This window comes from Allorhizobium undicola ORS 992 = ATCC 700741 (assembly GCF_000621665.1).
Lineage (GTDB): Bacteria > Pseudomonadota > Alphaproteobacteria > Rhizobiales > Rhizobiaceae > Allorhizobium > Allorhizobium undicola.
In genome coordinates this window covers 226615-284285 of the sequence record NZ_JHXQ01000005.1, presented here as the reverse complement: position 1 = coordinate 284285, position 57671 = coordinate 226615, and the positions used below count along the sequence as shown (strand labels likewise).

Sequence of the window (57671 nt, the reverse complement as noted above, 5' to 3'; positions counted from 1 at the left end):
GACCGTCGATGACGCCAAGGGCGACATCGTGCGTGGTCTGGAAGTTTGCGAATTCGTCATTGGCATTCCGCATCTGTCCAAGAGCGAGTTCACCGAAGGCGCCGGTCCGAATATCGATATGTATTCGATCCGCCAGCCGGTTGGCATCGGCGCAGGCATCACGCCCTTCAACTTCCCCGGTATGATCCCGATGTGGATGTTCGCCCCCGCCATTGCCTGCGGCAATGCCTTCATTCTCAAGCCTTCCGAGCGCGATCCTTCCGTTCCGATCCGCCTGGCCGAACTGATGATCGAGGCCGGTCTTCCCGCCGGTATCCTCAATGTCGTCAATGGTGACAAGTCGGCCGTGGACGGTCTTCTGACCCATCCCGACATTGGCGCCATTTCCTTCGTCGGCTCCACGCCGATCGCCCGCTATGTTTATGGCACCGCTGCCATGAACGGCAAGCGCGCCCAGTGCTTCGGTGGCGCCAAGAACCACATGATCATCATGCCGGATGCCGATCTGGACCAGGCCGCAAACGCCCTCATGGGTGCAGGCTACGGTTCGGCTGGCGAGCGCTGCATGGCGATCTCCGTTGCCGTTCCGGTCGGCGAGGAAACCGCAAACCGCCTGATCGAAAAGCTGACGCCCATGGTGGAGTCGCTGCGCATCGGCCCCTATACCGATGAAAAGGCCGATATGGGCCCCGTCATCACCAAGGAAGCCCGCGAGCGCATCCTCGGTCTGATCGACACCGGTGTGGAGCAGGGCGCAAAGCTCGTGGTCGATGGCCGCGATTTCAAGCTTCAGGGCTATGAAAACGGCTACTTCGTCGGCGGCTGCCTGTTCGACAACGTCACCACCGACATGGACATCTACAAGACCGAAATCTTCGGCCCGGTTCTCTCCGTGGTGCGCGCCAAGACCTATGAGGAAGCCCTGTCGCTGCCGATGAAGCACGAATACGGCAATGGCGTTGCCATCTTCACCCGCGATGGCGATGCGGCCCGCGATTTCGCCTCGCGCGTCAATATCGGCATGGTCGGCGTCAACGTTCCGATCCCGGTTCCGCTGGCCTATCACTCCTTCGGCGGCTGGAAGGCTTCCTCTTTCGGCGACCTGAACCAGCATGGCACCGATGCCATCAAGTTCTGGACCCGCACCAAGACCGTCACCAGCCGTTGGCCATCCGGCATCAAGTCCGGCGCCGAGTTCGTGATGCCGACGATGAAGTGATGCCGGATGGTATCGCTGGTCTGCGCGTCCTCGCTTCGCTCCGGTCGCGCGGGCTGGCATCAAGTCCGGCGCCGAGTTCGTGATGCCGACGATGAAGTGATGCCGGATGGTATCGCTGGTCTGCGCGTCCTCGCTTCGCTGCGGTCGCGCGGGCTGGCATCAAGTCCGGCGCCGAGTTCGTGATGCCGACGATGAAGTGATGCCGGATGGTATTGCTGGTCTGCGCGTCCTCGCTTCGCTGCGGTCGCGCGGGCCGGCATCAACTACGGCGCATATCTTGCGATCTGAGAAAGGCTCCCCTGCGGGAGCCTTTTTTAATGCCAAGCCGGGCCATTGAGAATTTTCGACCTTGAAAATATAAATCTAGACTTGAAATATCCACTTTTATGGACCACCTTCAGTTGATCCAAAGCGCTTGAGCCGAACTATTCCCGAAGAGTCCAATTTTGGAATTGTTCAAAACTGTAAAGCTGCTATAAAGACGCAGATAGCGAGGGAGTGGCGATATGCGCCTGACGAAGCAGACAAATTATGCCGTAAGAATGCTGATGTATTGCGCTGCCAACAAGGACCATCTCAGCCGTATTCCCGAAATTGCCAAGGCCTACGGCGTGTCGGAGCTTTTTCTGTTCAAGATCCTTCAGCCTTTGACCAAGGCCGGTCTGGTCGAGACGGTGCGGGGCCGCAATGGCGGCGTGCGTCTGGGGCGTCCGGCGGAAAAGATCAGCCTTTTCGATGTGGTGAAGGTTACGGAAGACAGTTTCGCCATGGCGGAATGTTTCGAGGATGACGGCCATGTCGAGTGCCCGCTTGTGGATAGCTGTGGCCTCAATTCCGCGCTTCGCAAGGCGCTCAATGCCTTCTTCGAAGTGCTGATGGATTACAGCATCGACGATCTGGTCAAGGCGCGTCCGCAGATCAACTTCCTTCTCGGACTTGACGATCTCAAGCAGGTTTCCGCACCTGCCGCCTGAGCACGGCTCTTTGACGTGGGCCAAAAAGACAAGGCCCGCGCAGACAGAATGATGCAAAATCAACACGCAGTTGCTGCCCGGCCTTGTGTCGGGCATTTTCATGCGGAAACAGGCCTGTGTTCTGTTGCTGCCGAAACAGGCTACAGCGCCGTGCGTTTTATCAAACGCACGAAGGACGCTGTAACACTTTAAATCTGCTGCATAATTTTCACCTTAACTCGATTCCGATTTAAGGAATTATGCAATAGCGCGGAAAACGCTGTCGGAATTCCAAAAGAACGAGGATGTCATGACTGTGCCGGAACCAGCTCGCGAACCTCTCGCCATTGTCGTCATGGGTGTCAGCGGCTGCGGCAAGACCTCGATTGGCGAGAGGCTTGCGGAGCGCCTGCATCTGCCGTTTCTTGAGGGCGACAGCCTCCACCCCAAGGCAAATGTCGAGAAAATGGCGGCAGGCACTCCGCTTTCCGATGAGGATCGCTGGCCATGGCTGGAGGCAATCGGGGTGCATATGCGCGCGGCGCTGGAAAATGGGCAGGGCGTTGTTGTCTCCTGCTCGGCCCTGAAGAAATCCTACCGCGATCTTTTACGAAAGGCCACGGGACACCGCACTGCCCTTGTTTATCTTGAGGGCTCCAAAGCCTTGTTGAGCCAGCGCATGGGCGAAAGAACCGGCCACTTCATGCCGGTCAGCCTGTTGGAAAGCCAGCTTGCGACGCTGGAAAATCCTGCGGGCGAGCCGCTTGTCGTTACAGTCGCCATAGACCGCAGCATCAACGATATTGTCGAGGCAGCGCTTGCTGGCCTGAGCAGGATGTAGCGACAGCGTCGCACTTGCACCTGACGCGGGGTCACGCCTTGAAGCGCTCCGGCCTCCAGGCGGAAATGTCGAGGAAGGGCTTTTCACCGCACATGGCCTCCGCGATCAGCCGTCCGGTCACGGGGCCAAGGGTCAGACCGTGATGGGCGTGGCCGAAGGCAAACCACAGACCCTTGTGGCGCGGTGCTTTGCCTATCACCGGCATCATGTCTGGCGTGCAGGGGCGGGCGCCCATCCATGGTTCGGCATCCAGTCTCTCTGCCAGCGGAAAGATCGTGCGGGCGACGCTTTCGGCGCGCTGAAGCTGCACGGGCGTTTTCGGGGCGTCGCGATCGGCAAATTCGGCGCCTGTGGTCAGGCGAATGCCCTTTGCCATGGGGGCGAGAAAATAGCCGCGCTCCTTGTCCATGGTCCAGTTGTTGAGAACGGCGTTGCCCTGAGGGGCGTAATGCATGTGATAGCCGCGCTTTACACCCAGCAGGAAGCGATAACCGAGCGGCGCCGTCACGTCATCCGACCAGGGGCCGAGCGCCACCACGATGTCTCCGGCGCTGACCGGCCCTTCCTGCGTGTCAACCTGCCAGCCGCTGCCGGACTGGCGCAGGGATCGCGCATCGCCGTTTACCATGCGGCCGCCGAGACTTTCGAAATAGCGAAGATAGGCGAGCGTCAAGGCCTGCGGATCCTTGACCGACCAGGGGTCTTCCCATTTCAGGCCGCCGATAAAGACGGATTTAAGGTGCGGCTCCTCGGTGGAGAGCGCCTGTGCATCCAGCAATCGATAGCGAATGCCGTATTCGCGCGAAAGGCGCTCGGCTTCCGCCGCCTCCTTGTCGTGGGCGGCGGGGGTGCGAAAGGCCTCCAGCCAGCCATCCTTGCGAATGAGGTCTTCTGCGCCAGCCGCCTTGATGAGCACTTCGTGTTCGCTGACGGAATGCTCGATCAGGGGAGCATAGGCCCGCGCGATGGCGTCATGCCGGTTCCTGTTGGAATTCCACCAATAGGAGGAAAGAAAGGGCACGAGCCGCGGCAGGGCGCGGGCATGATAATGCGCATCGATGCGATTGTTGAGGCCATAGCGCAGAAGAAGCTGCCATTCCTGCGGAAAGCCATAGGGAACGACGCCTTCGCGCTGGATAAGCCCGGCATTGCCAAAGGAGGTTTCCTCGCCTGCGCCGCGACGGTCTACCAGCACCACGGAACGGCCCTTGCGGGCGAGATGCAGGGCGGTGGAAACCCCGATGATGCCGGCACCAAGAACGATCACATCTGCGGACATTGAAAAACCTTGCTCAGACACTTTGCAGGAAAGATGCAAACTTTCCGTGTGGTTTTAGAGCATAATTCGACCGGAGTGAAGCGAGGATCGACAAGATTATGCTTTAAAAATAGAAGCTTGGAGCATTTTCGGCAAAAGTGGCCCCCCGGTTTTGCGTTCGGAAATGCGTGAAAAGAAGCATTTCCAGCAAAAGTGGGCCCCGGTTTTGCGTCCGGAAATGCGTGAAAATAAGCATTTCCAGCAAAAGTGGATCCCGGTTTTGCGGTCTTGCCGATGTCAGCGGTCGCATTGCAGGTGAATGAGGCTTGGCGTGATGAGGCCTGCGAAATAGGGCCTGTCGGGATCGGGCTTTTCAAAGATACGGCAGGCGGTGCTGTCGTCGCCGCGCAGTTGCAAAGCCTGATCGGCGGCAAGGCGGAAGGCTGCCTGATAGTCCGGATCGTGAATATCGAGGGTCAGAGTCTGCCCGCGCATATCCACGGCTCCCGCCAGATTGAAGGCGAAGACTACGGTGACGGCACCCTCGGCAAGGGTGATCTGCATGTCGGCAGGCTCCAGGCGGGCAACCCTTTGGCCGTTCATCTCGACGCGGGAAAAAAAGCGCCAGCGGCGAAGGTCGCTCATCAGGCGGTTACGCAGAGCGAGTATTTCCTTTTCATTCAGCGCGCCGTCGCCATCTGTGTCGTAGCGGGCAAGCAGGGTGGCGCTATAGGCCTTGTCGAAGGTCCAGCTTTGGCCAATCCCGGTCAATACGCCGCGTTTCAGGTTGAACAGCACCTTCAGCGTGATGGCAATGTCAGGATGGGCCTGACATGCCAGGGGCAGGGACAGAAAAAGACCGATTGCCAGCAGGCCCTTGCGCAGGATCATCATGGCGACCAGTCCTCGTCGGTCATCGGCCTTTGCGGTCCCGTCCGGTCGAAGGCCTTCAAGACCGGGGAAAAGCCGGGGTGGATGCCATCGGCGGGCGGGGCGGCGGAAAATTCCGGCGGCACAAGCGCCTGCTGGCGTGCGGCCATATAGGCGCCGCCATAAAGCGCGCCAATGGCAAGCAGCCAGCTTCCGGCAATGCGGCTGGCCGTGGCGGTCCATGACTTTTGCTGCAAGGAAACCGGCAGGGCAATGGCCAGAATGATCCAGATCATCAAACCAAGTCCGACGGGCAGGGCGCGACGGTCATGCAGGCCGGGATTGGAAAAATCCGCCGCAAGTGCCAGAAAACCGCCGGCCGCCAGCAGCAGCGGCAAGGCTGGCAAGGGGCGCAGACGTGGAGGCAGAACGAGAATGGCGCCCGCGCAAAAACAGCCAAGCGGCCCCACCAGAAAGAAGTGGGCGGGGGCGCCCGGCAAGCGGGCAAGGGCAGAAAGCACATCCTGCTTGAAGGCGAGGCTGAGCATCATGCCCGATATAAGTGCGATTGCCGCGCCAATGCGCGGCAGGGGTGAGAGCTGACCTATCACCAGCCCGACGCCGATCAGCGGCAAAAGCCGTTCGGCAGACAGGATCGGTTCCAACAGCCACACTTGCGCCGGTATATCGTTTGCCGCGCACCACAGAAGATAAAGCACGAAGCCCAAGGTGCCTGCGAACAGCAGCAGTGCCGCAAAAAGGCTTAGTGCATTGCACCGGAAGCGGGACGCGCTCTTGAGAGCGCCTCCGATGAGAAAGCGAAAACCGGCGGCATCACGAAATCCTTCAGGCAAGCTCTTCACGCATCCAGTCTTTTCGCGGGCAGCGGGCCGCATGTTTGCAAATCGGGTTGGTCTGGCGCTTTCAGGCCACCAGGAAATATAGCCCGCCAAGGGCAATCAGCCCGCCCGGAACCCGCAACAGGCTATTGCCGAGTGCGCGCTGAACGCCGAGGCCCAGACCTATGCCCGCAAGATGGATGAGGCCGGTGGCCAGCACGAAGCCAATGGCAAAATCCGCCGGATCGGATGCTGCGGGCAGCTCTGCCCCATGGGCATAGCCGTGGCAGATGGCAAAAAGACCGATAATGCCCAGTGCCAGCCATTCCGGCGGACGCCAGACAAAGGCAATGGCTGCACCCAGCACCAGAATGGAAAGGGCAATGCCGGTTTCGATGGCGGGCAGGGGAAAGCCTGCAATGCCGAGAACGCCGCCGAGAACCATGATCAGCGGAAAGGTAATGGGCAATGTCCATACATTGCGTCCGCCCATTTGCGCGCCCCACAGGCCTACGGAAAACATGGCCAGAAGGTGATCGGCGCCGGAAAGAGGATGTTCGAAGCCCTGAAGCAAGCCACCCGCACCGCCCTGGGTAATGTGGGCCTGCGCCATGCCGGGAGCCATGATGAGAAAAACTCCGGCCGTAGCGGCCATGCTTTTCACGCTCCAGAACCGGTGGGCCAGCTTCTTCATTCCTTCACTCCAATTTGCCGTCTCGAACCATGATGATCCGGCAAGGTTAAACCCATCGGGGGCAAATCGCCATGGCAAAGTGCAGGTGAAGCGTGTCAGGCAAACCCGATGCGGAAAAAGGAGGTTCAGTTTCTGTCGGTTTCAACTCCGGCGGGGATGCTGTAAAGCTGCAAACCGGCAATCGCGCGAAACCGATCCTTTCAGGATTTTGTTTTTTCGCATGTCGTTATCGCAACACCGCTGCACACTTTTGCGCGACTTGCTTTAACATTTTTCTTTTTGAAGCATCATCTTGCCGGGCCTCTCTTCGCTCCGGTCGGATCATGCTCCATGACAATTCGGGACACGATCATGGCGCTTCGCAAAGACCGGCTTTTTCTCCTTGGCCTTCTGGTTTCGGCGGGCTTTCCCCAGCTTGCCCAGGCCCATGTGCTGGGCGGTCCCATGGGCGGCTTTGGCAGCGGTTTCGAACATCCCCTGCTGGGGGCTGACCACTTTCTGGCCATGCTGGCGGTGGGGTTGTGGGGTGCGCAACTGGGAGGGCGATCCGTCTGGACCCTGCCTGCAACCTTTCCGCTGATCATGTGTGTGGGTGGGGTGATTGGCATGTTCAGCCTGCTGCCGGACTGGTGCGTGGCGGTTGGCATCGCCATCTCCGTGTTGTCGCTGGGGCTTGCCATCGCCTTTGCCTGGCGTGCCCCGGAATGGGCGTCCTTGGCGATCATCACGTTTTTTGCCTTGTTCCATGGCTATCCGCATGGTCAGATCGCACCCTCTGCCGCAGATCCCGCCGCTTATACGGTCGGTTTCGTCGTTGCCACCGGCATGATCCATATTTTCGGGATTGCCATCGGCTATGGGCTCGCCCGGCTGAAGGGGGGGGCTGTGGTGCGGCTTCTGGGGGCGGCCATCGGGGCGGCCGGGCTTTATTATCTTGCGGCAGCACTTATGGGCTGACGCCGCAAGCGGGATTTCGGGAGCGGTTCAATGTTTCGCGCAAACAGTGAACCGCTCCAACTCTCTGCTTCTACAGCGTCCATCGTGCGTTTTATCAAACGCACGATGGACGCTGTAACACTTTAAATCTACTGCATAATTTTCACCTTAAATCGATTCCGATTTAAGGAATTATGCAGAAGGCATTTCCGGACGGAAAACCGGTGTCCGCTTTTCCTGAAAAACGCTCTACATCTGTTCACTCTGCGCGCCGCTGCCGGGTGGGGCGGGGGCCAGCACGGGCTCCTGACCGAGCGGCGTCATCGGCCGCGACGTGAATTCGCCCTTGCCGTCCATGGATTTGCCTTGCGACCAGCGGCCGGGCGGCGGTTCGCTGCCATCGGACTGAAAGCCCAGGAAGACATAGCTGAAGTCCTGGTTTTCCGCCGACTGCGGGAAACTGTTGGGGATGGGAAATACACCCTCCATGCCCCCCAGCTCCTCAAGCGCGGCCATCCATTGGTTCTGGTGCATTGTGTCCCGTGCGATAAGAAAGGACAGCATATCTTTCATGCCGGGATCGCCCGTCATTTCATAAAGGCGCACAGCAAGGGTGCGGCCTGTGGATTCGGCGGCAATATTGGCTGTCATGTCGGCGGCAATATTACCGCTGGCATAGATGTGCGACATGTCGAAAGGCACGCCGTCGGAATCGACCGGCATGGCCGAAAGCCCCGCCGAAAGCAGGTTCTTCAAATTCATGCCGCCAAGGACGGCGCCTGCGACCGGGTCCGCCGCAATATCCTCCTTCAGGGAAAGCGGCGCGCCTTCGAGATTGAGCGCCACGGCTGTCGCCAGCATTTCGATATGGCTTAGCTCCTCGGCGGCGGTATTCATCAGCATGTCGCGAAATTTGGGATTGCCGCGCGCTCCGCAAGCTTGAAAAAAATACTGCATGGCAACGCGAATTTCGCCTTCCACGCCGCCAATTGCCTGCTGCAAAGCGCGGGCAAACAGCGGATCGGGGCGCTCGACACGCACCGGATATTGCATCATGCCATCCGTATAAAACATATCAATCTCCTCATGTTTTCATGCCGCCCAACAAGACCGAGGAAGGAATGTTTCATGCCGGAGAGATATTTCCGCCCCTGCGGCCCGCCTGTATCGCGGCTGGACAGTTGTAAGGCGGGACTTGAGCGGCGAGGGGATACGAACTAATGAACGGTCTTGTCTGGTTTTGACGGGAGAGTTTTCCTTGCGATTTCCACCGGTGCTGAGCCGCCTTTACCGCCTGATCGGATCGCCTTTTTCGAAAAAGCGTGCGCCCGTGCTGCGCCATGTCAATAACCTGAAAAGGTTCGTAGATTATGCGCCGTCGCAGGTGCCTGCGCCGCAGGCTTTCGATCGCGGCAAAATGAAGATCACCTGGATCATTCCCGACTTTGTCCCCGGTGCGGGCGGGCATATGACGATTTTCCGGCTTGCCAGCTATCTCGAACGCTTCGGCCACGAGGTCCGTTTCCTGATCCAGAACCCCTCGGTTCACAAGACTGGGGACCATGCGAAGGAAAGGATCAATACCCATTTCCAGCCCTTTTCCGGCAAGGTCGAGCTGTTTACCGGCACGACGCCGGAGGTGACGGGCGATGCGCTGATCGCCACGGATCGCTTTACCTGTTATCCCGTCAATGCCATGGGCGGGTTTATCCGCAAATTCTATCTGGTGCAGGATTTTGAACCCGCCTTTTATCCATCCGGCGCCGAGGCATTGTTGACCGAGGCGACCTATCACTTCGATTTCGATTGCCTTTGTGCCGGTGAATGGCTGCATGAGCGCATGAGCCGCGATTATGGCCGCTGGTCCATGTCCTGGCCGCTGGCCTATGATGCAGGGGTTTACAATACCGGGCGGGCGGATGTTCAGCGCAGCCGCAAGCGCATTGCCGTCTATGCCCGCTTCGTCACGCCGCGACGGGCGGTGGAGCTGGCCTTCATGGCGCTTGATCTTTTGAAAAAGCGCGGCCTTGATTTCGAGGTGGATTTCTTCGGCTGGGATCTGGGCGAGCTTGATGTCGCTTATCCCTATCGCAATCACGGCGTGCTGAACGGTGGCCAGCTTGCCGATCTTTACCGTGAAGCCACGATCGGGGTGGTGTTTTCAGCCACCAATCATTCGCTGGTCAACAAGGAGATGATGGCCTGCGGGCTCCCGGTCATCGATCTCGACCGGGAAAATGTGCGCGCTATCTTTCCTGACGACTGCATGTGCTTTGCACAGCCGACGCCTCAAGGCATTGCCGATGCCATGGAGCGGCTGTTGCGCGACCCGCAGGAGCAGGACCGCTTGCGGGTGGCCGGCATGGCCTATGTCCAGGATTTCTCATGGGAAAAATCTGCGAGACTGGTCGAGGCCGCCATTGCCGGGCGTCTTGAACATGCCTTGTCGCAGAAGGGGGGCTGATGCCGAAGAACCGTTGCGCCGTCGTTATTCCCGCGAAAAACGCCATGACCGTGCTGCCATCCGTGCTGGCAAAGGTTCTGGCGCAGGAGACGCCCTGGCCCTATGAAGTGATCGTCATCGATTCAGGCTCGCGCGATGGCACAAGGGAATTCCTGCGAAAGCAGTCCCGGATCCGTCTGATCGAGATTGCCGCGGAAGAATTCGGTCACGGCAAGACCCGCAATCTGGGCATTGCGGCGGCCGATGCGGAGTTCGTCGCCTTCCTGACGCATGATGCCGAGCCTGTGGAAACGAACTGGCTGGCCCGCATGGTGGCCGCAGCCGAGAGCGACGAGACCATCGCCGGTGTTTTCGGCCGCCACATCGCCTATGCCTCTGCTTCTCCCTTTACCCGTCAGGATCTGGATCAGCATTTTGCCGGTTTTTTGCATCATCCCCTCGTCGTATCGCGTCACCTCGATCCCGCGAAATACGAGAGCGATACGGGGTGGCAGCAATTCCTGCATTTCTATTCCGACAACAATTCGCTGCTGAGAAAGTCCGTCTGGGAAAAGATCCCCTATCCGGATGTGGAATTTGCCGAGGACCAGCTCTGGGCGCGCGCCATTATCGAGGCGGGCTATGCCAAGGCCTATGTGCCCGATGCGCCGGTTTACCACTCCCATGATTACGGGCCTGTCGAGCAATTGCGGCGGGCTTTCGATGAATCACGCAATTTCCGCAAATATTTCGGCTATCGCCTGTCATCCAATCCGTGGCGAGCCATGGAGGCCATGGGGAAATTCACGCTTCAGGCCTTTCGCCAGAAGGTGGATCCCGTTTACGGGCATGTGGGCCTGACGGATCGGCTTAACAGGGCCGGGCAGAGGATGGCGCTGGTCGCCGGTCATTGTCTGGGCGCCAATCATGAGCGCCTGCCTGCGGCTCTTGCCCAAAGCCTGTCGCTTGATCATCGCCTGTTCAAGACATAAATAAACCACGGCCGTGGTGTCGGGACCATCCTTCATTCAGCCTTGACCATGACAAAGCCGGTATCATGAACTTTTGCGTACACAAGGATAGTGGAAAAGAGATCCACGGCTATTTCGTGCCGGACGGATTTTCCGCGACGCCGAAAATTCATGTGCGGATCAATGGCGAGGAAGAGTTCACTGAAATCACCTGCTGGATTTTCCTGCAAGGCGCCATCGACCAGGGCGCGCATGAAACCGGCAATGTGGCGTTCATATTGAGTGATGACAATATTCCCGGCATCAGCAAGGCCAAGCAGGTGGAACTTTCCGATCCTGATTCCGGCCTGGTCTTTTACCGCAGGGCGCAGCCGGGCCAGTATATTCCCAAGAAGGTTTTCCGTCTGGAAACCGCCTATGTGCCGCAATCGGAAATCGATCTTGCCGTGCGCCCGCATTTTCAGTTCTTCGAACATCGTGTCGAGAATTACGGTTTCGAAACCGTCCGGCAGATGCTGGAAATCATTCACCAGCCATCCGTCTATGTGTCGGGCCGCGTTCTTTTGAAGAATTACCTGCTTTACATCAATTACAACATTAATCTCACGCTTGTTTCTCTGCGTGACCCCTTTTACGAGCTGGCCACCCGGCTCATCGTTTTCAGCCGCTACAGCAAGCACCGGTTCAAGCTGGTGACGGAGCGTGACAAGAGCCTCTACCAGCCGGTGATGGAATATTTCGACGGACTGGACCTGCAAGACGGGTCGCAGGTGCGCAAGGTCATTCGTCGCGCGCCCAAGGATACGCTCAATCTGCTGTCTTCACCCTTCACCCAGCAGCTCGTCGCATCCTCGCCTTCCGATCTTCCGAAGCTGGACGATGTTTCGCAGGCCCTCGATGCCCTGTCGCAATTCAGTCTTTTCGAAACCGGGCAGGATCATGCAAGCTATCCCGCCAATATCACGCAAATACTGGGCCTGCCGCAGGAGTCCATACAGGTGAGGCCGCAACTGGAGCCTGTGCATCAGCTTGCCGACATTCTGCGGGAAATCAATACGGTGGAACATCTGCTGGAAGCCGATCTGGTTCTCTATCACTTCATCCAGAAAGCGGAGCAGCGGGCAAGTGCCCCGGTAAAGGTGCGATAAGAATTTGCGGGAAAAGGGAACCGGTTTTTCGTCTGGAAATGCGGGAAAACCAAAGCATGTCGCGCAAAAGTGCGCAGCGGTTTTGCGATAACGACACGCGACAAAACAATGACTTAAAGCGTCAGGAGCGAATCTGAAAGATCGCGACACGCTTTAAACTTCCAGTCATTGCGCATCGGGAGGATGGCGCAAGGATGAAATGCATGAGGAACATATGAAAAGAGAGACCACAGGGCAGGCAGGGAGGACGTTTCCATGTTTTCCGTAGGGCCGTCGAGCCTGGGGCCATTCCAGTCCCTGCATATGGAAAAGCCGGTGGCTGCGCATGATCTGGAAGGGCTGAGGGCTGTCATCAAGACCCTCAGTCACCAATCCAACAAGATTGGTTGCGCCGAGTTTCCCGCGCATGACGACAAGCGCAATGTCCTCATCATTTTCGCCGGAAACGCCGAACGTTTCGCCATGCTCAGCGTGGCACGTCATGCGCGATGTCGTGTCATCTGTTTTCAGGATATGCGCTCGTTCTGGTATGGCGGCTCGGAGATGCTTCCGCCGATATTCGATATCGGAATGCGTTTGCGTGAGAAGCTGGATTATGCGCGGCCGATCCTCTTCGGGCAATCCTCCGGGGGGTATGCCGCCCTTGTCATGGGGGGGATGCTGGATGGGGCGATTTCGATTGCCTGTGCGCCGCAGACATTTGCAGACAGTGCGGTCAAATCCGGCATATGCTTTTCGCCAACGCTCAACGCCTTGACCACCCCCGATGACCTGATCGATGTGCGGGAATTTCTGCGGCATCGTACCTCGGGGAAAATCTTCGAGGTCTTTTCCAGCGCCAGCGAAATTGCCAATCCCTATACCAGTCATTTATGGGGAGACTGGCTGCATGTTTCGCGGCTGATCGACATTCCCGGAGTGACGTTGAACATTTCGGAGACCTCCGCCCATTCCATCGTTGAAAGGCGCACCTCCCTCTTCGCCGAGTTCATCCGGAAGGTGATCTCGGACAAATCCCGTGACTTCATACGCCAGGCCGCGAAGGACCTGCTGGCGAATATCTCGGATACGAAGATGATGCTGGATCCATAAAACCTGCCGCTGGAATGCCATCGCGACTCTTTTGCCACGTTATGGCCACATGCTGCACCGAAAGACGGAGGGTGAGGCTGGCCGCGTGTTTTGATTTCAAACTGGTTTATATTCAGGTAGATTGCAGCGATTGCCCATGGAATGGGACGGTGCGTGCCGAGGTCTCTTTCCCTGACAGGCTCTTGCCGTCAAGGCAGACAGGTTGAACAGGAAATATCCATGAGTATGGAAATCGGGTATCCGGTCAAGAATTCCCAAAGATCCCGTCAAAAATCCATGCCCGGCTCCAGCGCGATACGCGGCTTTTGGGCCCGCATCCTTGCGTTTTTCACCAAGCGCAACACGCTTTTTCTCTTCGTTCTGCTGCCTTCGGCCCTTGGAGGAATTTATTACGGGCTGATCGCCAGCGGCCAATATGTCACGGAAGTGCGCATGGTGGTGAGAACCATCGGCGTCAGCGAAAAATTCGATACGTCGGAGGTGCGCTCCGGCCGCTCGCTGGTCGGCGGTGATTCGCTGACGCAGGATTCCTATATCGTCGCCAATTATCTGAAGTCGCCGCAGCTCGTCGATAAGCTGGAAAGGGACATCGATCTCAAAAGCTATTTTATCAGGGATGGCATCGATTTTTTCTCCCGCCTTCCGGGCGGACGCGACGCCAGGTTCGAAGCTCTGACCCGCTACTGGGACAGCCATGTGGATACCTATGTCGATGGTCCGTCGGGGATTATCATCTTCACCGTGCGGGCGTTTTCGCCGGAGGATTCGCAGCGCATCTCCAAGGCTGCCATGGATGCCGCCAACGAGATGATCGAGAAGATTTCCGAGCGCGCCAAGAATGACCTCGTCACCCGCGCCAAATCCGATATGCAGGCAAGCCTGGAGGCCTATCAGGCCACGCTTGCCGATATGCGTGATTACCAGAACCGCACGGGTATTCTCGATCCTAACTCGTCGGCGCGGATGGTCATGGCGGTCATTGCCAAGCTGACGGAAGAAAAGCTGAAGCTGACGATCGATCTCAACACGCTGAAAGCGGCAAAGGCTGACGATACCGCAAAGGGACGGGAACTCAGACGTTCGATCCAGGCGCTGGATGATCAAATCCAGATGCGCCAGAACAGCCTTGCCGGTAAACAATCCGGACCGGATTCGGCTGGCAGTGACGACCAGCTTTCAAGCAACATGATCGAATTCTCCCGGCTTGAGACCCGCCGGGTCGTGGCCGAGGCGCTTTACCAGTCCAGCAGCCGCAATCTCGATACGGCCCAATCGACTGCGCTCAAGCGGACGACATTCATTTCCATATTCTCCGCCTCGCATCTGCCGGAGGAATCGGAATATCCCGACCGCGTGTCGCAATGGCTTCTGCTGACTGCGGGCATGTTCACGCTCTGGATGACCGCCACCCTCATCATCCTGTCCATCGAAGATCACAGGGTTTGAGCATGATCACGCTGGAAAACGTCACGAAATTCTACAAGACCAGCGGCCACAGGCGCTATGTGCTGCGCAACCAGTCCGTCCGCTTCACGGCAGGGCGCTCCTATGGCCTGCTGGGCGTGAACGGCGCTGGAAAATCCACCACCATGCGGCTGATTTCCGGCGCGGAAATGCCCAATAAGGGCAAGATTCACCGCAGTGTCCGGGTGTCCTGGCCGCTTGGCTTCGCCAACGGGCTCAATGTGCAATTAAGCGGCAAGGAAAATCTCAAATTCGTGGCGCGTGCCTATGGCGAGGATTTTCACCGGGTGTTGGCCTTCGTGGCGGAATTTGCCGAAATCGGCACCTATCTGAATGAGCCGTTGCGAACCTACTCGTCGGGCATGATGGCGCGCTTTGCCTTCGGTCTTTCTATGGCCATCGAATTCGAATGTTATCTGGTGGATGAAATCACGGCGGTGGGGGATTCCAATTTCCAGCGGCGTTGCAAGGAAGCATTCAAGGCAAGGCGCGCAAAATCGGATGTCATCATGATTTCCCATGATGTGAATACCATCAAATCCTATTGCGATGCCGTTTATGTCCTGATGGATGGGCATCTCGTTCCATTCGACAATGTCGAGGACGGGGTGGCGGCCTATATGCGTCTTAACCGATAAACCGGAATTGCTCGTGTCAGAAAAAACGGCCTTGAAAGAACAGAAACTGGCGCAGCCGCAACCTGCCGAAGCGGGAGGCGTTATTGCGCGCAGCCAGAAAATGGCGGCTGCCCTGAGCTCCTACGCGCGGGCTTTGACGTTTGAAAATCGCAGCCGCCGCAACCTCTATCGGCTCGCCGGGCTGGCGCCGAAGACCCGTGACATCGTATTTACCTGGATGTTGCGCACGATCATTATCGTGACGCTGGTATTGCCGACGCTTTGCGGGCTGATCTATTATACGATGATCGCCAGCCCAGGCTATGAGTCCGAGGTGCGTTTCATCGTACGTTCTGCCGTACCGATGCTGAGCCGGGACCGCTACGCAGGCGATAGCGTGGAGCCGAAGGCCAAGGTCATTCAGGATACCGCCATCCTTTTGAATTACCTTGAAAGCCCGGCCATCATCCAGGATTTGCAGAAAAGCATCGATCTCAGGAAACTTTTCGGTCGCGATGACATCGATTTCCTGTCCCGTCTGCCGGATGAGCCGAAGCAGGAAGAGCTTCTGCAATATTGGAAGCGCCACCACACCGCCAGTGTGAATGTCAAGAGCGGTATTGTCGAGCTTGAGGTTACGGCCTTTTCGCCGAACGAGGCGCAGGAGCTTCTGAAGCTCGTCCTCCATCTTTGCGAGCAGCAGATCAACGCCATCAGTGCCGGGATGTGGAACGACCTGCGCCAGGCCAGCCAGAACGACGTGGACAAGACCACCCGGGAAGTCACCGAGCTGCGCGGCAAATTCCGCGATATGCAGAATCAGACTGGCGTCTTCGACGTCGGCATGTCGGCGGAAAGCATCTTGTCGATCCTGACGAATGTCGAGGCAGAGATTGCCCAGTTGCAAGGCCGCCGCAGCGCGCTGATAAAATCGGTTGAAGGAAACTCTCCGCAACTGGGCGATATCGACCGAAGGCTGGCAAGCCTTCAGGAACAGGCAAAAAGCCTGCGGGAAAAGACGGCGGGCACCGGCGGCAAGGCTGGAAACCTTGCGGATTATTCCAGCATGTTCAACCAGGTGAAGCTTGATCTGCAAATGGCGGAAGGCCGGATGCAATCGGCCATCAGCGAGCTGGAAAAGGTCAAGCTGGTCAGTGCACTCCAGCTCGTGTATGTCGATAATTTCACCGATCCCACGCTGCCCGATACCAACAAATATCCGCGCGTCGTGATGAACATGTTCCTTCAGACGCTCGTGCTGGTGGTCGTCTGCGCCGCAGCCTGTGGGGTGGTGCTCCTCATTCGCAAGAAACTGGACTGAAATCAGGAGCATGTGCCTGTGCATTCCGTTGGCCGGCGGAATGTGTGACTGGAAACGCCTGCAAGATAGAAGCGGAACCATATCATGACTGAAATTGCAGCGATTGCGGAAAGAGGCCGGCCCCGTATGTCGGTTGCCCATGCCATCCAGCAGAAGTTGAATGTGATGCACGCGGTGATCATGCGCGACATTCGCAGCCGCTATTTCAATCACGGGCTGGGCTTCCTGGTCGTTCCGCTTTTTCCGGTCGCCCATATGTTCCTGCTACTGGGCATCTATAGCGTGACTGGCAGACATTCCGAATTCGGCGACGACCTCAGGCTGTTCTTTGCCACCGGCATGACGCCCGCCCTGACATTTTCCTATCTTTCGCGCTTCATGTCGATTTCATTGATCGCCAACAAATCGATGATGGCATTTCCCGTCGTGCGTCTTCTGGATATAGTGCTGGCGCGGGCTTTCCTCGAATATATCGCCTTTACGATCGCGCTGTTTATCATTTGCATCTTCCTGATTTCGTCAGGATCCAATCCCATTCCCACATATCCCGCCCAGGCCTTGCTTGGTTATTTCTTCTCCATCGTCATGGGCATAGGCTTCGGCATCATCGCCAGTATCATCGCATCGATCATTCCGGTTTTCACGCTGATCTACGGCCTCAGCATGGCCGTACTGTACATTTCGTCGGGCGCAGTCATCTATTTGCATTCCCTGCCCGAGCAGGCGCTTTACCTTTGCTCGTTCAACCCGGTTTTCCATGCGGTCGAATGGATAAGATCGGCCTATTATCTGGGTTATCCCACGCAATATCTGAGCAAGACCTATCTGATCTGCTTTTCACTCGGCAGCGTTGCTTTCGGACTGCTTTTCGAACGGCTGATGCGCCCCTATATTCTCAACCGATAAGGCGGGCCGAGGCTTCTGCAATCTTTCAATGAAGCGCCGCGCCTGATCCGACTGCCGTGTGCACTTTTACGGCTGCGACGATCGGTCGGCCCTTTCAGCACGTCCAACCGCTTCACAGCGCCGTGCGTTTGATAAAACGCACGGCGCTGTGAAGCGTGTCGCGATCTTTCAGATTTGCTCCTGACGCGTTAAGTGCATTGTCTTTTCGCATGTCGTTATCACAAAACCGCTGCACACTTTTGCGCGACATGCTCTAGAAAGTAATCTTTATACCCGTCTCCCAGGATGGGCCGCGTGACGGTGCGGTGACGGGGGCGATGTAGTTCCAGTCGAAGCCTTCATAGGCGCCGTGTCCGCTATCCCAGCCGATGTAACCGGTGACATGATCGGTGAATTTGTAATAGGCCTCCGCGGCCATGTCGCCGTCGCTGTCTATCGACAGGCTGGCGGTCCATTGGTCCATGCCCCAGTTGGTGGAAAAGACCGTTTTGCGAAGGTCATTCGTGCCTTGCGTATAGGTCAGAAAGACACCCTTGAACAGGCCGGTGTCCTTGCTGTTGTAGACTGCGGTAATGTCGGCGTTATATTTGGTGCGGTCGTCGCCATTGCTGGCGTAGCTGCCAATCAGCACCAGGCCCGTATCGGCAATGGGATAGGTTGCGAAGAATTCGGCATCGCCGACATCGTTGAACGATGCGTCGTAGATTCCGAAGCCGGTTGGAAGCGTCAGGTGGATTTCCGCCACAGGAATGCTGGCGCCATCATATGTAACCGCATCGCTGCCCCAGGTTGAGCCATAGCTCTTGAAGGGATCGGTGATGATTTCATATTGCAATGCGCCGACGTGGTTTTTGTATTTGATGGCAAGATCACGCTCGACGGCCTCGACCTTGCCGTCGATCAGAATGCCGGTGATATTGCCCTGGATATGGCGAAATTGCCGTGGAACGTCCGGAAAGACGTTCATCGAACCGCGGTCGGCTATCTCACCATCGGCCCAGGGGTTCTGGTTGATGGTGTTAAAATTCGTAATCGCAAGGGTTCCTGCCTCGCCCATATCGAGCGATGCTGAAAATTCAAATATGTTATCATCGACATATCCCACTTTGCCCTGATAGCTGCGGGCATTGACCTGTCCTTTCAGGTCCAGCGTGCCCAGGCCGTCCAGTTCGAAGGAATTCGTGGCGTGGAGATTTCCGACCGAATAAAAGCCGGGGGAAATGCCTCGATTTCCCCAGCCGGTATAGATTTCACCGCCCCATTTAAATTCCGCGTGTGACGACGAAGCGCAAGAAAGGAAAAATCCCGCACCGATCAGTAATTTCTTCATGAAATGCCCCTCCCAGGTATTTCGTGCGAAACTAGGCAGAGGGGTGATTTTTATCAAATTGAAATAATGAATTACGATATATTCACTAAAATTATAAATCCTAAGATTTTCTTGTAATTGTTGTCGATTAAATAATAAAAATGAACACTTTATGATTGTTAAATCGCAAATCGTGTATTTTTCAAGAAATATATTATAAATAGAGGATTTTGTGTCTCTATAGACCGATATTATTGTATTTTCCGGCCGGAATGGTCACTGGTAAACCATTTTGTCTATGGATCTCTATTGGAACAGGAGACACAAGACTGACGAGCCCTCCATCGATTTCGACCTCGATTGCGCCATGCGGTGTGGGTATGCTGGCGCGGATCATTTTCAGCGTTCCGGGCTGCGGTCGCAGGCTTGCTTTCGCATAGCCCGGCTCTGCGGGCGTCAAGCCCAGCACATTCCAGACAAGATCCCGTGCCGGGGTGGAACTCCAGCCATGGGCGTGGCTGCCACCTCCCCATCTTTCACGGAAGCTGCGATAGCCGCCCTCCAGATGCGCTTTCCACCGTTGCAAACTATCAAGCAGTGCGTGACCTTCTGGATCGGCCATTGCCATGGCATCGTGGACCACATAGCTCATGAACGGTTCCGCGCTGACGATTTCGTTTTCTATGTCCCAATCCGGCTGATAGCTGGATGTGACGATGCTGCGAAAGCGGTGGCCGCGTTCATGCGGTTCTTCCGGCCCGAACAGCCAGCTTCGGTAGACAAGATTCCGCTGCAAGGCCTTGCCTGCACGACCGAGACGCCCGGCCGGGCAAAGTCCGGCAACGATGGCAAGGGCCGTTGAAATCTGGTTGGCTGCGGCAAAGCGTTGGCCATTGCGGACCTGATCGACATAGAGGCCGCGCGTCTCATCCCAGAAGATTTCAAAACCGGAATGAAGCTCCTGATAGAGGTTCCGCGCCCATGCGGCGCGGCCTCCATCTCCAAGCCAATCGCTCAGGGCGGCAAATTCCCGCAGGCCGCGCGCCCAAAGCCCGTTCACCGGTGCGTTCAGCCCGCGCGTATGAACGGATGACCAATCGACCAGGCACCATTCCGCTACATCCTCCAGCAGGCCGTCATCGTTTCTGTAGGGAAGAAACCAGCGAAGAATGCCCTCGGCTACGGGCATCAAGGCCTGTAACCGCGCCTTGTCGCCACTATGCAAAAACAGGAGGTAAAGCCCGTGCAACCAGTGCAGGGACCAATCCGGAATGGTGAAACCCTCGCCAAATTCCACATCTCCGCCAACGCTCATCGGCAGGATACCATCCGGGCGCGGTGAAGCGGTCAATTCCAGATGGCGCCAGCACAAGGCCCAATCGCCGTTGGCGACGAGATGCGTCATCAGATGCACCACGCTGTCACCTGCCCAGGCACGCTGCTCACGCGAGGGGCAATCGATAAAGCAGTCCCATGAATTCAACGCCACCGTGCGCTTGCTGGCGCAGTAAAGCGCGTTATGCAGCGGCATATCCGAGCTGAAGGTGTAATCTCCGCTCCAGGGATAGAGGCTTTCGACCACCTCGAAACCTGTGAGTGTGAAGGGGCCATCGCTCACCAGAATGGCATAGCGAAAGCCCTGACGTCCAAATGTCTCAAATGCGTCCGCTTGCCCGCGCGCCGTATAGCGGGTGCCGCCATGGGCGCCAAAATGCGCCGGAGCCGTGATTGGCTCTTCCAGATAGGCAATGTCGATTTCGAGCCCTGCCTCGGCCTCGAGTTCAAATCGGACATAGCCGGCGACGATCTCACCGAAATCAAGCACCAGACGATTATGATGGCCAGCCTTGCCGGCCATGGTTGCCGGAAGGATCGCTGTCCGGCTGACCAGGCAGTTTTCTTCCAGGCAGCTTTTCTCGATACGGGCGGCAGGCGGGGCAAGGTCGCGGCGAACCGTACCGGAAACCTGCTCGGCCCTGATGCCGACGGGACCAAGGCGCCGTTCGTGAAAGGCTGGAAGCGCGTGGCCCGTGAGAGGCCCATAGGGATCGGCAGGCGGCCTGGAACGGCCGGGACCGCCCATGTGAATCGGCAGGATCGGCCGGGCCCTTGCCCAGTCGCTGTCGTCGAAATCAGGACTGGTCCAGCGCGCGGACCGGTTGCGCGCATCATGGCTTTCCGCCGGAACGCCGCCGCCAACCATATTGGCCTGCGGGTCATGGGCGTCGTTCATGAAGCCCTTGCAAAGACATGCAGACCAGTTCTCGTCGCTCACGCACCACGGCTTGCCATCGACGAAGGCTTCGAAAACAAGCACGCCGCTGCGGCCCAGCGTGGCATTGCCCACCGCTGGCATCCACAGGGAGTTGGACCTGCCATAATACAGCACCTCGACGGCGATGGTATTGACACCGGGCTTGAGAAAGGGGGCCAGATCGTAGCGGTCATAGGTCAAGCGCCGGGGTTGGGCTCGCACAGGGCCGCGCCCCACCAGAATGTCATTGACATAGAGCCGGTAGCGACTGTCGGCTGTAAGGCGTACCGGCACGGCTGCCGGCACCCGGTCCAGCGTGGCGCTGGTGCGAAACAGCGCCATCGAGGGTTCACGTTCCCGCCGATCAGGCGCAATCGGACTGCCTGCGGCAAGACTGGCATCTTCGATCCAGATCCAATGTCCGTGCCATGCCTTCGAAAAGCTGAAAGCGCCCACCGTGAGATCCTTTACCTGAAATATGTCCAGACAGACATTCGCTTTCTGTCCGGCCTGGGAGAATGCCCGATCACGCAAAAATTCGCCGGAAAAACCGCAGCAGGTCGGCTGAAACCCGTCCGGCGTGGGTCAATGGATCGCAAACATCGTCCTCGGAAAACCAGAAATGCCCTGCATCGGGAAAAACACGCGTCCGGACCTGAAATCCTGCCTGTTGCAAGGCTTCGGCAAAATTTTGCGATTGGGCGGGATCGATCGCCGGGTCCAGTTGCCCCCAGCTCAAAAACACCGGCAGCGCCGCGTCTGCCCTGATTTGGCGGATCGGTGAAGCGCGGTGGTAGAGTTCAGGGTCGTCAAACGGCCCACAGCCCATCATGCGCTCCGTCAGGTTGTTCTTCCGGTCGGTGGCCTTGCGCAGGTCTTCCTGCCAATGTTGCACCAGATCGTACGGCCCGTAGATTGCGGCCAACCCACGCAAGGCCGGTAAATCATAGTCGCGCGACAAGTGGGCAAGTGTACTCAAATGCGCTCCGGCAGATACGCCCAGCAAGGCGATGCGCGTCTCGTCCAGCCCCAGCTCCGGTGCTTTTCTTGCCAGCGCATTGGCGGCAAATGCTACATCTTCGACATTGCCCGGAAATGCCGGGCCGGAGACCGCGCGGCGATAATCCATGCTTGCAAAGGCAATGCCGCTGGCGGCGAAAAACCGGCCCCACTGGGCAAGATCGCTGCGGCTGCCACGGCGCCAGCCGCCGCCGGAGGCGGCAACGACGAGCGGTGCTGGCGCGGATGCGGCGGCGTCAGACGCCTCGGGAAGCCACAAATCCGCACAGACCGGCTGGCCCGACGAAATGCCAAGCTCAAGCGTTTTCATGAAATTCTCCATAAATAACAGCGATTTAAACTCATGCAACCGCCCGCGGAAAAGAGAGGTTGCCATTGCGTCCTGGAAGCCTTCGATCAGGCCTCAGGCCTCAAGCCTCAAGCCTCAGGCCTCAAGCCTCAAGCCTCAAGCCTCAAGCCTCAGGCCGCTGTTGCCGCGCCGGTAATCCACGAAACGATACGGTTGTGATCGGCATCGGCCCGCGCCACATCCGCCACCTTGCGTCCACGATTGAGAACGACGATGCGGTTGGAAACATCCATGCACAAGGGCAGATTATGCGTGACAAGCACAATCGCAAAGCCTGCTTGCGCCATGCGGCAAATGAGTTTCTCGACCATTTTGGTCTGCTCATATCCCAGGGCAGCCGTCGGTTCATCCATCAGGATCGTGCCGCCGCCGCGTTCGAAAAGCCGCACCGCCGCGCGTGAAATGGCCGTCACCTGCCGTTGGCCGCCCGACAGCATTTCCACCATGCGCTCCGGTGGGGCGGTGCGCACGCCAAGCTTGCCCAATTGCTCGCGCGAGACGGCGTGCATCCGGCGGAAGTCCACGAAACCGAATAGCGAGAGCGGAAAGGGCAGCAAGGGCTCGCGGCCAAGCTGGAGATTGGTGGAAATATCCAGGCCGTCTACGAGCGAGAGGTCCTGATAGACCATTTCCACACCAAGATCGGATGCCAGCGACGGGTTGTAGCGGCTTACAGGCTTTCCCTCGATTTCGATCGTGCCCTCTGAGGGCGCGTGCGCCCCGGACATGACCTTGAGAAGCGTGGATTTTCCGGCGCCATTATCGCCCAGCAGGCTGACGATTTCACCCGGCGCGACGTGGAAATCCACGTCATCCAACGCCTTGACATAGCCGTAATGCTTGCTGATGCCTTTGAGGGCCAAGGCTGGCCGCGTATCAATCCTGGTCATTACTTGATCCCGTCATGAACATTGATCGTTGAGATGCGAACCAGCTTGAAGGAAATGGCTTCGGTCAGATGCTTGTCCAGAAGAAGGGCGACAATCATCAGAAGCCCGGTGCTGATGGTGGCCCAGTATGGTTCGATACCGGCAATCGTCAGACCATCGGAAATGGTTCCCAGAATGAGGGCGCCAATGAGCACGCGGGGCAGGGAGCCTCTGCCGCCTTGCAGCGAAACGCCGGCAAGCGCAATGGCCGTCAGGGCCAGGAAGATGACGCCGGGATTTGCGCTTGGGGATGCCTCGCCGATGACGGCCATGTTCATGATGCCGCCAATCGCGGCCAGGGCGCCGGACAAGATGAAGCCAAGCAGGCGATAGCGCCGCTCCGGCAGGCCCGCGCGGCGGACCGCTTCTGCATTGCCGCCCACCGCCCGCATACGGATGCCGGCGCGGGTGTAGCGAAGGAAGACCGTCAGCAGGGCAAAGAGGAAAACGACGATGTACGCATGGGAAGGAATGCCGAAATAGCGAGCCGATCCCATGAATTCCAGCTGGAACAGGCCGTAGATGGAATAACCGTTCACCACCTTGGTCGCCAGGCCGCCGGTGACGGACAGCGTCCCGATCGTCACGACGAGCGGGTTTAGCCCCTGAAGCACGATCCAGCCGTTGACGTAGCCGCAGAACGCCCCGACCATGACGCCCAGAACCAGAGAAACGGGCACGCTCATGCCAAAATTCTGCATGAGGGCAGCCGTCACGCAGGAGGCAAGCGCGGCAACACCGGGCAATGAAAGGTCGATAGCGCCAGCGAACAGTCCAACCGTCATGGCGGCAGCGAAAACCGCCGTGACCGAAGAAGCGCTGACAATCAGCATCGCATTGTCAAGCGTTGCAAAATAAGGCGCGTTCCAGACCGAAAAGCCAAGAAGAAGGACAAACCACAGCACCACAATGCCCTGATCGCGCAAAAAGGCCAGAGCCTGCACATCGCGGGGCAGTTTGCCCTCGCCGGAACGCCCTGAAACTGCGGGCGCCGCCACTTGCTTTCCACTCATGGTAACAACCTCACTTCGTTACTTTGACAGGGATTTCCAGCATGGGGCCGGGCAGCGCGGGATCCTGCATCAACGTCTGCAACGTCTTGAAATTCTGTGCGGCATCGCCCTGGAAATCGAAGCCGACAATTGCAAAGATCCGGCCCGCCTTCAGTCCATCGCGCACTTCCTGCGCGCCGCCACCGGCCACGACGCAGACCGGCTTCTTTCCGGCAACTTCGAAGGCCTTGAGGGCGCCAAGTGCGTTTTCGTCATTGGATGCATAAACAGCGGTCGCATCCGGGTTCGCCTGCAACATCTGGGCGGTTTTCTGCTGGCTTTCCGCCCGGTCGCGGCTGTCGGTCTTTGCAACGATCTGCGTCTTGGGGGCGTCGTTCGCCAGTGCCGTCGTGGCTGCCTTGTCGGTCAGTTCCGCCGCCTTGTTGGCGGCACTGTCGCCAAAGAAGAGAACCTTGGCCTGCCCGCCTGATTTTTCATTGATGCATTTGGCAAGTTCTGCGCCCAAAGTGCCGCCATAAACCGAATAGTTGATGTCGGAAAACGCAATGCCCGGCTGCGGTCCGTTCATGCCATAGGCTTCAGGCCGGCCCGACACCACCATGGCCACCCGCTTTTTCATGGCTGATTGAAGAACGCCCCGCAAGGCGGAGGTTCTGATGGCCAGCGCCCAGGCGCCCGTGACCTTGCCCGTCTCGATGACCTGCGACAATTGCTGGGCCTGCCGGGCCGGATCGGCCTTCGGATCAAGAGAGCTGTAGGAAATGCCAGCTTCCTGACTGAAATGCTCGATTGCCGAGGACAAGTCCTTCATCGCGGGAATATCAAGGGAAAAGGGCGAAAACACCAGCGACTGCCCCTGCGCAAAGGCGCTTGTCGAAACCATGACGGTCAATGCGGCCGACATGGCCGTTTTCACAAGATTTTTCATGTAATCCTCCCAGATTTCAATGTCGCAGATCCCGACATTCTGAAACATCGGCAATCAGACGATCGCTGCTTTCAGCAAAAGCCGACGCAAGGTCGCTTCCAAATTCTGCTGCAAACGCTCCATCCACAAAGCAGTAACCGGCCTCCACCGTGGGCTGCTTTTCAACTTGACGTTAGCAACTTCCGTCGGGGCGAAAAAATTGAAAGTTCGGGTCGCTCATTATTGATGCGGTGAATATGCGTTGCCCTGAACATATAAAGTCCGGCTTGTTGCCGAGGGCATCACGCCATGCAGCAGGTCTGCGCCGCCACGCAAACATGCTCTGTCCCCATCCTCAGAGACGCTCACGCATATCTCCCGAAGCTTTCGTGCTGGAGGTGGCGCCATTGCGTGGATGCATAGGCTTCGATTTCCTTGCCCAGCCAATCAAGGCAGGCGTCTTCCTCAGCATATTTTCCCCATTGCAGGACGAGCGTGTTGGGCAGGACGTCGATTGGCAGCGGCAGCCTGACCAGCCCCAGCGCCTCGCAATATTGATGGGCAAGCGAGGAGGGCAGGGTGCCAATCCAGCCAGACCCCTTGACCATCCATGGAACCGCCCCGTGGTTATAAACCTTCACGCCAGCGGTCAGCGGCCCGTGCCGTTGTTCTATGGCGGCGCGATCGGCCGAGGTCTTGCGCTGCGGCCCCAGTTCCAGAATGACGTGGGTGGCCTTCAAATAGGATTCTGCCGTCAGACCCTCGGCGACCAGCGGGTTTTGCGGATCGACAAGGCAATCGAATCCTTCTCTGTAAAGCTCGATCATCGGGTGATCGGAAGAGGCATATTGGCGCGGCATCATCAGGAAATCGATCCTGCCCTGAGCCAGCCAGGCATGGGGAGGGTCTTCGATGGGGCGGGCAACAAAACGAATGCCCGGCGCTTTTTGCCCGATATGGCGCGTCAGCCGCCGAAAGAATGTCTGCGTCATGACGTCGGACATCATGCATTGCACTTCCCGTTCCTGCTGCGAGGGGTCGAAGGCATGGGGGACCAGAATGCGCATGTCGATCTTGCGCAAGACCTCGCGCACTTCATCATGCAGAATGCGGGCCCGATCGGTCATCATCATGCGTTGCCCCACACGAACCAGCAATTCGTCGCCAAGGGCATCGCGCAAGCGCGTCAGGGCATTGCTCATGGCCGCCTGGGACAAATGAACCCGTTCGGCTGCCCGCGTCACCGAGCATTCGTCCAGCAAGGCCTCAAGCGCCACCAGCAGATTGAGGTCGATCCGGCGAAATTTCATATTTCCTCCTCGCTTCAACTTTGAGGCGCCTCCTTCGGTTTCTCCTCCCCGAAGTCCGCCATCATGCCAAGGCGTGGAAGATGCTCACGCATCCTCCCCTTGACTGCCTTTCGTCTATCTCAATCGTATCAGTGTGTTGAGACGGCCGAAAAAGGAATGCCAAGAGTCACGTTAAATGACACCTGGGGTAAAGGTAAAAATCATCATCAGCGCTCCAAGCCGTTGACCACAGTACAGGACGCTACGGTTTTGCGTGTGGTTTACCCCCCTCTGTCCTGCCGGACATCTCCCCCTCAAGGGGGGAGATCGGCAAGATCAAGGCCCTGCCTAAATTCCTGAAAAAGGCCGTCACCACACCTATTCATTGAAGAATGGCGCTTTATCCGTATTGCAATCTCCCCCCTTGAGGGGGAGATGCCTGGCAAGGCAGAGGGGGGTAGGCCACCCGGCATTCCTCAGCGTCGTGTACTGTGGCCGTGGACTCGCAGGCGCTGCCTATTTCGTCCACTACAGCGCCGTGCGTTTTATCAAACGCACGGCGCTGTAACGCTTTAAATCTGCTGCATAATTTTCACCTTAAATCGATTCCGATTTAAGGAATTATGCAGTAGCCTATTCTCGTATGAATTCAAAATCCGAGGTTGCATCCGGGGTGCCGGTCATTTGCGCCGTGTCGAGTTTTCCGGCCACGAAGGAAAAGGCTTCAGCCTTGGTGCCCAGCGCGTCCCAGAGGGAAAGCGCCTTGTCTTTCGAGGCGCTTGCAATCCAGCGGGCGCTATGGCTGGCAACTTCGGTTGCATAGATGGTTCCGGCTGGAATATTGGCAAAATCGCCGGGTCTCAGCTCATGCGGCTGTCCATTCAACGTCAGACGCAGCGTGCCTTGCAACACATAAAGGGTCAGATGCGCCTGACCATGACGGCAGGCAGGCATGGCCGCGCCCTGGCCAGCCTCGATGGTCCGCATGTCGAGGCTGCCTTCGCTTGCCTTTGGCGACAAGACCTGTGTGACGAGGTGGCCGCCAGCCCGAATGCGATCGCCATATCCCGATTGCAGGATGTAAGACTTTGCCTCGTGCGGCAAAACCCGGTCCTCGTCATCTCCATTGGTGATCGGCGCATAGTCCTGTTCGGGGACGCGCATGATCCGATATTTCTGCATACTCGGACCCATGCGCGAAAAATCGAAGGGGTCGTTTTCGCCAGGCATCGCAGCGCCCGTCCAGGGCATACCGGCGGATTCGAAAAAGCCTTCCCAGCCGCCGGGAGCCACCACGCCGAAAAACTGGGTGTGCGGCGCGACGGATTGGTAGGAATGCACGTCATAGGGTTTCACATAGGCAAAATCGCCATCCGTCAGCACGCGCGATATGCCATTGGCCCAGATCCGCAAGCGCCCGCGGATGCAAAACCAGGTGTCGTGTTCCTTCTCGTGAAAATGAAGCGGAATGGCCTGTCTGTCCAAAGTTGCATCGCACACCATGGCGCCAAAGCCGCCATTGGTTTGCGCCGTGCCTGCCAGAACACGCACGATCTGCCCTGCCACCACGAAGGTTTCGCCTTGTCCCTCGCGCAGAATGTAAGGCACGGCCTTGGCGGGAAGCCTGAAGGTGCTATCATATTGATCCATTTTTGATTTTCCTAAAAATATAGTTATGGCTTCATTTCGGCTGTGTAGGTGAGGCCTTTCAGACTTCATCCACGATGCGATTGGTCAAAATCCCGATATTGTCGATCTCGACCTCGACCGTATCGCCCGGCTTCATCCACAGCGGCGGATTGCGCTTGGCGCCAACGCCGCCCGGTGTGCCTGAAACGATGACATCGCCAGCCTCAAGCCCGGTGAAGCTGGAGCAATATTCAATCTGGCGCTGAATATCGAAAATCATGTGGCTGAACAGTGCTTCCTGCACCACCTGACCGTTGAGGCGCGTTTGCAGACGAAGGGAATCGAGCGGTCCCATCTCATCCGGCGTTACCATCCAGGGGCCGAAAGCGCCGGTATCGGGAAAATTCTTGCCCGGCGTGAACTGATGCGTGTGGCGCTGAAAATCGCGAATGCTGCCGTCATTGTAGCAGGCATAACCCGCCACATGGCTCAAGGCGTCTTCCCGCGAGATATACCGGCCGGGCCTGGAAATAATGACGGCCAGCTCCCCTTCGAAATCCAGTTCCGTGGAAACTTTCGGCCGAATGATGGGTTGGAGATGCCCCGTCTGGCTATTGGCGTAGCGCGCAAAAATCGTCGGGTTTTCCACCTCGCTGCGGCCGGTTTCCTTGCGATGGGTTTCGTAGTTCAGACCAACGCACAGAATTTTGGGCGGGTTGGGGATGACGGGCAGCCATTCCACCTGATCCAGGCTGACGGCCGCTGCCGAATTTGCAGCCTCCTCAACACCGGCAAGGCCTGCGGCAATGGCGGCCTTCAGATCGGCATAGGTCTTTTGAAGCACGAGGCCTGCATCGTAAAAATGCTGGTCCTTGACCACGCCCCAGGTGAGCCTTTGTCCGAGACGAACGGTTGAAAGCTTCATGATGGTCTCCTTGATCGGTCTATGAGTGGCGATGCGTTTTCGCAAGCATCGCGCCATGCGGGGAAAATGTGTTCAGGGTCGCCAAGCGCCTGATGCTGTGCTCCGGCTGAATGAGGGTAAAGGCGGCGGCCGCGCCGATGATCTGCACGATGGCCGTGCAAAGCATGGCGTGGGCGTAGCCAAGCGAGAGGTGGTCTGGGCCAGCACCTTGGACCAGCAGGCCGGTGACGGCATTGGATACCAGCCCGGAGATGGCATTGGCGGAATAGATCACCACGATCAGCGGTCCCACCACCATGCCGAATTCACGGGGAGAAAGGTTCAGCTCCTGCATCATCGGAACGGCCGAGAGGCCAAAGACGATCTTGTCGAAAAAATTCAACGTCTGAAAGAGAAACAGGAAGAGAAGAACGGCATAAGGCTGCCATGCCCATTTCAACGCATCGTTTGCACCCTTTGTCATCTTTTCCTCCCGATGACCGATACCAAGGCAGGAAGATGCGCACGCATCTTCAGCTTGAACACATTTCGCCAGTTTGTGGCACGGGGCTGCGGCCTCCCGCCCGCGGACCGTGCTAACTATTTGTTTCTACTCATTTTAGACGGAAAACCGGCTTCCACTTTTCCTGAAAATGCTCTAAAGAACCGCGAAAGCCTCCCGGACCAGATCGCCAATCGCGGCTTGCGACTTTGCCGCGCCGAACACGTAATGATCGGGCCGCACCAGCGCTGCCGAAGCGCCGGTTTTATCGAACCATTGCGCCATCACGCCATCGCGCTCGGGCAATGCGGCCACGCTTTGCGCATCGGCTGCGGGGGAAATGGCGAGAACTGCAATGTCCTGCGGCAAAGCCAGTGCCTGTTTCACCGCATCGGCGTTTAGAACCCGGCCATCGAGCACCAGGCGCCAGACAGGGCCGGTCAGCTTGTCCAGAAGAACCTCCTTGCCATCCTGCAAGATCACGGGCTGGGGAAAGAGCAGGCCTCGCGCTGCCACGCCTTCATTGGCAATCAGGCCGGTTTCGAGCGGGGGCACAATATCCTGCCGCGTGACCACCAGTGGTTTGCCGCCGCCATCGGCCAGAAGTTTGCGATCTCTTGCGGCGGCGGCCTGCGGGTCACGCTCGCAAATGGCCTGACCGATCGCCTTGATCTTGCCGGTCAGTGTCTCGACATGTCGCTTGCGCTCCACCGTATAGCTGTCGAGCAAATGTTCGCCGGACTGGCCTTTCAGGATCCTGTCCAGGCGCCAGACGAGGTTGCTCACATCGCGCAGGCCCTGGCACATGCCCTGGCCAATGAAGGGTGGTTGCTGATGGGCGGCATCGCCTGCGATGACAACCCGCCCTTTGCGCCAGTCATCGGCCACCAGTGCATGGAAACGATAGGAGGCCGCACGCCACAACTCACCCTCCTCGGGCGTCAGCCAGGGGGCGAGCAATTTCCACACATTGTCCGGCTTTTGCATGTCCTGCGGATTTTCGCCCTCCAGCAGCATGATTTCCCAGCGCCGGTGATTGTTCGGGCCGATGACATAGCTTGTGGGCCGGGCCGGGTTGCAGAATTGCGCCGATGTCTGTGGCAGTTTCTCCAGATATTGCGGATGGACCCGGACATCCACCACCAGCCATGGCTCGTCGAAGACCAGATCTTCCAGCTTGATCCCCACCAGTTCCCGGACGGTGCTGGAGGCGCCGTCGCAGCCGATGACATATTTGGCTTTCACCTGAAAAGCCGCCCCATCGGCGTCCTTCAGGCTTGCCAGCACGTGGTCGTCCTGCTGTTGCAGATCGGCAAGGGAGACGCCAAGCCGGATTGTCAGATTGTCAAACCCGGCGGCGTGATCGCGAAGGGCCGCCTCCACGGGAGGCTGGGTGAAGACCATGCTGGGCGTATAGCCAAGCGGATAGGGCGGCGAGACCATATCGACGCGCCGGATCAACTGGCCGTCAGCGCCAAAATGTTGCGAGGCGGTGAAAGGCTCGATGAAGGGCAGAACCTTGTCGGCAATGCCCATATTGTCGAAATGCCGCAGGATTTCATGGTCGAGCGCGATGGCGCGCGGCTTGTCATAGACATCCGTCAGCCGGTCGATCACCAGAACCGAATGGCCGCGCGCGGCCAGCATGGCCGAGGCTACGGCACCGGCCGGGCCGAAACCCACGATCAGGACATCATGGAAGGGCAGGGAAGAGCGAACTGTCATTGGTATGGATTCCGTCGTTGGCACGAAAGCTGCGCATCATTTCCCATTGGTCTTGGAAACCGGGGGTCTTGGAAACCGGGGGTCTTAAAAACCGGGGGTCTTGAAAACCGGGCGCGCGCCATGTTCGTGGATGTTGGAAGGATTACGGTGCGGAAAAGCCGACAGCCTGCTGGGCTTTCTTGCAGGCCTCGCTTTTGGGTGGCGCAATGCCCCATTGATCGGTGCGGCCGGGCGGCCAGACCCAATCCTGCGGGCCGCCAACGCGGTAGCTCTCATCCACCTGCAAAACCTCTGCCGTATATTCGATCACCACGCCGTGCGGATCGACGAAATAGGCAAAGACATTGTCGCCCGGACCATGACGTCCCACACCCCAGCCGATGGGATAACCGGCATCGACCACCCGGCCGGAGCCGCGCATCACGGATTCGAGGTCCGGCATCTGAAAGGCAATGTGGTTCAAGCCGTTGACCGGCGCTTCGGCCAGCACCACGCTGTGGTGGTCCTGATTGCAGCACAGGAAGGCCATCATCCGGGAACGGTCGGTCAAGCGGAAGCCGAGGCTGTTGCGATAGAAGTCCGAAAGGGCTTCGATTTCGGCGGAATTGATGTTCACATGCGCAAGCCGCACCGGCACCAGCGGCGTGTGGGAAGGCTGGCGGCGCAGGTCGCCATGAACGAATTCCAGAACGCAGCCCTGCGGCTCCCGGATCACGAAACCGAAGCCGCCGGAGGGCGCCGTCAGCGCCTGTGGCGCGCGCAGGACCGTGGCCCCCGCCTCTTCGCACAGGCTGTGCAGCTTCAACAGGTCCTCCCGCGACCGTGCCCTGAAGGTGACTTTGCGCAGTTCGGCGCGGGTGCTTTGCTTCAGTTCCAGTATGTGAAAATCATCGCCGGATCCGGCAAGGAAAACCTTGTCCGCGTCCTGCTGAACGACCTGAAGGCCCCATGTTTTCGTATAGAATTCCACCGAAGCGCCAATGTCCGGCACGCCGAGTTCCACACTTCGTAATGCTTCAACAGGAAAATCATGCATTTAAAATCCTCCACGCAATTCAAACCTATTGAAGACGCTCACAGGCGAGCCGCCGCAATATTTCGTTTGAACCGCTTCCTCCTCATCCTGTTCTCATCTGCCAGGGCGTAAAGCTGCTCGCGCAGCCCCGCCGCCGGTATTCATCAAGCCGTGGCGGACGGCTCCTCCAGTCCCAGAAACCTCCTGGCGTTCCTTTCGATCAGCAGTGCCCGCACCGCTTCGTCGTCAAAGGCTTCTCTCACCTGCCGGGCGGGATCACGCTCCTGAAAATTAAAGGGGTAATCGGTGCCCAGCATGATGCGATCCGGGCCGAACACCGGCAAAAGCCGTTGCAGCATTGCATGATCGAACACCAGTGAATCGACATAGACACGCCGCGCCGTTTCCGTTGGCGGCTCGGCAAGCTGCTCTCGCAGGTCAGGAAAGACGTGATAGCCTTGTTGCAGGCGCGGCAGCAGGGCGGCAAAACTGCCGCCGCCGTGGCTGAAAGCAATTTTCAATGCGGGATGACGGGCCAGAACTCCGCCGGTAATCAGCGAGGCAAGAGCAAGCCCGATTTCCGAGGGGTAGCCCAGAACCTGCTGCAATTGCTTCGGTCCGACAAGCCGCTCCATGCCCGCCGGGCGCACCGCATGAACGAAAACAGCCGCTCCCAGGCGCTCCGCCTCGGCGAAAAACGGTAAAAACCGCGCATCGCCAATGGGCGCGCCATTGATATTGCTGCCAATTTCCACGCCACGGAAATGGCCGGTCGCCATCAGGCGCTGAAGCTCGGCAATGGCCAGATCCACATCGGCAAGTGGCACGCCGCCAAGGCCGGTAAAGCGGCCATGGCCTTCGGCCACCAGCGCTTCAATCACGTCGTTGACATGCCGGGTCAAGGTTGCGGCAGCGCCGGTTTCCAGCCAGTAGCCGAATAATTCCGGCATGGGCGATAGCGCCTGCACGGCAATGCCGGTGCTGTCCATATGCGCAATGCGCTGTTCGGCCACATAACAGGCGTGGTTGACCCTGCGATAGGGCTTGTCGTCGATCATCACCGTGACATGGCAGTCACCATCGGCAACCGTGGACGGCCAGCCGCGACTGGAAAAACCCGAGGGAAGGGCAGGAAAACGCTGCGGCACGACATGGCAATGAATATCGACGCCGCCGCAGGCGCAACGGTTTGAAAACGGGCGCGCCAGCCCCTCATGTTCCGGCCCGGCCTTTTTAAAATCCATGACGACACCTCCTCCTGCACCTTCATAATATGCACAAACTTTCCGGTAAAGGCATAATTTATAAATTTTGCGAAATGCGCGGGATGATGTATAGTTTTGGTAATTCAATGTTTTCCGGCCCGGAGCCCATGCCTGACACCACCCTGCCTTCCACCCTGGCAACCGGGATCTATGAACGGTTGCGCAACGACATCCTGGACGCCAGACTGGAACCGGGGCGCAAGTTACAGCTGCGGTTTCTTATGGAGCATTACGAGGCGGGGCAGACACCGTTGCGTGAGGCCCTCAACCGCCTGAGCCGCGAGCATCTGGTCATCAGCAAGGAGCAGCGCGGCTTTTTCGTGAAGCCCGTCAGCCTGGAAGAGCTTGCCGAATTGACCAAGACCCGCTGCTGGGTTGAGGGGATCGCCCTGCGCGAATCCATGGCCAATGCCACAGCCGAATGGGAGGAAGCGCTGATTGTTGCCCATCACCGCCTGAGCCGCACCTCGCGCTCCCTGCGGGAGGACCGGTTTGAAAGCAATCCGCAATGGGAAATGCTGCATCGTGCCTTTCACGGCCTGCTCATCAGCAATTGCGGTTCGCAGCCGCTGACGGCATTTTGCGAACAGCTGACGGACCAGCTTCAGCGCTATCGGGCGCTGTCCAGCCGCAAGGCCTTTCAGGTGCGCAAGGTGGCAGATGAACACACGCAGATTCTGAATGCCGTTCTCGAGCGCGATCTGCCGCGCGCCATGCGAATGCTGGAAGATCACTATAACAAGACGGCATCCTTTATCATTCAGGATTTTCCGCAGGCATCGCCGGGGTGATGCCTGTGCCGGGAGAAAAATGACCCCGGTTTTCGGACAGTCTCATAATTGAAAAAAAACATCGGATCGAAAATCCCGGCCACGGGTTTTCGATCCGATGTCGTCACCTGCCCCGTCAGAAATAGGCAGGATCAAGACCGCAAAAGGCATCGACGGGCGAAACGCCTTCGAAAGGCCGTTCGCCCATCATGGCTTCCAGTACGATTTTCTGCATGGCGGGATGCGCCATATAGGCATTGATATAGCCATGAACCTTGTTGGCCTCGTAGAGATGGTAGGGCCAGCCGAAGGAGATCATCAGCGTGGGCATCGTGGTCCAATGCCGTTTCATTGCCGCCTGAAACTGCCCCGTCATGGCACCCCAGTCATTGGTGATGGTTCCACGGGTCAGCAGGCATTCCTCGGCATAGACATAAAGCAGCAGGTCGCAGCCATCGGGGGTGACGGGTGTGCCCCATTCATGCTCGACCACGTCGAAGCCGGCCGTTCTGAGCATTTCGGCAAAGCGAAGGGGCAGGGGCCGCGTGGGCGATGCCGGCGGGAAGCCTACCCCGCGTGTTACCAGATAGATGCGCTGATAGCGTGCGGGCGTGACCGGCAGAAGCCCTTCGGCGGCCTTGACCAGCGTGGGCGCGCGTTCCAGAATGGCGGTAATGGCGCGCTGGTCGGCCTGAACGTCACGGGGGGCGGGCAGGCTTTTGCCGCGATGCAGGCCAAGGGCGGCCTTGAAGGCCAGCTGCCGGCGGATGGCTTCATCGAGCCGGGCAAGCGGCAGGCGGCCATCGTCCACCGCCCTTGCAATGGCATCGACATCGGCAGCGAGGGCCTTGGAATCGAGGATCACATCGCAACCGGCGTTCAACACCGCGACCACAAGTTCGTCGCGCGGCAGCAGTCCGGCGATTCCGGCCATGGCCGTGGCATCGGAAACGATAATACCCTTGAAGCCGAGACGGCCACGCAGGAGGTTTTCGTTCAGTCTTGCGTTCAGTGTTGCCGGCAGAAAGGCGTCCGGCCCCTCTACGCCTTCGACCTCACGCATATAGGATGGCAGCGCGATATGAGCGGGCATTACCGCCATGACGCCCGCCTCTATGGCCGAACGGTAGAGACTGCCGAACTGCGCCTCCCAATCGGCGAAAGACAGCGGATTGACCGTGGTGACGAGGTGCTGGTCCCGTTCATCATAGCCTTCGCCGGGCCAGTGCTTCACCGTCGCCGCCGTGCCGGCATTCTGGAGCCCCTTGAGCATGGCCAGCGCGTGCGCGCGTACTTTTTCGAGATCCGAGCCATAGCTGCGCGTGCCGACAATGGATGAGCGGAAGGCGACGTTGAGATCGATGGCGGGCGTAAAACTCCAGCGCAGACCCAGTTCCGCGGCTTCCCGAGCCATTGCCCCGGCGGCCTTTTCCGTCGCATCCGGATCGTTGGCGGCAGCCAGAGCCATCGGCACCGGCGACGGCGTTGCTCCTGCGGGCGTTGTGGTGGAGCCCTCGAGATCGGTGGAGAAAATGACGGGAACGGTAAAGCGGCTATTGATCTCTTCAAGCTGCGACCGTTCCTGTTCGACGCTTCCGCCCGACATGCGGGTGAAGAAGCCGGGCTGAAGATCGCCAAGGGATGCAAGATCAATCGTCGGTCCGACGGTCATGACGTTGAAGACCAGGGCGGCTTTGGCGCGTGTATCGAGCGCGGCGAATTTCTCCTGTGCCCAGGCCTGCGCCTCGCCATCGAGATGGAACGGCGCCGAGGAAAATTCCGTAAAATATTGCGTCATTTGATGTTTGCCTCCCTTGGCGCAGATCCGGCCACGGGAGCCGGACATATGCCAAATATCCTTCCACGGCAGTGATAATAAGCTGAAGGCCAGGTCGGAAATTGATATTGCGATTGGCTATTCATTCAGCCCGTCAATGATGCGGGCGAAACACCCTCGTAAGAGCGCTTTCAAAAAAGTGACCTTCCGCCGCCTGTCTCTCCCCCAGGTCTGATTTGAGGCGCTGCACAAAGCTGAGGCATTTGCCTTTTCCGCGATGCCGCGAAAATGGCGTTCGAACGTGCGGGAGCTGCGGGGGCTCTTGTCTGTACCTTAAAATCTCTATATATATCAATATCATAAAAGAAAAATTCGAAACTGGCACGGCTGTTGCTTGTTGAGTGACGTCCACGGTCAACGGCGATCGCAGGGCGGATGAGCGCCACCTCAGGCGCAGATAACCATCAGACAATGACGTCGCAGGCTCCCTGCTGTCCGGCACCTCCCGCCAGGACATTGCAGCATGGCACGCGGCGTTTTTTGTTTTTACCGATCTCCATCATAAAAAGAGGGGCAAGAAGGCTATGACCAAGACCACTACGGCAAGCATCGGCCGTCGCCAGGTTCTCAAGCTCGGCTCGGCCGCGGCGCTTGCAAGTGCTGCCCGGCTGGCGTTTCCATCCGGGGCATTCGCCGCCAGTGCCGGGCCGGAAGTTTCCGGCGTCAAGCTCGGCTTCATCGCCCTCACCGATGCCGCACCGCTGATCATCGCCAAGGAAAAGGGATATTTCGACAAATACGGGATGACAGGGGTCGAGGTCCTGAAACAGGCCTCCTGGGGCGCAACCCGCGACAATCTGGTTCTTGGCGGCGAGGCCAACGGTATCGATGGCGCCCATATCCTGACGCCGATGCCCTATCTCATGCAAACCGGCAAGGTAACGCAGAACAACGTGCCGGTTCCCATGTCGATCGTCGCCCGGCTCAATCTCGACAGCCAGGGTATTTCGGTTGCCAAAGACTATGCGGGAACGGGCGTTGGCCTGGATGCCTCCCGGCTCAAGGATGCCTTCGCGGCCAAAAAGGCGGCAGGCGGGGAGATCAAGGTCGCCATGACGTTTCCGGGTGGCACGCACGATCTGTGGATCCGCTATTGGCTTGCCGCAGGCGGCATCGATCCGGACAAGGACGTTTCCACCATCGTCGTGCCGCCACCGCAGATGGTCGCCAACATGAAGGTCGGCAATATGGATGCCTTCTGTGTCGGGGAACCGTGGAACGAGCAACTGGTCAATCAGGGCATTGGCTTTACCGCCTGCACCACGGGCGAATTGTGGAAGGGGCATCCGGAAAAGGCGCTTGGTCTGCGCACCGCCTGGATCGAGAAAAACCCGAATGCGACGTGCGCCCTGATGATGGCCGTGATGGAAGCCCAGATCTGGGCCGACAAGATGGAAAACAAGGAGGAGATGTCGGCTATTCTCGGCAAGCGCCAATGGTTCAACGTTCCGCCGAAGGATGTTGCAGGCCGTCTCAAGGGCACCATCAACTACGGCAATGGCCGCCTTGCCGAAAACACCGGGCTTGAAATGAAGTTCTGGAAGGACCACGCCTCCTATCCCTTCAAGAGTCACGACGCCTGGTTCCTCACCGAAAATATCCGCTGGGGCAGGTTTGCCGCCGATACCGATGTCAAGGCGCTGGTGGACAAGGTCAACCGAGAGGACATCTGGCGCGCCGCTGCCGCCGATCTTGGCATTGCCAAAGCCGATATGCCTGCCTCCCCGTCGCGTGGCCGCGAAACCTTCTTCGACGGCAAGGTCTTCGATCCGGACAATCCGAAAGCCTATCTCGACAGCCTGGCGATCAAGGCCGGCGCGTAAACCGGCGCTTGCGATCCGGCAGACCGGCCAAGTGCCCGTATGCCCGCAAAACATCCAACAGCAACCGTCCAGGAGGACCACAGCATGACCGCAACGATGCGCAAGGTCGATCCGCCGGAACAGGCGATAGCGCAGGCGGCATCCGGCAAAGCCACGACCGTCGTGATGATGGCAAAGCGCCCGGCCCGCACATTCCATATCCAGGCCAGGCTGGCCACCCTCTGTCGCACCGTCCTGCCACCGCTTGCGGTCTTCGTGGCGCTGCTGGCCATCTGGCAGGTCGCCTGCTCCCGTCCGGGGGCGACGCTGCCACCGCCCTCGCAGGTCTGGGCCGACAGTTACGACCTGATTGCCTATCCCTTCTTCGATCATGGCTCGCAGGATATAGGCCTTGCCTGGCGGGTGCTGGTGTCGCTGGAGCGGGTTGCGATCGGCTTTGGTCTTGCCGCCGTTGCGGGCATTTTCCTTGGCGCCGTCGTCGGCCAGTCGGTCTGGGCCATGCGTGGCCTCGACCCGATCTTCCAGATCCTGCGCACGGTTCCGCCGCTCGCCTGGCTGCCGTTGTCGCTGGCGGCCTTCCAGAACTCCAACCCCTCGGCGATCTTCGTCATCTTCATCACCTCCATCTGGCCGGTCATCATCAACACCGCCGTCGGCGTGCGCAACATTCCCGAAGACTACCGCAACATCGCCCGCGTGTTGCGTCTCAACCCGCTGGAATTCTTCATCCGCATCATGGTGCCGGCCGCCGCGCCTTACATCTTCACCGGCCTTCGCATCGGCATCGGCCTGTCCTGGCTTGCCATTGTTGCAGCCGAAATGCTCACCGGCGGTGTCGGCATCGGCTTTTTCATCTGGGATGCGTGGAACTCCTCGCGTCTTACCGACATCATCGTGGCGCTCGCCTATATCGGTGTTACCGGCTTCATTCTCGACAAGCTGGTCGCCATGCTTGGCAATGTCATCACCCGCGGCACCGCCAGGAACTGAGGAGAGCGACCATGAACGCCTATCTCAAGATCGACCATGTCGATAAAAGCTTCGAACGCGGTGGCCAGAAGACCGAGGTTCTGAAGGATGTGACGCTGACCATCGGCAAGGGCGAGTTCGTTTCGATCATCGGCCATTCCGGCTGCGGCAAGTCCACGCTACTCAACCTGATTGCCGGTCTGACACGGGTCTCGGCCGGTGCCGTCCTGCTTGAGAATGCAGAGGTCAACGCGCCCGGCCCGGAACGTGCCGTCGTTTTCCAGAACCATTCTCTTCTGCCCTGGCTGTCGGTTTATGAAAATGTCAGTCTGGCGGTCTCCAAGGTATTTGCGGGCAGGAAGACCAAGGCAGAAAAGCATGACTGGGTGATGCGCAATCTCGACCTCGTGCAGATGGGCCATGCGAAAGACAAGCGCCCCTCCGAAATCTCGGGCGGTATGAAGCAGCGTGTCGGCATTGCCCGGGCGCTGGCCATGGAGCCGAAAATCCTGTTGCTGGACGAACCTTTCGGGGCGCTCGACGCGCTGACCCGCGCGCATTTGCAGGATGCCGTGATGGAAATCCATGCCCGGCTCGGCAATACCATGGTCATGATCACCCACGACGTCGATGAAGCCGTGCTTTTGTCAGACCGCATCGTAATGATGACCAATGGCCCCGCCGCGCGTATCGGCGAAGTTCTCGATGTGCCGATCCCGCGCCCGCGCCACCGTATCGCGCTTGCCGCCGACCGCACCTACCTCAAATCCCGTGAAGCCGTGCTGAAGTTCCTCTATGAACGCCACCGCTTCGTCGAAGCCGCGGAGTAAGATCAATGGCTGAAAAACTCATCATCATTGGCAATGGCATGGCGCCCGGACGTATGCTGGAAGAGCTTTTCGAGAAGGCAGGGGGCCTTTTCGATGTCACGATCTTCAACGCCGAACCGCGCGTCAATTACGATCGCATCATGCTTTCGCCGGTGCTGTCGGGCGAGAAGGCTTACGAAGACATCATCATTCACAATGACGATTGGTATGCCGCCCACGGCGTGACCCTGCACAAGGGCGCCAGGGTGACGGGGATCGACCGCCATGCGAAAACCGTGACCTCGCAGAACGGCATCACGGCATCCTACGACAAGCTCGTCATCGCCACGGGGTCGCTGCCCTTTATCATTCCGGTTCCCGGTCACGGGCTGGAAGGTGTTCTGGCCTATCGCGATCTCGACGATGTCGAGAAGATGCTTGCGATAGCCGAAGGCAAGGGACGGGCGATCGTCATCGGTGCGGGGCTGCTCGGTCTGGAGGCAGCTTACGGGCTGAAGCGTCAGGGCATGGACGTGACCGTCATTCACCTCATGCCGACGATCATGGAACGCCAGCTCGATCCTGCTGCCGCCTATCTTCTCGAAAAGGCATTGACCGAACGGGGTATCGAGATCATCACCAGGGCCAATACGCGGCAGATCCTCGGCACGCACAAGGTCGAGGGCATCGAGCTTGAGGATGGCCGGATCATTTCGGGCGACTTGGTCGTGATGGCTGCGGGTATCCGGCCTGCCTCGCAGCTTGCCAGGGACGCCGGTCTTGCCGTCAACCGCGGCATCGTGGTCGATGACGGCATGATGACTTCGGACCCCAATATCTTTGCGCTCGGGGAATGCGCCGAGCACCGCGGCACCTGTTATGGGCTGGTTGCGCCGCTTTACGAGGCCGCCCGCGTTCTCGCCGACCGGCTGACCGGCGGCAATGCCGAATATCATGGCTCCGTCGTCAACACGAAGCTCAAGGTCACGGGCATCAATCTTTTTTCCGCCGGAGACTTCGCCGAAGCGCCCGACCGCGAGGAAATCGTGCTGCGTGACGCGGCAGCCGGCATCTACAAGCGGCTGGTGCTGAAGGACAACAGGATCCTGGGCGCCGTCCTCTACGGCGAAACCGCCGATGGCTCATGGTTCTTCGATCTGATGAAGCGCGGAACCGACATCTCGCAGATGCGCGATACCCTGATTTTCGGCCAGTCCTACCAGGGAGGAGCGCCGCTGGACCCTATGGCGGCCGTTGCAGCCTTGCCGGATGATGCGGAAATCTGCGGCTGCAACGGCGTTTGCAAGGGCAAGATCACCGCGGCCATCACGGCCAAGGGCCTGACAACGCTGGATGGCGTGCGCGCCCATACCAAGGCGTCGGCCTCCTGCGGCAACTGCACCGGGCTGGTCGAGCAATTGATGTCGCTCACGCTGGGGGATGCCTATAATCCCGCTGCCGTCACGCCCATGTGTACCTGCACCGAACTCGGCCATGACGACGTGCGGCGTCTGATCAAGGCCAAGGAACTGAAGACAATCCCGGCAGTGATGCAGGAGCTGGAGTGGAAAACCTCCTGCGGCTGCGCGAAATGCCGTCCGGCTCTCAACTACTATCTCGTCTGCGACTGGCCGGACGAATATGCCGACGACTACCAGTCGCGCTTCGTCAATGAGCGGGTCCATGCCAATATCCAGAAGGATGGCACCTATTCCGTAGTGCCGCGCATGTGGGGCGGTGTCACCAGCGCCGCCGAGCTGCGGGCCATTGCCGATGTCGTTGACAAATTCGAAATTCCCATGGTGAAAGTCACCGGCGGCCAGCGTATCGACCTGCTCGGCATCGAGAAGGAAGATCTGCCGGCTGTCTGGGCCGATCTCGGCAAGGCCGGTTTTGTGTCGGGCCAGGCTTACGCAAAGGGATTGCGCACGGTGAAGACCTGTGTCGGCTCGGACTGGTGCCGCTTCGGCACGCAGGACTCCACCGGGCTTGGCATCCGCATCGAGAAATTCATGTGGGGTTCGTGGACGCCTGCCAAGCTCAAGCTTGCCGTTTCGGGCTGTCCGCGCAACTGCGCCGAAGCGACCTGCAAGGACATCGGCGTGATCTGCGTCGATTCCGGCTTCGAGATCCATTTCGCCGGTGCCGCCGGTCTCGACATCAAGGGAACGGAGGTTCTGGGTCTGGTCAAAAGCGAGGACGAGGCGCTGGAACACATCGTGGCGCTCACCCAGATGTATCGCGAGCAGGGCCGCTACCTGGAGCGCATCTACAAATGGGCAAAACGGGTCGGCCATGACGAGATCCGCCGCCAGATCATGGAGGATAGCGGCAAGCGCCGCGCCTATTACGACCGCTTCGTCTTTTCCCAGAGATTTGCGCAGGTCGATCCCTGGTCGGAGCGCGTCTCCGGCAAGGACAAGCACGAGTTCAAGCCGATGGCGACTATCGGTTACAATCAGGCGGCGGAGTAAGGCGATGAACGAAAACTGGTTTGCAATCGGCACGATAGACGACATTCCTCTGCGTGGTGCGCGCTGCGTGAGGACGCCGCAAGGCAAGATCGGCGTGTTTCGCACCGCCGAAAACGAGGTCTTCGCCATCGAGGATCACTGCCCCCACAAGGGCGGCCCGCTGACGGAAGGAATCGTGCATGGCAAGGCGGTCACTTGTCCGCTGCACAACTGGGTCATCTCGCTCGAAACCGGCCTGGCGCTCGGGGCGGATGAGGGGGCGGTGAAGACCATTCCGATCCGCAATGTCGAGGGTCAGCTGTCCATCATGCTCGAAAGCATGTTGGTCGCGGCCGAATAGGCGGGACGGAGGCACGCCCATGGCCTGTGAAACCAGAACGACCTGCCCCTATTGCGGCGTGGGCTGCGGCGTGATCGCCGCTGTCGGCGAAGCAGGAGAGGTTAGCGTGCGGGGAGATCCGGATCACCCCGCCAATTACGGCAGACTTTGCTCCAAGGGCTCGGCCCTTGCCGAAACACTGGGCCTTGAGGGGCGTGCGCTTTATCCTGAAGTGGATGGATGCCGGGTTGGTTGGGATGAGGCGCTCGATCGCGTCGCCTCGACCTTTCAGCGCACCGTCGCCGAACATGGTCCCGATTCCGTTGCATTCTACGTCTCTGGCCAATTGCTGACGGAGGATTACTATGTCGCCAACAAGCTGATGAAGGGCTTCATCGGCTCGGCCAATATCGACACCAATTCCCGTCTGTGCATGGCGTCATCGGTTGCCGGGCACCGCCGCGCCTTCGGTGCCGATACCGTTCCTGCCTGTTACGAAGACCTGGAGCTTGCCGATCTGGTGGTGCTGGCCGGTTCCAACATGGCCTGGTGCCATCCGGTCCTCTATCAGCGCCTTGCTGCCGCCAAGGCCAGCCGCCCTGCCATGAAGGTCGTGGTCATCGATCCGCGCCGCACCGCCACCAGCGATATTGCCGACCTCCATCTGCCGGTCCGCGCCGATGGCGACATCGCGCTCTTCAATGGCCTGCTCGCACATCTGGCCAGAACCGGCGCGATCGACGAGAACTATGTCGGCGAACACACAAGCGGCTTCTCGCAGGCGCTGCTGGCGGCCTCGCAAGCCAGCATGGCCGAATTGTCCGAGGCGACCGGGGTTTCTGGCATGGTGCTCCGCCAGTTCTTCACGCTCTTCGCCGAGACGCGGAAGGTTGTCACCTGTTACAGTCAGGGGATCAATCAGTCCGCTGTCGGAACCGACAAGGTAAACGCCATTTTGAACTGCCATCTGGCGACAGGCCGCATCGGCCGCCCCGGCATGGGACCACTGTCCCTGACGGGCCAGCCAAATGCCATGGGGGGGCGCGAGGTTGGCGGGCTGGCCAACATGCTGGCGGCGCATATGGCAATCGAGAATCCGCTCCACCGCGCGCGCGTCCAGCGCTTCTGGAACGCGCCTGCCATTGCCGAGCGCTCCGGCCTCAAGGCGGTGGAGATGTTTCAGGCCGTCGCGGATGGCCGGATCAAGGCGATCTGGATCATATCGACCAATCCCGTGGTGTCTATGCCCGATGCCGATGCGGTGAAGGCCGCCCTCATGGCCTGTCCGTTCGTAGTGGTCTCCGACATGCAGAAAGAAACCGACACTGCACGTCTTGCCCATGTCCTGCTGCCCTCCAGCGGCTGGGGCGAGAAATCCGGGACAGTCACCAATTCAGAACGCCGCATTTCCAGGCAGCGGGCTTTTCTTGGCGCTGTCGGCGAGGCGCGCCCCGACTGGTGGCAACTGGCAGAAGCGGGCAAGCGCATGGGCTTTGCGGCGCAATTTGCCTATCGCGGCCCGGCCGACATCTATGCCGAACACGCCGCCCTTTCGGCCTTCGAAAACCACGGCGAGCGCGATTTCGATATTGGCGCCCATGCGGGAATCGATGAGCCAGCCTATGATGGCCTTGCGCCATTCCAGTGGCCCCTGCGTGAGGATGGATCGTCGCAGGCGCGGTTCTTTGCCGATGGCGGCTTTTCCACTGCGGATCGGCGGGCGCGTTTCGTGCCGGTTTCCGCGCCTGTGCCGGGGGAGGCGGATCAAGCCTATCCGTTCATCCTCAATACCGGCCGTATCCGCGATCACTGGCACACGATGACGCGGACCGGCAAGAGTGCGCGGCTTTCCGCGCATATCGCCGAGCCTTTCTGTGAAATCCACCCCGCCGATGCGGCAAAAGCGGGCATCGGCGATGCCGATCTCGTCCGGCTCGAGGCGGTTAACGGCCGGTCGATCATCATACGGGCGCTGCTGAGCGAAAGGCAGATGCGGGGCTCGGTTTTCGTTCCCATGCACTGGACGGGAGAAACAGCCCCAAGCGCGCGTGTCGATACGCTGGTCTCTTCCCGCACCGATCCGCTCTCCGGTCAGCCGGCTTTGAAAATGTCGGGCGTTTGCGTTGTCCGCCACGGGGCTCATGCCCATGGCTTTCTTGTGTCGGCAAAACGACCGGACGATCTTCCCTTCGAATACTGGGCGATTGCCAGAACCGAAGGCGGCTATCGGGTGGAATTTGCGGGTAATCCACCCATGGACGGTTGGGAAAACTGGCTCCGGCGCAGCGTGCTGCCTGACGAGCAGACGCAGATTTCTTCCTATGTTGACGGACGTGCCGGTGAACATCGCCTGCTGGCCTTCCAGGCAGACAGGCTGCTTGCGGGCCTCTTCGTTTCGCCGCATCCCGTTTCGGTTTCCCGGCAATGGGCGGCGGATCAACTGCGACAAAACCATCCGTCGCCTCAGGCCCGCTCCAGGCTCTTCGCCGGCCGGCCCGCAGCCGGTGCACCAGACAAAGGCGCCATCGTCTGCTCCTGCTTTTCCGTCGGTGTCAATGAAATCAACGCGGCAGCTCATCGCGGCTGCCGCTCGGTCGAAACGATCGGAACCAGACTGAACGCCGGAACAAACTGCGGCTCCTGCCGCCCTGAAATCCGAAGGATCCTCCAGGCAATCCAACCCCTCGTCGCCGAATAATGGACGCCGCCACACATCTCGCCCGCCCATGACATGTGGGCATCAGGCCAGCGATAATATCAGAACACGCGCCAGTACGGCGGACAAATCAACGATTGGAGCGCTTTATGGGGAATTGGCTGGGGAACCTGGATTCGAACCAAGATTAACGGAGTCAGAGTCCGTCGTTCTACCATTGAACTATTCCCCAGCAGGGGTAGCCGTTTTGGGCTGACGGGCGGCTTATAACCAATGTTTTGAAAAATGCAAACAGGTTTTTTATCTTTTTTCACAGCCTCCCGTTTGCGCTGCGGCCGGCGCCAATATTGCTTTTAAAAAGCATTTGGAGATGGCCTTTTGTGCTGCTACAATTTTGCCAACGAAAATCGAAGGGCGCCTGCTGCATGCCGTAATGGCCTTGCGCGGCGCGATGGAAAGCGAACGTGGTAGATCCCGGCAGCGGCGAGCATTCGCCAGTCTCGGGGGCGTCGAAGGAAGGCCGTGCGGAGCAGAAGGGCTCACGGCGCGGCAGGGGAAAGCGCAAGGGGCACAAGTCGCCCTTGCAGGCATCGCCCGTTTCCGAGCAGCGGGGGGTGCAGCCTCCCGTGGAACGACGTCTCGTGAGTGACGAACAACAGGCGCCTCAGCGTAAACGCAAGCGTCGCAGAAAGAATCGCGGACAGGCTTCGGGCGATGTTCAGGCTGTGAAGTCTGTTGCGCAGGATGTCGTGACATCTGGGGCTGGTGCGGTTGGCGCGCCTGCTGCGAACCCGCACAAGGGCGGCAAGCGCCGCCGAAGAGGTCAGGGCAAGCAATCGGCGCAGGTGCGGCCTCTCGCCCCTGGTCGTGCGGTGGACGCCGCCAGAGAGCCAGGCCATGCGTCTTCTCATTTACGGCAGGCTGCCGGCAAGGGAGGGGGGCTGCGGCATGGGCAAGCCAAGGCGTCAGCCCAGAACGGGTCTCTTGTCCGGGGCGGGCAGGGGCGACAGGCGCGCGCGGAGGATGTGGCCCATGGCGACAAAGGCCGCCATGCCTTCGAGGTCTCGCACCGGGCTCAGCGATTTTCTGGCGAGCAGGGCGATGATTATTATGCCGCTCTCGACCTCGGTACAAACAATTGCCGTTTGCTGATTGCCCAGCCAACCCGGCCGGGGCAATTCAGGGTGGTCGATGCCTTTTCACGCATCGTTCGGCTGGGTGAAGGGCTCGGCGCCAGCGGCAGGCTCTCGCAGGATGCGATGGATCGCGCTGTCGAGGCGCTGAAGGTTTGTGCCTCCAAGCTTTCCGGGCTCAATATTCGCCGCAAGCGGCTGATTGCAACGGAAGCCTGCCGGGCGGCGGAAAACGGTGAGGCTTTTCTGGCCCGCGTGCGTCAGGAAACGGGGCTGGAGCTTGAAATCATCAACCGTGAAACCGAGGCCCGGCTTGCCGTTTCGGGGTGTGCTTCGCTTGTCGGGCGCGAGACGCGCTCCATCGTTCTCTTCGATATTGGCGGCGGGTCGTCCGAGATCGCGGTGATCCGCATCGACGACAATCGCTCGGCCCGGCTTGCCAATCACATTACCCACTGGACATCGCTGCCGGTTGGTGTGGTGACGCTTTCCGAACGTCACGGCGGGCGCGATGTCACGCCCGATGTGTTCGAAGCGATGACGGCGGAGGTTGCGGCGATGCTTTCGGCCTTCGATTGCCCGCCCATTGCTTCTGCCGCCGGGGAAGATGATTTCCACCTGATCGGCACCTCCGGCACGGTAACGACGCTGGCGGGCGTGCATCTCGATCTGCCGCGTTATGACCGCCGCCGGGTCGATGGCCTGTGGCTTACGGACGCGGAAGTGTCTGCCATGCAGGCGAAGCTTTTGTCCTGGGATTATCAAAGCCGTGCCGCCAATCCGTGTATCGGTCCGGATCGGGCCGATCTGGTGCTGGCGGGCTGCGCCATTCTCGAAGCCATTCGCCGCCGCTGGCCCTCCAGCCGGATGCGCGTTGCCGATCGCGGGCTGCGGGAAGGCCTGCTGACGGATATGATGGCAGATGATGGCGTGTGGCGAAGAAACCGGCAGCGCCGCCAGATGCAAAAGGACCACAGGGACCACAAGGATCGGGGTGGCAAGGACCATGACCCCCGGCGGAGCTGATACATGACCAAACCACCTGTCGGCAGCAACAGAACGGGACGAAAGCTTGGCCAGAAGGTCAAGAAGGGCAAGCTGAAAGCATCGTCCCGGCGCTGGATCGAGCGCCATATCAACGATCCTTACGTGCAGCGGGCCAAGCTTGAGGGTTATCGCGCCCGTGCGGCCTTCAAGCTTCTGGAAATCGATGAAAAGCACCAGATCCTCAAAGGCGCGCGGCGCATCATCGATCTGGGGGCCGCTCCCGGAAGCTGGTCGCAGATTGCGGCCAAGGTCACGGATTCCTCCGACGAGGATATTCGCGTCGCAGCAATCGACTTTCTGGAAATGGCGCCGCTTCCCGGCGTGAAGATCCTGCAACTGGACTTTCTGGATCCCGCCGCACCGGATATGTTGATGGAGGCGGTGGGCGGCACGCCTGATCTGGTGATTTCCGACATGGCCGCGCCCACCACGGGCCATCAGAAGACAGACCATTTGCGCACCATGCATCTCTGTGAAGTGGCCGCGCATTTTGCCGTGGAAGTTCTGGCGGAGGGTGGTCATTTCCTGGCCAAGACCTTCCAGGGTGGCACGGAGCGGGATCTGCTGAATATGCTGAAGCAGAATTTCCGGCAGGTCATTCACGTAAAGCCAGCATCGTCGCGGGCGGAATCGGTGGAGATGTTCTTGCTGGCCAAGGGCTTCAAGGGTCGCCGGACCAGGCTTGAAACCGTGGCGGACGATCAGGACGACCCGTGAGTTGAGAAGGGCCCCCAAGGCCTCACGGTGCGGGGTGCGGCTTGCGGCGATGGCCCGAAACATCCGCGCCCACATCCCTTGGCAACAGGATGTATGGCACCACCGAAGCCAGTGACAGCGTTGCCACCACGGCAAATCCCAGGTGAAATTGTGGCAGGCCAAGCGTGCCCCCGGTCAATGCCGTGCTGACTTCCAGCACGAAGGCTGCGCAGGCCACGCCCAGCGCAAGGCTGACCTGTTGCAGCACCGAGGCAATGGAGGTGGCCTGACTTGCTTCCTGATTGTCGATGTTGGAATAGCCAAGCGCATTGGTTCCGGTAAAGAAGAAAGACCTGAAAAATCCGGCCATCAGCAGGAAGCCCATGATGACGGCATGGGGCGTTTGCGGGGTGAAAAAGGCGTTCATGTAGGTGGTGGCGGCGCCTGCAAGACCGGCCGTGATCAGCACGGTGCGGAAGCCGGCAGCGGCAAACATCCGCCTTGCGGCAAACTTCGTTGTAATGGCGCCGATTGCGCCGACAAAGGTTGTCATGCCGGATTCGAACGGGGTCATTCCAAACCCCAGTTGCAGCATCAGCGGCATCAGAAACGGAATGGCGCCGGTGGAAATGCGAAACAGCGTGCCGCCGGTCTGGGCGGCGCGGAAGGCAGGCTTGCGAAACAGCCGAAGATCGAGGAGCGGCGCGGGATGACGCCGCGCGTGGAAAACATAGGCCACGCCGCAGACGATGCCGATAAGCGTGGCGCCAATGCCCACGGCAGGCGGCAGCACCGGCAGGCTGATGACGGAAAGCCCGAAGACGACGCCGGAGGCCGAGACACCCGTCAGCACGAGGCCCGTGACATCAAGGGGCGGCGTATCGAGCTTTTCGATCTCTGGCAGGTAGATCGAGGACAAGATCAGACCGATGAGGCTGATCGGCACATTGATGAGAAAGATCCAGTGCCAGGTGAAATAGGTGGTGATGAAGCCGCCGACGGGTGGGCCTGCCAGCGGGCCGACAAGGCCGGGAATGGTCAGCAGCGCCATGGCCGAAACCAGTTCTTCGCGTCGCGTGGTGCGCAACAGCACCAACCGGCCCACCGGCGTCATCATTGCCCCGCCAATGCCTTGCAGAAAGCGCGCCCCGACAAAGGCCCAGAGCGAGCCCGAAATGGCGCAGAGAATGGAACCGATGGTGAAAACCACGATGGCCGAGCGGAAAATGCGCTTGGCGCCGAATTTATCTGCCATCCAGCCGCTGACAGGAATGAAGATCGCCAGCGACACCATGTAGGAGGTGAGCGCCAGCTTCAGCGTGATCGGCCCGACGCCCAGATCGTCGGCAATGGCCGGCAGGGCGGTGGCAATCACGGTGGAATCCATGTTTTCCATGAACAGGGCAACGGCAAGGATGAGCGGTACGATGCGGTTCATGCGGACATCTCGTGAAAATTTTTGCGAGAGAAAAATGCGTCGGGGCTGAAGCGCCTTCCGATCTGATGGAATGAGGTTTGCTCTCCAGGGTTTTAATTTTTCACCTTAACGTGCATATCCCCGTTTCACTCGGGACGATTTATGCTGTAATCACAAGCGAAACCTAGCACCATGCCAATAACAATCAATGTGGCAATGTTCACGCAGACGTTACACGCATTGATATCTACGGGCAGGCACCTATCTGCCACAAAGCAATTGCGGGCGCGGCAGGCCGTTGGGGATCTGCAAGCGGGAACGGATGATTTCAACCTATGGAGATTTCTATGTTTTCTCTGAAAAGACGAGGACTTTTTGCAGGTGCTGCCGTCGGGGCATTGACCGCGCCCTACTGGATGGCGCAAACGGCCTTTGCGCAGGCCGCCACCCGCCCTCAAACGGAGCATGATATGCCGCCCCAGATTCACGGGTTCAAATTCGGATCGTTCCAGGTCGTTGTCATTCAGGACGGCATCGGCGTTTCGGACAACCCCTCCCAGACCTTCGGCACCAACCAGAAGCCCGAGGATGTCGCAGCCCTGCTGCAAAAGAATTTTCTGCCCACAGAGAAATTCGCCAATGGCTATCATCCGGTCCTGATCGACACCGGCAAGGACGTGGTGATTTTCGACACGGGATTTGGCGAGCAGGGCCGGGCCAAAGGCAGCGGCAAATTGCTGGCCGGGCTGAAGCTGGCGGGTTATGCGCCTGAGGACGTGACCCTGGTGGTGCTGACCCATCTGCATGGCGACCATATCGGCGGCCTGATGGAACAGGGAAAGCCCGCTTTCCCGAAGGCCCGCTACATGACCGGACGCAAGGAATATGCGTTCTGGACAGACGCCAAACGGATGGGAACTCCGGCAGAGAACGGACACAAGGCGGTTCTGGCCAATGTGAAGCCGCTTGAGGATAAATTCACTTTCATCGAAGACGAGGGCGGTGCCGTGACCGATGGCATCAAGGCCATTCCGGCCTTCGGCCACACGCCGGGACACATGATTTTCCGGGTGGAATCGGACAGCAAGGCGATGATCCTGACCGCCGATACCTCCAACCACTATGTGTTGTCCTTGCAGCGGCCGGAATGGGAAGTCCGCTTCGACATGGATAAATCCATGGCCACGGCCACGCGCAAGAAGGTTTTTGACATGATCGCAGCGGAAAAGCTGCCTTTCATTGGCTATCACATGCCCTTCCCGTCGGTGGGCTATGTCGAAAAGCTGGATGAAGGCTATCGTTTCGTGCCGAAGTCCTATCAGTTCGACATCTGAGACGCCTGCAACGATAAAACGGGTCGGTCATACTACTGCATAATTCCTTAAATCGGAATCGATTTAAGGTGAAAATTATGCAGCAGATTTAAAGTGTTGCAGCGCCGTGCGTCTTATCCAACGCACGGCGCTGCAACACTTCAGATATTCCGGGCCCTTTGCCTCAGCGGCTGGCGTAATTCCAAGGCTCGAAGATGCTAACGCATCCTCACCTTGAAGGGATTTCGAATATCTCAAATGCGTCAAGGGCTTGAGATATTCGAAAAGGGAATACCAAGGCCATTTTCAATGACCGTTGGTATGAAGCACCTCGTGCGCCTGGCGAAGCAGCGTCACCATCTGGGAATGGATCACATCTTCGCCGATGCGGACGCCCGCGCCCTCAAGGTCCTGCTTCAGGCGATTCAACACGCCTTCAGGCTGTTCCACGCCGTAAAGACACAAGTCATCGGCATAGGTGTCGGCATCCTGCCGGTTCATCAGGCTGGCCGCCCACAATCCCATCAGCTTGTTTCGCTGTGCCTCCACCTTGAAATGAACTTCCTGGTCGTGGGCGAATTTCGCTTCCAGGGTGCGGGCACGCTGCGCTATCGATTTCATGGACGATCCCCGTTTTTGAGTGCCGCTTCATTTGCGGCTAATTGATGCACCTCCTCTTTATAAGGCTCGACTAAAAGAACGGTTTTCCATCTATTTCAAATTTTATCCAAAGGCGAAAAAACAGATCGAACGACGGAAGCTGTGGTGAGCTTGACAATCTCCACAGCAGCAAAGGCGGATTTGCTATTTCCTTCCTGTCATGAACGTGTTACCAGCCCTCGCCAACTTCCAAGCATTTCTTGCAGAAGCGACCCGGAGAAAACTCCCGTTTTCCGGTGGGACTCTGCCTATTCAAACGAAGGAAATTGGCATGGCACGCATCGTAATGTCGGCAACCGGCGCAGAAGCGCTCACCTTTGACGATGTTCTTCTCCAGCCGGGACATTCTGAAATCCTGCCCGGACAGACCAATATCGCAACCCGCATCGCCCGCGACATCGATCTCTCCCTGCCCATCCTGTCTTCGGCCATGGATACGGTAACGGAGAGCCGCCTTGCCATTGCCATGGCGCAGGCTGGCGGCATTGGCGTGATCCATCGCAACCTCACCCCCATCGAGCAGGCCGAGGAAGTGCGTCAGGTCAAGAAGTTCGAAAGCGGCATGGTGGTCAATCCGGTAACGATCGGGCCGGATGCCACGCTGGCCGAAGCACTGTCCTTGATGAAAGCGCATGGCATTTCCGGCATTCCGGTTGTCGAAAACGGCGGGCGTCCAGGCCGGCTGGTCGGTATTTTGACCAACCGCGACGTGCGCTTCGCATCCGATCCGTCGCAGAAGATCTACGAGTTGATGACGCGGGAAAATCTCGTGACGGTCAAGGAGAACGTCGAGCAGGGCGAGGCAAAGCGTCTGCTGCACGCCCACCGCATCGAAAAACTGCTGGTGGTGGACAATGAAGGCCGCTGCATCGGCCTCATCACGGTCAAGGACATCGAGAAATCGCAACTCAATCCGAATGCGGCCAAGGATGTGCAGGGCCGCCTGCGCGTGGCTGCCGCCATTTCCACCGGCGATGATGGCCGCGAGCGGGCCGAGCGCCTTCTGGATGCGGGCGTTGACGTCATCGTCGTGGATACGGCCCATGGCCATTCGCAGAAGGTTCTGGATGCCGTCGCGGCGGTGAAGAAAATGTCGAATGCCGTGCGCATCATTGCCGGCAATGTCGCCACCGCGGAAGGAACGCGGGCGCTGATCGAGGCTGGCGCCGACTGCATCAAGGTCGGTATCGGTCCGGGCTCCATCTGCACCACCCGTGTCGTGGCGGGCGTGGGTGTGCCGCAGCTTGCCGCCGTGATGGCCGCTGCCGAAGAAGCCGCCAAGAGCGACATTCCGGTCATTGCCGATGGCGGCATCAAATTCTCCGGCGACATGGCCAAGGCCATCGCTGCCGGCGCCTCCGCCGTCATGGTCGGCTCGCTGCTGGCCGGCACGGATGAAAGCCCGGGCGAGGTCTATCTTTATCAGGGCCGCTCCTTCAAGGCCTATCGCGGCATGGGCTCGGTGGGCGCCATGGCGCGCGGCTCTGCCGATCGCTATTTCCAGGCAGAGGTGCGCGACACGTTGAAGCTGGTGCCGGAAGGTATTGAAGGTCAGGTGCCTTACAAGGGGCCGGTTTCGGCGGTGCTGCACCAGCTTGCCGGTGGCCTCAAGGCGGCCATGGGCTATGTTGGCGGCAAGGACATCAGGGATTTCCAGGAAAAAGCCACCTTCGTGCGCATTTCCGGCGCTGGTCTGCGCGAAAGCCATCCGCATGGCGTGACGATCACCCGCGAGAGCCCGAATTATCCGGGCGCTGCGTAATTGCATGGGACATGAAGAGGGCGCTTCCCAGGCGTCGTATCTCCAAGCCCTGCGACAGGCGGTAACGCAGACTTGTCCATCTTCGGCCCGCAGCGACTTGTCCCTCGCTGCGGGTCTTTTATTGTTTGTTTCCCAAGCTGAGGAGCAAGCGCCATGGACAGATCCGTTACCGACAAGCCTGCCGTTACCCAGGCGATGATCGACGCCTATGACGAATATACGCATCTGACCCTCGACCGCCGGGGCTTTATGGAAAAGCTGACCAGATTGGCCGGATCGGGGGCCGCGGCGGCGGCCATTGCCCCCATGCTGGCGGCCAGCAAGGCCGAGGCAGCGATAACGCCGGAAAACGATGAGCGGCTTGTCATTGAAACCCTGCGCTGGCCGGGGGAAGGCGGAGAGATGCAGGGCTATCTCGCCGCGCCCGCAAAGCCTGCCGGGCCGCTGCCGGGCGTGCTGGTCATTCACGAAAACCGCGGGCTCAATCCGCATATCCAGGATGTGACGCGCCGTTTGGCGCTGGAGGGTTTCATGGCGCTTGCGCCTGATTTTCTTTCGCCGCAGGGCGGCACGCCGGAGAACGAGGATCAGGCCCGCGAGATGTTTTCGAAGCTGGACATGGCCGGGACGGTGAAGAATGGCGAAAGAAGCCGCGCCTTTCTGGCGGCGCGAAAGGGGGGGAACGGCAAGGTGGGGGCCGTGGGCTTCTGCTGGGGCGGCGGCCTCGTCAACCGGCTGGCCGTGGCCTCGCCGGAGCTGAAGGCGGGCGTGGCCTATTACGGCGCCCAGCCCCCGGCCGATCAGGTGGCGGCCATCAAGGCGCCGCTGATGCTGCATTATGCCGGGCTGGACGAGCGCATCAATGCCGGGATCGACGCCTATCGCAACGCCTTGCAGGCCAATGGCAAGCGTTTCGAGATTTTCGTCTATGACGGCGTCAACCATGCCTTCAACAACGATACCTCGGCAGCACGCTACAACAAGGCCGCCGCCGATCTTGCGTGGAGCCGGACGGTCGCCTTTCTGAAAAACAATCTCGCCTGAGGCGGGGAAAACAAAATTCCCGGCTGCTTTGACGTCAATCAATCAGCCGGGGGCGGATTGGAGTAGTCTCCTGCCATCGCCGGACGGTGTTCCGGCCCGTCACCTTGATATTCAAGAGTTGATAGTCAAGTGCGGAACTCGATGGAGGACATTATGGCCCAGATGATGAAAGCCGCCGTGGTACGGGAATTCGGCAAGCCGCTGGTGATCGAGGAAATGCCGGTGCCGCAGCCGGGGCCGGGCCAGGTGCTGGTCAAATATGAAGCAACGGGCGTGTGCCACACCGATCTTCATGCCGCCAATGGTGATTGGCCGGTCAAGCCCAATCCGCCCTTCATTCCCGGTCATGAGGGTGTGGGCTATGTGGCGGCGCTGGGGGCGGGCGTTCGCCATGTCAAGGAAGGCGACCGCGTCGGCGTGCCGTGGCTGCACACGGCCTGCGGCTGCTGCACGCCCTGCCGCACCGGCTGGGAAACCTTGTGCGGCGCGCAGCAGAATACCGGCTATTCGGTGAATGGCACCTTCGCGCAATATGGCCTTGCCGATCCCGATTTTCTGGGCAAGCTGCCGGATAATCTCGAATTTGGCCCGGCGGCGCCGGTTCTTTGTGCAGGCGTCACCGTTTACAAGGGCCTGAAGGAAACCGAAGTGCGCCCCGGTGAATGGGTGGTGATCTCAGGCGTGGGCGGGCTTGGCCATATGGCCGTGCAATATGCCAAAGCCATGGGGATGCATGTGGTGGCCGCAGACATTTTCGATGACAAGCTGGACCTTGCAAGAAAGCTCGGCGCCGATGTGACCGTCAATGGCCGCGCCGCCGATGCCATCGAGCAGGTGCAAAAGGCAACCGGCGGCGTGCATGGGGCGCTGGTAACGGCAGTTTCGCCCAAGGCCATGGAACAGGCCTATGGCTTCCTGCGGTCCAAGGGCACCATGGCGCTGGTTGGCCTGCCGCCCGGTTTCATTTCTCTGCCGGTTTTCGATACCGTGCTGAAGCGGATTACCGTGCGCGGCTCGATCGTCGGCACGCGCCAGGATCTTGAGGAATCGCTGGTCTTTGCCGGCGAAGGAAAGGTTGCAGCGCATTTCTCCTGGGACAGGCTGGACAATATCAACGCGATTTTCAAGCGGATGGAAGAGGGCAAGATCGATGGCCGCATCGTTCTTGATCTGAACTGACGCGCAACGGGTTTGCAGAAGGCCAATGCAAGGCCGGACCGGCTTTCCATCTCGCACTGCGCAACACTCCATATTGCGCTTCGTCGGGAGCAATTCGAGGGAGGGAAGAGCCTGGCGGCCTGGTCGCCGGGCTTTTTCTCTGGAGCAATTTCAGGAAAAGTGGAAGCCGGTTTTCCGTCTGAAAATGCGTAAAAACGAATAGCGAGAGCGGTTCAATGTCTGCGTGAAACAATGAACCGCTCTTGCGCAATGAAAGGGCTAAAGGCGAAAAATAAGACATCATATCATAGGTTTAACCTGTCCGTCTTTTCCCCTTGATTTCTGGGGGCGCGTTTTAAAAAAGAAAGTTCTCATAAAATGCGCTTCATTCTGTTCATATTACCGTAATTTAAATATTTGCACTGCAAACTATTTCTACCTACGAGGCAAGGGGATAGAAATGAGCAGCATTGAACAGCAGATCAAGCCGTGGACCGGGGAAAAGCAGGCAATGGGCCGCGAGGTTCACAGCCGGGTCGAAAAGCATCTGGAACGGGTATTGACGCGCGCTTACAAGGTTATCGATCCGTCGATGACACGTCTTCCTGCCGATTTGCTGCGCCGCGAGGCGGAAAAGGCGCAGAAGCTTTTCACCGGCAGTTACGATCATGCCTTCTTCGACGGTCAGGCGCAGATTATCCGTGACATCGCCGCCAAGGTTGGCCTTGTAAAATTCATGGCTGGCGCGACCTCGGTCTATGCTGCCGAATGGATGATCGCATTGCTGGAGGAAACCCGCTTTTTCGGCAAGAAGCGTGAGGATTATATTCGTTCGATGATGGAGGCGATCCTGACCGATCTGGCGATCGGGGTTCACCATATTGTCGAGGACATGAACCGGAAGGCTGAGGAAGAGCGCGAAGCCCATCACCGTCAGCAGCTTGCCGCCGCCGAAGCCGACAGCAAGGCCATGAAGGTGCTGGGCGAGGCGCTGAACGCGCTTGCCGAAGGCAATCTGGCGCTCCGGCTGAACGACCGCCTGCCGGAGCGATCCGATGTGGCGCGTCAGGACATGAACCGCGCAACGGAAGCGCTTGATCTGGCCATGCAGAAGATTTCCGCCACGGTGGACGATATTCGCAACGGCATGGAGGAGATTTCCAACTCCACCCACGATCTTTCCCGCCGCACCGAACAGCAGGCAGCATCGCTGGAAGAAACGGCGGCGGCTCTGGATCAGATTACGGCAACCGTGCGCCGCACCTCCGATGGCGCCACCCAGGCCACGCAGGCTGCCTCCAGCGCCAAGCAGGACGCCACCCGCTCTGGCCAGATCATGCGCGATGCGGAAGCCGCCATGAGCGAGATTGCCGCAAGCTCTGGCCAGATTTCCCAGATCGTCTCGGTCATCGATGAAATTGCCTTCCAGACAAACCTTCTTGCCCTCAATGCCGGTGTTGAAGCCGCCCGTGCGGGCGATGCGGGCAAGGGCTTTGCGGTTGTTGCCTCGGAAGTGCGGGCGCTGGCGCAGCGTTCGGCCGAAGCCGCCAAGGAAATCCGCAGTTTGATCGCCACCAGTTCCGAGCAGGTACAGCGTGGCGTAACGCTGGTGGAAACGACCAGCCAGACGCTGAGCGGCATTGTCAGCAAGGTTACGGAAATCGATAGCCTGATTGCCCAGATCGCAGCTTCGGCAGCTGAGCAGTCGAACGGGCTGCGGGAGATCAACAGCGCGGTCAACCAGATGGATCAGGTCACGCAACAAAACGCCGCCATGGTGGAGGAATCCACGGCTGCGGTGGCCGATATTCGCAATCGTTCGCGCGATCTTGCGGCACTGGTCGGGCGCTTCTCCCTTTCGGGCCGTGCAACCCCGGCAACGCCCGCCCAATATGGCCGCCGCGCTGCCTGAGGCGATAGCCTGATCGGAAAAACCATGAACCGCTTTATGCCAGGGGCCATTGAAAATGACCCCTGGTATTTTTGCGCGAAGTGGCAAAAGGCGCGAAAACAGAGGAGATCCAGCGGCTGCGAATCGTCCAAACAACAATGCCTTTACAGCGCCGTGCGTTTTATCAAACGCACGAAGGACGCTGTAACAC

General features: G+C 59.0%; 47 protein-coding genes and 1 tRNA gene (1 of these 48 running past the window's edge). 26 read left to right on the top strand and 22 right to left on the bottom strand.

Translation table 11 applies throughout. From position 1 onward, the window contains the following. The 3 genes from T424_RS0108385 to T424_RS0108375 all read left to right on the top strand — a co-directional run. A protein-coding gene (locus T424_RS0108385) for a CoA-acylating methylmalonate-semialdehyde dehydrogenase (protein WP_027487333.1) crosses the window boundary here: on the top strand, positions 1-1219 show its 3' portion. Its footprint begins 278 nt before the window's first position; 1219 of the gene's 1497 nt are visible here — the last part of the coding sequence; its start codon lies off the left edge, out of view; it ends in the stop codon at positions 1217-1219. 506 nt (positions 1220-1725) lie between these two features. Further along, positions 1726-2193, top strand: coding sequence for an iron-responsive transcriptional regulator RirA (gene rirA, locus T424_RS0108380; protein ID WP_027487332.1), 468 nt, complete (start codon positions 1726-1728; stop codon positions 2191-2193). A 289-nt stretch (positions 2194-2482) separates the two neighbouring features. Further along, positions 2483-3013, top strand: a complete 531-nt coding sequence (locus T424_RS0108375) for a gluconokinase (protein WP_037066979.1) — start codon at positions 2483-2485, stop codon at positions 3011-3013. A 31-nt stretch (positions 3014-3044) separates the two neighbouring features. Here the strand turns inward: T424_RS0108375 and T424_RS0108370 are convergent, their stop codons facing one another. The 4 genes from T424_RS0108370 to T424_RS0108350 form a co-directional block, all read right to left on the bottom strand. Next, positions 3045-4292: an NAD(P)/FAD-dependent oxidoreductase gene (locus T424_RS0108370; protein WP_027487330.1), complete on the bottom strand. Its 1248-nt coding sequence runs from the start codon at positions 4290-4292 to the stop codon at positions 3045-3047. Positions 4293-4568: 276 nt separating this feature from the next. Continuing rightward, entirely contained in the window at positions 4569-5165 is a 597-nt protein-coding gene (locus T424_RS0108360) for a DUF1007 family protein (RefSeq protein WP_027487329.1), read from the bottom strand. Next, on the bottom strand, positions 5162-6004 hold the full coding sequence (locus T424_RS22480; protein ID WP_210164383.1) for a hypothetical protein: 843 nt from the start codon (positions 6002-6004) through the stop codon (positions 5162-5164). The genes T424_RS0108360 and T424_RS22480 overlap by 4 nt, the downstream gene beginning before the upstream one ends. A 61-nt stretch (positions 6005-6065) precedes the next feature. After that, on the bottom strand, positions 6066-6674 hold the full coding sequence (locus T424_RS0108350) for a HupE/UreJ family protein (protein WP_037066977.1): 609 nt from the start codon (positions 6672-6674) through the stop codon (positions 6066-6068). Between the two features lie 330 nt (positions 6675-7004). On the opposite strand from T424_RS0108350, the gene T424_RS20505 reads away from it, so the two are divergent. Beyond that, a complete protein-coding gene (locus T424_RS20505) occupies positions 7005-7631 on the top strand; it encodes a HupE/UreJ family protein (RefSeq protein ID WP_051558863.1) in 627 nt (208 codons plus the stop codon). A gap of 228 nt (positions 7632-7859) precedes the next feature. Here T424_RS20505 and T424_RS0108340 read toward each other — a convergent pair whose 3' ends face one another. Then, the gene (locus T424_RS0108340; RefSeq protein WP_027487326.1) at positions 7860-8684 is read right to left on the bottom strand and encodes a manganese catalase family protein; all 825 of its coding nucleotides are present in this window, start codon (positions 8682-8684) and stop codon (positions 7860-7862) included. A 184-nt stretch (positions 8685-8868) separates the two neighbouring features. On the opposite strand from T424_RS0108340, the gene T424_RS0108335 reads away from it, so the two are divergent. The 8 genes from T424_RS0108335 (at position 8869) to T424_RS0108300 (ending at position 17572) form a co-directional block, all read left to right on the top strand. Beyond that, positions 8869-10074 carry a glycosyltransferase family 4 protein gene (locus T424_RS0108335; protein WP_154664846.1) on the top strand — a complete coding sequence of 402 codons (1206 nt, stop codon included), beginning with the start codon at positions 8869-8871 and terminating at the stop codon, positions 10072-10074. Beyond that, positions 10074-11045 carry a glycosyltransferase family 2 protein gene (locus T424_RS0108330; RefSeq protein ID WP_037066974.1) on the top strand — a complete coding sequence of 324 codons (972 nt, stop codon included), beginning with the start codon at positions 10074-10076 and terminating at the stop codon, positions 11043-11045. The genes T424_RS0108335 and T424_RS0108330 overlap by 1 nt, the downstream gene beginning before the upstream one ends. Before the next feature lie 65 nt (positions 11046-11110). Continuing rightward, positions 11111-12172 (top strand): hypothetical protein, encoded by a 1062-nt coding sequence (locus T424_RS0108325; protein ID WP_154664845.1) that lies wholly within the window; start codon positions 11111-11113, stop codon positions 12170-12172. 255 nt (positions 12173-12427) lie between these two features. Further along, positions 12428-13264: an alpha/beta fold hydrolase gene (locus tag T424_RS0108320; protein ID WP_027487322.1), complete on the top strand. Its 837-nt coding sequence runs from the start codon at positions 12428-12430 to the stop codon at positions 13262-13264. Between the two features lie 219 nt (positions 13265-13483). Continuing rightward, complete coding sequence (locus T424_RS0108315) at positions 13484-14710, top strand: hypothetical protein (protein WP_154664844.1); 1227 nt, start codon at positions 13484-13486, stop codon at positions 14708-14710. Positions 14711-14712: 2 nt separating this feature from the next. Next, positions 14713-15366 (top strand): ABC transporter ATP-binding protein, encoded by a 654-nt coding sequence (locus tag T424_RS0108310; RefSeq protein ID WP_027487320.1) that lies wholly within the window; start codon positions 14713-14715, stop codon positions 15364-15366. Between the two features lie 13 nt (positions 15367-15379). After that, a complete protein-coding gene (locus T424_RS0108305) occupies positions 15380-16666 on the top strand; it encodes a hypothetical protein (RefSeq protein ID WP_154664843.1) in 1287 nt (428 codons plus the stop codon). Positions 16667-16750: 84 nt separating this feature from the next. Then, positions 16751-17572 (top strand): ABC transporter permease, encoded by an 822-nt coding sequence (locus T424_RS0108300; RefSeq protein WP_084268436.1) that lies wholly within the window; start codon positions 16751-16753, stop codon positions 17570-17572. A 253-nt stretch (positions 17573-17825) separates the two neighbouring features. On the opposite strand, the gene T424_RS0108295 is transcribed toward T424_RS0108300, so the two are convergent. The 13 genes from T424_RS0108295 to T424_RS0108225 form a co-directional block, all read right to left on the bottom strand. After that, the gene (locus T424_RS0108295) at positions 17826-18902 is read right to left on the bottom strand and encodes a hypothetical protein (protein WP_027487317.1); all 1077 of its coding nucleotides are present in this window, start codon (positions 18900-18902) and stop codon (positions 17826-17828) included. Between the two features lie 217 nt (positions 18903-19119). Continuing rightward, on the bottom strand, positions 19120-21591 hold the full coding sequence (locus tag T424_RS20500; RefSeq protein WP_154664842.1) for a family 78 glycoside hydrolase catalytic domain: 2472 nt from the start codon (positions 21589-21591) through the stop codon (positions 19120-19122). Between the two features lie 70 nt (positions 21592-21661). Continuing rightward, positions 21662-22465, bottom strand: a complete 804-nt coding sequence (locus tag T424_RS21735; protein ID WP_051558861.1) for an alpha/beta hydrolase — start codon at positions 22463-22465, stop codon at positions 21662-21664. A 149-nt stretch (positions 22466-22614) separates the two neighbouring features. Further along, positions 22615-23394 (bottom strand): ATP-binding cassette domain-containing protein, encoded by a 780-nt coding sequence (locus tag T424_RS0108275; protein ID WP_027487316.1) that lies wholly within the window; start codon positions 23392-23394, stop codon positions 22615-22617. Then, positions 23394-24446 (bottom strand): ABC transporter permease, encoded by a 1053-nt coding sequence (locus T424_RS0108270; RefSeq protein WP_084268434.1) that lies wholly within the window; start codon positions 24444-24446, stop codon positions 23394-23396. The genes T424_RS0108275 and T424_RS0108270 overlap by 1 nt, the downstream gene beginning before the upstream one ends. A 10-nt stretch (positions 24447-24456) precedes the next feature. Next, a complete protein-coding gene (locus T424_RS0108265; RefSeq protein WP_161712546.1) occupies positions 24457-25374 on the bottom strand; it encodes a sugar ABC transporter substrate-binding protein in 918 nt (305 codons plus the stop codon). Positions 25375-25718: 344 nt separating this feature from the next. Then, positions 25719-26663, bottom strand: a complete 945-nt coding sequence (locus tag T424_RS21730; protein WP_051558860.1) for a LysR family transcriptional regulator — start codon at positions 26661-26663, stop codon at positions 25719-25721. A 612-nt stretch (positions 26664-27275) separates the two neighbouring features. After that, the gene (locus tag T424_RS0108255; RefSeq protein ID WP_027487313.1) at positions 27276-28292 is read right to left on the bottom strand and encodes a cupin domain-containing protein; all 1017 of its coding nucleotides are present in this window, start codon (positions 28290-28292) and stop codon (positions 27276-27278) included. A gap of 58 nt (positions 28293-28350) precedes the next feature. Then, positions 28351-29196, bottom strand: a complete 846-nt coding sequence (locus T424_RS0108250; protein WP_027487312.1) for a fumarylacetoacetate hydrolase family protein — start codon at positions 29194-29196, stop codon at positions 28351-28353. 19 nt (positions 29197-29215) lie between these two features. Beyond that, positions 29216-29659, bottom strand: a complete 444-nt coding sequence (locus T424_RS0108245; RefSeq protein ID WP_027487311.1) for a hypothetical protein — start codon at positions 29657-29659, stop codon at positions 29216-29218. Between the two features lie 174 nt (positions 29660-29833). Next, on the bottom strand, positions 29834-31402 hold the full coding sequence (locus T424_RS0108240) for a bifunctional 3-(3-hydroxy-phenyl)propionate/3-hydroxycinnamic acid hydroxylase (protein ID WP_027487310.1): 1569 nt from the start codon (positions 31400-31402) through the stop codon (positions 29834-29836). 142 nt (positions 31403-31544) lie between these two features. After that, positions 31545-32438 carry a VOC family protein gene (locus T424_RS0108235; protein WP_027487309.1) on the bottom strand — a complete coding sequence of 298 codons (894 nt, stop codon included), beginning with the start codon at positions 32436-32438 and terminating at the stop codon, positions 31545-31547. A 143-nt stretch (positions 32439-32581) separates the two neighbouring features. Next, positions 32582-33661, bottom strand: a complete 1080-nt coding sequence (locus T424_RS0108225) for an amidohydrolase family protein (RefSeq protein ID WP_051558859.1) — start codon at positions 33659-33661, stop codon at positions 32582-32584. A 128-nt stretch (positions 33662-33789) separates the two neighbouring features. Between T424_RS0108225 and T424_RS0108220 the strand changes: the two genes are divergently transcribed. After that, positions 33790-34473 (top strand): GntR family transcriptional regulator, encoded by a 684-nt coding sequence (locus T424_RS0108220; RefSeq protein WP_027487307.1) that lies wholly within the window; start codon positions 33790-33792, stop codon positions 34471-34473. A gap of 115 nt (positions 34474-34588) precedes the next feature. Here the strand turns inward: T424_RS0108220 and T424_RS0108215 are convergent, their stop codons facing one another. Continuing rightward, complete coding sequence (locus tag T424_RS0108215; protein WP_027487306.1) at positions 34589-36250, bottom strand: glycoside hydrolase family 3 protein; 1662 nt, start codon at positions 36248-36250, stop codon at positions 34589-34591. 563 nt (positions 36251-36813) lie between these two features. Here T424_RS0108215 and T424_RS0108210 point away from each other — a divergent pair. From T424_RS0108210 to T424_RS0108185, 6 genes are all read left to right on the top strand, one after another. Continuing rightward, a complete protein-coding gene (locus T424_RS0108210; RefSeq protein ID WP_027487305.1) occupies positions 36814-38112 on the top strand; it encodes a CmpA/NrtA family ABC transporter substrate-binding protein in 1299 nt (432 codons plus the stop codon). Positions 38113-38196: 84 nt separating this feature from the next. Further along, on the top strand, positions 38197-39102 hold the full coding sequence (gene ntrB, locus T424_RS0108205; RefSeq protein WP_027487304.1) for a nitrate ABC transporter permease: 906 nt from the start codon (positions 38197-38199) through the stop codon (positions 39100-39102). 11 nt (positions 39103-39113) lie between these two features. Then, entirely contained in the window at positions 39114-39911 is a 798-nt protein-coding gene (locus T424_RS0108200) for an ABC transporter ATP-binding protein (protein WP_027487303.1), read from the top strand. 5 nt (positions 39912-39916) lie between these two features. Then, on the top strand, positions 39917-42364 hold the full coding sequence (nirB, locus tag T424_RS0108195; protein ID WP_027487302.1) for a nitrite reductase large subunit NirB: 2448 nt from the start codon (positions 39917-39919) through the stop codon (positions 42362-42364). Positions 42365-42368: 4 nt separating this feature from the next. Then, positions 42369-42704 carry a nitrite reductase small subunit NirD gene (gene nirD, locus T424_RS0108190; protein ID WP_027487301.1) on the top strand — a complete coding sequence of 112 codons (336 nt, stop codon included), beginning with the start codon at positions 42369-42371 and terminating at the stop codon, positions 42702-42704. Positions 42705-42723: 19 nt separating this feature from the next. Next, positions 42724-45381 (top strand): nitrate reductase, encoded by a 2658-nt coding sequence (locus tag T424_RS0108185; RefSeq protein WP_027487300.1) that lies wholly within the window; start codon positions 42724-42726, stop codon positions 45379-45381. Positions 45382-45497: 116 nt separating this feature from the next. On the opposite strand, the gene T424_RS0108180 is transcribed toward T424_RS0108185, so the two are convergent. Then, positions 45498-45571, bottom strand: a tRNA-Gln gene (locus T424_RS0108180). 232 nt (positions 45572-45803) lie between these two features. On the opposite strand from T424_RS0108180, the gene T424_RS20485 reads away from it, so the two are divergent. Together T424_RS20485 and T424_RS0108170 are read left to right on the top strand one after the other, a co-directional pair. After that, positions 45804-47498, top strand: coding sequence for a Ppx/GppA phosphatase family protein (locus T424_RS20485; RefSeq protein ID WP_051558856.1), 1695 nt, complete (start codon positions 45804-45806; stop codon positions 47496-47498). Between the two features lie 3 nt (positions 47499-47501). Next, positions 47502-48236, top strand: a complete 735-nt coding sequence (locus tag T424_RS0108170) for an RlmE family RNA methyltransferase (protein WP_027487299.1) — start codon at positions 47502-47504, stop codon at positions 48234-48236. A gap of 22 nt (positions 48237-48258) precedes the next feature. Here the strand turns inward: T424_RS0108170 and T424_RS0108165 are convergent, their stop codons facing one another. Next, on the bottom strand, positions 48259-49653 hold the full coding sequence (locus T424_RS0108165; RefSeq protein ID WP_027487298.1) for a DHA2 family efflux MFS transporter permease subunit: 1395 nt from the start codon (positions 49651-49653) through the stop codon (positions 48259-48261). 326 nt (positions 49654-49979) lie between these two features. On the opposite strand from T424_RS0108165, the gene T424_RS0108160 reads away from it, so the two are divergent. Next, entirely contained in the window at positions 49980-50966 is a 987-nt protein-coding gene (locus tag T424_RS0108160) for an MBL fold metallo-hydrolase (protein ID WP_154664841.1), read from the top strand. Between the two features lie 285 nt (positions 50967-51251). Here the strand turns inward: T424_RS0108160 and T424_RS0108155 are convergent, their stop codons facing one another. Beyond that, positions 51252-51566: a DUF1476 domain-containing protein gene (locus tag T424_RS0108155; RefSeq protein ID WP_027487296.1), complete on the bottom strand. Its 315-nt coding sequence runs from the start codon at positions 51564-51566 to the stop codon at positions 51252-51254. Positions 51567-51876: 310 nt separating this feature from the next. Between T424_RS0108155 and guaB the strand changes: the two genes are divergently transcribed. From guaB to T424_RS20480, 4 genes are all read left to right on the top strand, one after another. Further along, entirely contained in the window at positions 51877-53367 is a 1491-nt protein-coding gene (guaB, locus tag T424_RS0108150) for an IMP dehydrogenase (RefSeq protein ID WP_027487295.1), read from the top strand. A 153-nt stretch (positions 53368-53520) separates the two neighbouring features. After that, complete coding sequence (locus T424_RS0108145) at positions 53521-54411, top strand: dienelactone hydrolase family protein (protein WP_027487294.1); 891 nt, start codon at positions 53521-53523, stop codon at positions 54409-54411. Positions 54412-54564: 153 nt separating this feature from the next. After that, entirely contained in the window at positions 54565-55590 is a 1026-nt protein-coding gene (gene adhP / locus T424_RS0108140; protein ID WP_027487293.1) for an alcohol dehydrogenase AdhP, read from the top strand. 439 nt (positions 55591-56029) lie between these two features. After that, on the top strand, positions 56030-57481 hold the full coding sequence (locus tag T424_RS20480; protein ID WP_037067045.1) for a methyl-accepting chemotaxis protein: 1452 nt from the start codon (positions 56030-56032) through the stop codon (positions 57479-57481). The last annotated feature ends 190 nt before the right edge of the window (positions 57482-57671 follow it).

Excerpts from the sequence above, each read along its gene's own strand:
- T424_RS21730 (WP_051558860.1), bottom strand. The coding sequence starts at position 26,663 with ATGAAATTTCGCCGGATCGACCTCAATCTGCTGGTGGCGCTTGAGGCC.
- T424_RS0108210 (WP_027487305.1), top strand. The coding sequence starts at position 36,814 with ATGACCAAGACCACTACGGCAAGCATCGGCCGTCGCCAGGTTCTCAAG.
- T424_RS0108300 (WP_084268436.1), top strand. The coding sequence starts at position 16,751 with ATGACTGAAATTGCAGCGATTGCGGAAAGAGGCCGGCCCCGTATGTCG.
- T424_RS0108145 (WP_027487294.1), top strand. The coding sequence starts at position 53,521 with ATGGACAGATCCGTTACCGACAAGCCTGCCGTTACCCAGGCGATGATC.
- nirB (WP_027487302.1), top strand. The coding sequence starts at position 39,917 with ATGGCTGAAAAACTCATCATCATTGGCAATGGCATGGCGCCCGGACGT.
- T424_RS0108315 (WP_154664844.1), top strand. The coding sequence starts at position 13,484 with ATGAGTATGGAAATCGGGTATCCGGTCAAGAATTCCCAAAGATCCCGT.
- T424_RS0108310 (WP_027487320.1), top strand. The coding sequence starts at position 14,713 with ATGATCACGCTGGAAAACGTCACGAAATTCTACAAGACCAGCGGCCAC.
- T424_RS0108225 (WP_051558859.1), bottom strand. The coding sequence starts at position 33,661 with ATGGATTTTAAAAAGGCCGGGCCGGAACATGAGGGGCTGGCGCGCCCG.
- ntrB (WP_027487304.1), top strand. The coding sequence starts at position 38,197 with ATGACCGCAACGATGCGCAAGGTCGATCCGCCGGAACAGGCGATAGCG.
- T424_RS0108360 (WP_027487329.1), bottom strand. The coding sequence starts at position 5,165 with ATGATGATCCTGCGCAAGGGCCTGCTGGCAATCGGTCTTTTTCTGTCC.
- T424_RS0108320 (WP_027487322.1), top strand. The coding sequence starts at position 12,428 with ATGTTTTCCGTAGGGCCGTCGAGCCTGGGGCCATTCCAGTCCCTGCAT.
- T424_RS0108295 (WP_027487317.1), bottom strand. The coding sequence starts at position 18,902 with ATGAAGAAATTACTGATCGGTGCGGGATTTTTCCTTTCTTGCGCTTCG.
- T424_RS21735 (WP_051558861.1), bottom strand. The coding sequence starts at position 22,465 with ATGAAAACGCTTGAGCTTGGCATTTCGTCGGGCCAGCCGGTCTGTGCG.
- T424_RS0108350 (WP_037066977.1), bottom strand. The coding sequence starts at position 6,674 with ATGAAGAAGCTGGCCCACCGGTTCTGGAGCGTGAAAAGCATGGCCGCT.
- T424_RS0108220 (WP_027487307.1), top strand. The coding sequence starts at position 33,790 with ATGCCTGACACCACCCTGCCTTCCACCCTGGCAACCGGGATCTATGAA.
- adhP (WP_027487293.1), top strand. The coding sequence starts at position 54,565 with ATGGCCCAGATGATGAAAGCCGCCGTGGTACGGGAATTCGGCAAGCCG.
- T424_RS0108255 (WP_027487313.1), bottom strand. The coding sequence starts at position 28,292 with ATGGATCAATATGATAGCACCTTCAGGCTTCCCGCCAAGGCCGTGCCT.
- T424_RS0108370 (WP_027487330.1), bottom strand. The coding sequence starts at position 4,292 with ATGTCCGCAGATGTGATCGTTCTTGGTGCCGGCATCATCGGGGTTTCC.
- T424_RS0108250 (WP_027487312.1), bottom strand. The coding sequence starts at position 29,196 with ATGAAGCTTTCAACCGTTCGTCTCGGACAAAGGCTCACCTGGGGCGTG.
- T424_RS20505 (WP_051558863.1), top strand. The coding sequence starts at position 7,005 with ATGACAATTCGGGACACGATCATGGCGCTTCGCAAAGACCGGCTTTTT.
- T424_RS0108155 (WP_027487296.1), bottom strand. The coding sequence starts at position 51,566 with ATGAAATCGATAGCGCAGCGTGCCCGCACCCTGGAAGCGAAATTCGCC.
- T424_RS0108275 (WP_027487316.1), bottom strand. The coding sequence starts at position 23,394 with ATGACCAGGATTGATACGCGGCCAGCCTTGGCCCTCAAAGGCATCAGC.
- T424_RS0108170 (WP_027487299.1), top strand. The coding sequence starts at position 47,502 with ATGACCAAACCACCTGTCGGCAGCAACAGAACGGGACGAAAGCTTGGC.
- nirD (WP_027487301.1), top strand. The coding sequence starts at position 42,369 with ATGAACGAAAACTGGTTTGCAATCGGCACGATAGACGACATTCCTCTG.
- T424_RS0108240 (WP_027487310.1), bottom strand. The coding sequence starts at position 31,402 with ATGACAGTTCGCTCTTCCCTGCCCTTCCATGATGTCCTGATCGTGGGT.
- rirA (WP_027487332.1), top strand. The coding sequence starts at position 1,726 with ATGCGCCTGACGAAGCAGACAAATTATGCCGTAAGAATGCTGATGTAT.
- T424_RS0108245 (WP_027487311.1), bottom strand. The coding sequence starts at position 29,659 with ATGACAAAGGGTGCAAACGATGCGTTGAAATGGGCATGGCAGCCTTAT.
- T424_RS0108270 (WP_084268434.1), bottom strand. The coding sequence starts at position 24,446 with ATGAGTGGAAAGCAAGTGGCGGCGCCCGCAGTTTCAGGGCGTTCCGGC.
- T424_RS20480 (WP_037067045.1), top strand. The coding sequence starts at position 56,030 with ATGAGCAGCATTGAACAGCAGATCAAGCCGTGGACCGGGGAAAAGCAG.
- T424_RS0108185 (WP_027487300.1), top strand. The coding sequence starts at position 42,724 with ATGGCCTGTGAAACCAGAACGACCTGCCCCTATTGCGGCGTGGGCTGC.
- guaB (WP_027487295.1), top strand. The coding sequence starts at position 51,877 with ATGGCACGCATCGTAATGTCGGCAACCGGCGCAGAAGCGCTCACCTTT.
- T424_RS0108165 (WP_027487298.1), bottom strand. The coding sequence starts at position 49,653 with ATGAACCGCATCGTACCGCTCATCCTTGCCGTTGCCCTGTTCATGGAA.
- T424_RS0108325 (WP_154664845.1), top strand. The coding sequence starts at position 11,111 with ATGAACTTTTGCGTACACAAGGATAGTGGAAAAGAGATCCACGGCTAT.
- T424_RS0108340 (WP_027487326.1), bottom strand. The coding sequence starts at position 8,684 with ATGTTTTATACGGATGGCATGATGCAATATCCGGTGCGTGTCGAGCGC.
- T424_RS0108160 (WP_154664841.1), top strand. The coding sequence starts at position 49,980 with ATGTTTTCTCTGAAAAGACGAGGACTTTTTGCAGGTGCTGCCGTCGGG.
- T424_RS0108375 (WP_037066979.1), top strand. The coding sequence starts at position 2,483 with ATGACTGTGCCGGAACCAGCTCGCGAACCTCTCGCCATTGTCGTCATG.
- T424_RS0108200 (WP_027487303.1), top strand. The coding sequence starts at position 39,114 with ATGAACGCCTATCTCAAGATCGACCATGTCGATAAAAGCTTCGAACGC.
- T424_RS0108330 (WP_037066974.1), top strand. The coding sequence starts at position 10,074 with ATGCCGAAGAACCGTTGCGCCGTCGTTATTCCCGCGAAAAACGCCATG.
- T424_RS0108265 (WP_161712546.1), bottom strand. The coding sequence starts at position 25,374 with ATGAAAAATCTTGTGAAAACGGCCATGTCGGCCGCATTGACCGTCATG.
- T424_RS0108215 (WP_027487306.1), bottom strand. The coding sequence starts at position 36,250 with ATGACGCAATATTTTACGGAATTTTCCTCGGCGCCGTTCCATCTCGAT.
- T424_RS0108235 (WP_027487309.1), bottom strand. The coding sequence starts at position 32,438 with ATGCATGATTTTCCTGTTGAAGCATTACGAAGTGTGGAACTCGGCGTG.